The sequence below is a fragment of the Roseobacter sinensis genome (assembly GCF_025755255.1).
GTDB lineage: Bacteria > Pseudomonadota > Alphaproteobacteria > Rhodobacterales > Rhodobacteraceae > Roseobacter > Roseobacter sinensis.
In genome coordinates this window covers 110,694-168,048 of the sequence record NZ_JALIEB010000006.1, presented here as the reverse complement: position 1 = coordinate 168,048, position 57,355 = coordinate 110,694, and the positions used below count along the sequence as shown (strand labels likewise).

At 65.1% G+C, this 57,355-nt stretch carries 48 protein-coding genes, 1 tRNA gene and 1 pseudogene (2 of these 50 only partly in view); 12 read left to right on the top strand and 38 right to left on the bottom strand.

The annotated features are described in order from the left end of the window. The 6 genes from cheB to MUB52_RS11525 form a co-directional block, all read right to left on the bottom strand. Positions 1-752, bottom strand: the 5' portion of a protein-coding gene (gene cheB / locus MUB52_RS11550) for a chemotaxis-specific protein-glutamate methyltransferase CheB (RefSeq protein WP_263844377.1). It extends 382 nt beyond the left edge of the window; only the first 752 of its 1,134 coding nucleotides appear in the window; it begins with the start codon at positions 750-752; its stop codon lies beyond the left edge, outside the window. Between the two features lie 125 nt (positions 753-877). Further along, on the bottom strand, positions 878-2,026 hold the full coding sequence (locus MUB52_RS11545) for an acyl-CoA dehydrogenase family protein (protein WP_263844376.1): 1,149 nt from the start codon (positions 2,024-2,026) through the stop codon (positions 878-880). Positions 2,027-2,118: 92 nt separating this feature from the next. Beyond that, entirely contained in the window at positions 2,119-4,359 is a 2,241-nt protein-coding gene (locus MUB52_RS11540) for a xanthine dehydrogenase family protein molybdopterin-binding subunit (RefSeq protein ID WP_263844375.1), read from the bottom strand. Positions 4,360-4,450: 91 nt separating this feature from the next. Next, complete coding sequence (locus tag MUB52_RS11535) at positions 4,451-5,500, bottom strand: lipocalin-like domain-containing protein (RefSeq protein ID WP_263844374.1); 1,050 nt, start codon at positions 5,498-5,500, stop codon at positions 4,451-4,453. After that, a complete protein-coding gene (locus tag MUB52_RS11530) occupies positions 5,490-7,868 on the bottom strand; it encodes an FtsX-like permease family protein (protein WP_263844373.1) in 2,379 nt (792 codons plus the stop codon). The genes MUB52_RS11535 and MUB52_RS11530 overlap by 11 nt, the downstream gene beginning before the upstream one ends. After that, the gene (locus MUB52_RS11525) at positions 7,865-8,542 is read right to left on the bottom strand and encodes an ABC transporter ATP-binding protein (protein ID WP_263844372.1); all 678 of its coding nucleotides are present in this window, start codon (positions 8,540-8,542) and stop codon (positions 7,865-7,867) included. The genes MUB52_RS11530 and MUB52_RS11525 overlap by 4 nt, the downstream gene beginning before the upstream one ends. 554 nt (positions 8,543-9,096) lie before the next feature. On the opposite strand from MUB52_RS11525, the gene MUB52_RS11520 reads away from it, so the two are divergent. After that, positions 9,097-9,861, top strand: a complete 765-nt coding sequence (locus tag MUB52_RS11520; RefSeq protein ID WP_263844371.1) for a sulfite exporter TauE/SafE family protein — start codon at positions 9,097-9,099, stop codon at positions 9,859-9,861. On the opposite strand, the gene MUB52_RS11515 is transcribed toward MUB52_RS11520, so the two are convergent. From MUB52_RS11515 to MUB52_RS11500, 4 genes are all read right to left on the bottom strand, one after another. Then, positions 9,858-10,844, bottom strand: coding sequence for an NAD(P)/FAD-dependent oxidoreductase (locus tag MUB52_RS11515; protein ID WP_263844370.1), 987 nt, complete (start codon positions 10,842-10,844; stop codon positions 9,858-9,860). The genes MUB52_RS11520 and MUB52_RS11515 overlap by 4 nt on opposite strands. Positions 10,845-10,940: 96 nt before the next feature. Continuing rightward, positions 10,941-11,534: a GNAT family N-acetyltransferase gene (locus MUB52_RS11510; protein ID WP_263844369.1), complete on the bottom strand. Its 594-nt coding sequence runs from the start codon at positions 11,532-11,534 to the stop codon at positions 10,941-10,943. A gap of 74 nt (positions 11,535-11,608) precedes the next feature. Further along, positions 11,609-12,178 carry a hypothetical protein gene (locus MUB52_RS11505; protein ID WP_263844368.1) on the bottom strand — a complete coding sequence of 190 codons (570 nt, stop codon included), beginning with the start codon at positions 12,176-12,178 and terminating at the stop codon, positions 11,609-11,611. A gap of 161 nt (positions 12,179-12,339) precedes the next feature. Beyond that, positions 12,340-13,266 (bottom strand): homocysteine S-methyltransferase family protein, encoded by a 927-nt coding sequence (locus MUB52_RS11500; RefSeq protein ID WP_263844367.1) that lies wholly within the window; start codon positions 13,264-13,266, stop codon positions 12,340-12,342. Positions 13,267-13,436: 170 nt separating this feature from the next. Between MUB52_RS11500 and MUB52_RS11495 the strand changes: the two genes are divergently transcribed. Beyond that, positions 13,437-15,056 (top strand): alpha/beta fold hydrolase, encoded by a 1,620-nt coding sequence (locus tag MUB52_RS11495; RefSeq protein ID WP_263844366.1) that lies wholly within the window; start codon positions 13,437-13,439, stop codon positions 15,054-15,056. Between the two features lie 4 nt (positions 15,057-15,060). Here MUB52_RS11495 and MUB52_RS11490 read toward each other — a convergent pair whose 3' ends face one another. Further along, a complete protein-coding gene (locus MUB52_RS11490) occupies positions 15,061-15,714 on the bottom strand; it encodes a pyridoxamine 5'-phosphate oxidase family protein (protein ID WP_263844365.1) in 654 nt (217 codons plus the stop codon). 59 nt (positions 15,715-15,773) lie between these two features. Between MUB52_RS11490 and pdxR the strand changes: the two genes are divergently transcribed. Continuing rightward, positions 15,774-17,231 carry a MocR-like pyridoxine biosynthesis transcription factor PdxR gene (gene pdxR, locus MUB52_RS11485; protein WP_263844364.1) on the top strand — a complete coding sequence of 486 codons (1,458 nt, stop codon included), beginning with the start codon at positions 15,774-15,776 and terminating at the stop codon, positions 17,229-17,231. 109 nt (positions 17,232-17,340) lie between these two features. Here pdxR and MUB52_RS11480 read toward each other — a convergent pair whose 3' ends face one another. Continuing rightward, complete coding sequence (locus MUB52_RS11480) at positions 17,341-18,312, bottom strand: alpha/beta hydrolase (RefSeq protein ID WP_263844363.1); 972 nt, start codon at positions 18,310-18,312, stop codon at positions 17,341-17,343. Positions 18,313-18,512: 200 nt separating this feature from the next. On the opposite strand from MUB52_RS11480, the gene MUB52_RS11475 reads away from it, so the two are divergent. From MUB52_RS11475 to MUB52_RS11465, 3 genes are read left to right on the top strand one after another with little or no spacing between them, the layout of a single operon-like run. Beyond that, positions 18,513-18,893 (top strand): hypothetical protein, encoded by a 381-nt coding sequence (locus MUB52_RS11475; protein ID WP_263844362.1) that lies wholly within the window; start codon positions 18,513-18,515, stop codon positions 18,891-18,893. Next, entirely contained in the window at positions 18,886-19,410 is a 525-nt protein-coding gene (locus tag MUB52_RS11470; RefSeq protein ID WP_263844361.1) for a hypothetical protein, read from the top strand. Before MUB52_RS11475 ends, MUB52_RS11470 begins: the two co-directional genes overlap by 8 nt. Next, entirely contained in the window at positions 19,394-20,887 is a 1,494-nt protein-coding gene (locus tag MUB52_RS11465; RefSeq protein WP_263844360.1) for a hypothetical protein, read from the top strand. Before MUB52_RS11470 ends, MUB52_RS11465 begins: the two co-directional genes overlap by 17 nt. Before the next feature lie 45 nt (positions 20,888-20,932). On the opposite strand, the gene MUB52_RS11460 is transcribed toward MUB52_RS11465, so the two are convergent. Continuing rightward, positions 20,933-21,418: a hypothetical protein gene (locus MUB52_RS11460; RefSeq protein WP_263844359.1), complete on the bottom strand. Its 486-nt coding sequence runs from the start codon at positions 21,416-21,418 to the stop codon at positions 20,933-20,935. A gap of 309 nt (positions 21,419-21,727) precedes the next feature. Between MUB52_RS11460 and MUB52_RS11455 the strand changes: the two genes are divergently transcribed. From MUB52_RS11455 to MUB52_RS11445, 3 genes are all read left to right on the top strand, one after another. Beyond that, positions 21,728-22,543 (top strand): hypothetical protein, encoded by an 816-nt coding sequence (locus MUB52_RS11455; RefSeq protein ID WP_263844358.1) that lies wholly within the window; start codon positions 21,728-21,730, stop codon positions 22,541-22,543. Between the two features lie 194 nt (positions 22,544-22,737). Next, a complete protein-coding gene (locus MUB52_RS11450; protein ID WP_263844357.1) occupies positions 22,738-23,040 on the top strand; it encodes a hypothetical protein in 303 nt (100 codons plus the stop codon). A gap of 68 nt (positions 23,041-23,108) precedes the next feature. Next, positions 23,109-23,948 (top strand): hypothetical protein, encoded by an 840-nt coding sequence (locus tag MUB52_RS11445; RefSeq protein WP_263844356.1) that lies wholly within the window; start codon positions 23,109-23,111, stop codon positions 23,946-23,948. Between the two features lie 123 nt (positions 23,949-24,071). Here the strand turns inward: MUB52_RS11445 and MUB52_RS11440 are convergent, their stop codons facing one another. The 10 genes from MUB52_RS11440 to MUB52_RS11395 form a co-directional block, all read right to left on the bottom strand. Continuing rightward, entirely contained in the window at positions 24,072-25,400 is a 1,329-nt protein-coding gene (locus MUB52_RS11440; protein WP_263844355.1) for an HlyD family type I secretion periplasmic adaptor subunit, read from the bottom strand. Then, complete coding sequence (locus tag MUB52_RS11435; RefSeq protein ID WP_263844354.1) at positions 25,397-27,079, bottom strand: peptidase domain-containing ABC transporter; 1,683 nt, start codon at positions 27,077-27,079, stop codon at positions 25,397-25,399. Before MUB52_RS11435 ends, MUB52_RS11440 begins: the two co-directional genes overlap by 4 nt. A 320-nt stretch (positions 27,080-27,399) precedes the next feature. Beyond that, positions 27,400-28,701, bottom strand: coding sequence for a type III glutamate--ammonia ligase (glnT, locus tag MUB52_RS11430; RefSeq protein WP_263844353.1), 1,302 nt, complete (start codon positions 28,699-28,701; stop codon positions 27,400-27,402). Then, complete coding sequence (locus MUB52_RS11425; RefSeq protein WP_263844352.1) at positions 28,698-30,032, bottom strand: FMN-binding glutamate synthase family protein; 1,335 nt, start codon at positions 30,030-30,032, stop codon at positions 28,698-28,700. The genes glnT and MUB52_RS11425 overlap by 4 nt, the downstream gene beginning before the upstream one ends. Continuing rightward, positions 30,032-30,715 (bottom strand): GXGXG domain-containing protein, encoded by a 684-nt coding sequence (locus MUB52_RS11420; protein ID WP_263844351.1) that lies wholly within the window; start codon positions 30,713-30,715, stop codon positions 30,032-30,034. Before MUB52_RS11420 ends, MUB52_RS11425 begins: the two co-directional genes overlap by 1 nt. After that, positions 30,715-31,593: a class II glutamine amidotransferase gene (locus tag MUB52_RS11415; RefSeq protein ID WP_263844444.1), complete on the bottom strand. Its 879-nt coding sequence runs from the start codon at positions 31,591-31,593 to the stop codon at positions 30,715-30,717. The genes MUB52_RS11420 and MUB52_RS11415 overlap by 1 nt, the downstream gene beginning before the upstream one ends. Positions 31,594-31,701: 108 nt before the next feature. Then, positions 31,702-32,325, bottom strand: coding sequence for a helix-turn-helix domain-containing protein (locus MUB52_RS11410; protein ID WP_263844350.1), 624 nt, complete (start codon positions 32,323-32,325; stop codon positions 31,702-31,704). Positions 32,326-32,455: 130 nt separating this feature from the next. Further along, the gene (locus MUB52_RS11405; protein WP_263844349.1) at positions 32,456-34,549 is read right to left on the bottom strand and encodes a PQQ-dependent dehydrogenase, methanol/ethanol family; all 2,094 of its coding nucleotides are present in this window, start codon (positions 34,547-34,549) and stop codon (positions 32,456-32,458) included. A 32-nt stretch (positions 34,550-34,581) separates the two neighbouring features. After that, positions 34,582-36,321, bottom strand: a complete 1,740-nt coding sequence (locus tag MUB52_RS11400) for an AMP-binding protein (RefSeq protein WP_263844348.1) — start codon at positions 36,319-36,321, stop codon at positions 34,582-34,584. Positions 36,322-36,376: 55 nt separating this feature from the next. Further along, entirely contained in the window at positions 36,377-37,330 is a 954-nt protein-coding gene (locus MUB52_RS11395) for a helix-turn-helix domain-containing protein (protein WP_263844347.1), read from the bottom strand. Positions 37,331-37,538: 208 nt separating this feature from the next. Here MUB52_RS11395 and MUB52_RS11390 point away from each other — a divergent pair, with 208 nt between their 5' ends. After that, positions 37,539-38,012, top strand: a complete 474-nt coding sequence (locus MUB52_RS11390) for a DUF1203 domain-containing protein (protein ID WP_263844346.1) — start codon at positions 37,539-37,541, stop codon at positions 38,010-38,012. Between the two features lie 103 nt (positions 38,013-38,115). Here MUB52_RS11390 and MUB52_RS11385 read toward each other — a convergent pair whose 3' ends face one another. Further along, complete coding sequence (locus MUB52_RS11385) at positions 38,116-39,324, bottom strand: MFS transporter (RefSeq protein WP_263844345.1); 1,209 nt, start codon at positions 39,322-39,324, stop codon at positions 38,116-38,118. A 355-nt stretch (positions 39,325-39,679) separates the two neighbouring features. On the opposite strand from MUB52_RS11385, the pseudogene MUB52_RS24065 reads away from it, so the two are divergent. Then, a pseudogene (locus MUB52_RS24065) lies at positions 39,680-40,006 on the top strand (helix-turn-helix domain-containing protein); the annotation flags it as partial. 326 nt (positions 40,007-40,332) lie between these two features. On the opposite strand, the gene MUB52_RS11380 reads toward MUB52_RS24065, so the two are convergent. The 7 genes from MUB52_RS11380 to MUB52_RS11350 form a co-directional block, all read right to left on the bottom strand. After that, positions 40,333-41,313, bottom strand: a complete 981-nt coding sequence (locus MUB52_RS11380) for a universal stress protein (RefSeq protein ID WP_263844344.1) — start codon at positions 41,311-41,313, stop codon at positions 40,333-40,335. Continuing rightward, on the bottom strand, positions 41,310-43,034 hold the full coding sequence (locus MUB52_RS11375) for a cation:proton antiporter (RefSeq protein WP_263844343.1): 1,725 nt from the start codon (positions 43,032-43,034) through the stop codon (positions 41,310-41,312). The genes MUB52_RS11380 and MUB52_RS11375 overlap by 4 nt, the downstream gene beginning before the upstream one ends. Before the next feature lie 49 nt (positions 43,035-43,083). Then, positions 43,084-44,100, bottom strand: coding sequence for an alcohol dehydrogenase AdhP (adhP, locus tag MUB52_RS11370; RefSeq protein ID WP_263844342.1), 1,017 nt, complete (start codon positions 44,098-44,100; stop codon positions 43,084-43,086). A gap of 5 nt (positions 44,101-44,105) precedes the next feature. Beyond that, a complete protein-coding gene (locus tag MUB52_RS11365; RefSeq protein ID WP_263844341.1) occupies positions 44,106-46,880 on the bottom strand; it encodes an HAD-IC family P-type ATPase in 2,775 nt (924 codons plus the stop codon). A gap of 189 nt (positions 46,881-47,069) precedes the next feature. Further along, the gene (locus MUB52_RS11360) at positions 47,070-48,269 is read right to left on the bottom strand and encodes a DUF6522 family protein (protein WP_404818218.1); all 1,200 of its coding nucleotides are present in this window, start codon (positions 48,267-48,269) and stop codon (positions 47,070-47,072) included. 55 nt (positions 48,270-48,324) lie between these two features. Beyond that, positions 48,325-49,506, bottom strand: coding sequence for a P-loop NTPase (locus MUB52_RS11355; RefSeq protein ID WP_263844339.1), 1,182 nt, complete (start codon positions 49,504-49,506; stop codon positions 48,325-48,327). Then, positions 49,493-50,086, bottom strand: coding sequence for a MarR family winged helix-turn-helix transcriptional regulator (locus MUB52_RS11350; RefSeq protein WP_263844338.1), 594 nt, complete (start codon positions 50,084-50,086; stop codon positions 49,493-49,495). The genes MUB52_RS11355 and MUB52_RS11350 overlap by 14 nt, the downstream gene beginning before the upstream one ends. Before the next feature lie 151 nt (positions 50,087-50,237). Here MUB52_RS11350 and MUB52_RS11345 point away from each other — a divergent pair, with 151 nt between their 5' ends. After that, a complete protein-coding gene (locus MUB52_RS11345) occupies positions 50,238-50,507 on the top strand; it encodes a hypothetical protein (protein WP_263844337.1) in 270 nt (89 codons plus the stop codon). Between the two features lie 574 nt (positions 50,508-51,081). Here the strand turns inward: MUB52_RS11345 and MUB52_RS11340 are convergent. The 7 genes from MUB52_RS11340 to MUB52_RS11310 form a co-directional block, all read right to left on the bottom strand. Then, complete coding sequence (locus MUB52_RS11340; protein ID WP_263844336.1) at positions 51,082-51,336, bottom strand: hypothetical protein; 255 nt, start codon at positions 51,334-51,336, stop codon at positions 51,082-51,084. A gap of 244 nt (positions 51,337-51,580) precedes the next feature. Then, positions 51,581-51,670: transfer RNA gene (locus MUB52_RS11335), tRNA-Ser, on the bottom strand. A gap of 103 nt (positions 51,671-51,773) precedes the next feature. Further along, complete coding sequence (locus MUB52_RS11330; RefSeq protein ID WP_263844335.1) at positions 51,774-54,113, bottom strand: DUF3772 domain-containing protein; 2,340 nt, start codon at positions 54,111-54,113, stop codon at positions 51,774-51,776. Beyond that, positions 54,110-55,147: a cysteine synthase A gene (locus MUB52_RS11325; protein WP_263844334.1), complete on the bottom strand. Its 1,038-nt coding sequence runs from the start codon at positions 55,145-55,147 to the stop codon at positions 54,110-54,112. Before MUB52_RS11325 ends, MUB52_RS11330 begins: the two co-directional genes overlap by 4 nt. A 54-nt stretch (positions 55,148-55,201) precedes the next feature. Then, positions 55,202-56,308 carry an NUDIX domain-containing protein gene (locus tag MUB52_RS11320; protein ID WP_263844333.1) on the bottom strand — a complete coding sequence of 369 codons (1,107 nt, stop codon included), beginning with the start codon at positions 56,306-56,308 and terminating at the stop codon, positions 55,202-55,204. A gap of 13 nt (positions 56,309-56,321) precedes the next feature. Beyond that, on the bottom strand, positions 56,322-56,762 hold the full coding sequence (locus MUB52_RS11315; protein ID WP_263844332.1) for a TrgA family protein: 441 nt from the start codon (positions 56,760-56,762) through the stop codon (positions 56,322-56,324). A gap of 26 nt (positions 56,763-56,788) precedes the next feature. Next, positions 56,789-57,355: the 3' portion of an SAM-dependent methyltransferase gene (locus tag MUB52_RS11310; RefSeq protein WP_263844331.1), read on the bottom strand. 645 nt of this gene lie beyond the right edge of the window; the window shows 567 of its 1,212 coding nt (coding positions 646-1,212); the start codon falls outside the window, past its right edge; it ends in the stop codon at positions 56,789-56,791.

The following is a 57,355-nucleotide window of genomic DNA, read 5'->3' as shown; positions in this document are numbered from 1 at the left end:
CCGGGCGCAATCACGATGTCGCCGTTCTCGAGCGCGCGGCTCTCATCGGCCAGATAGACATTCTGCGGCAATTGACGATTGAGACGCTCGGAGAAGCTGACGAGGAAGTTGCCCGGCATATGCTGGACCACCACGACAGGCGGCCCATGCGGATCGAGTGCTGGCAGCACCGTCTCGAGGGCGGCCACACCGCCGGTCGACGCTCCGATCAGAATGAGGGCGCCGCGCCGATAGGCATGACGCTGTTGCGAGGCTGGCGCGGCAGCGGCGGGCGCGGGGCGCGCACCTTTGGTCTGCAACCACATCTGCAACTGCGACGGGCGCGTGCAGGCGGCGTGGTAAACACGCTCGCAAATGTCATTCGTGAGCTCTTCGCCGTAGGCCGAGGTCGGTTTGACCATGCAATCGATAGCGCCGCGCGACAAAGCCTGGATCGCCGCTTCGCTGCCCGCAGCGGTCAGGCTCGACATCATCACCACCGGCATGGGCCGCGCCCGCATCAGACGCGTCAGAAAGTCCAGCCCGCTCATCCCCGGCATTTCAATGTCGAGCGTCAGAACATCGACGGGGTTGGCCTTGATATAGTCCCGAGCCTCGACCGCATCCGCAGCCTCGCCCACCACGTGCAACCGCGGGTCCGCTGTCAAGACCGTCCGGAGCCAGGCCCGCATCGCGCGGGAATCGTCCACGACCAAAACGCGTTTTGCGGCGCCCGTATGGGCGCCAGCCTCCGTGCTGTAGGGGTGTGTCACATCGAAGTCCTGTGCCATTCATGCCGCGATCAGCAGACGCTGTCGCCGCGATCCTTTTCGATGTTATGGCAAGAAGATATGAAGCGAGACTTAATGGCCCAGCGTTTTTGGTGCCGTGCGTGCGGTTACGCCGCGCGGTCGGACAGCATCTGCCGCGACACGATCAACCGCATGATTTCATTGGTACCTTCCAGGATCTGATGCACCCGCAGGTCGCGCACGATCTTTTCGATACCGTAATCCGCCAGGTAGCCGTAGCCGCCGTGGATCTGCAGCGCCTCATTCGCAACCGCGAAGGCCGCGTCCGTGACGAACACCTTCGCCATGGCGCAATGCTTCGTTGCATCCGCTGCCCCGGTGTCCAGCTTCCAGGCGGCCTGGCGCAGGAACACGCGCGCGGCCTGCAGCTTGACCTCCATATCCGCCAGCTTGAACTGAAGCGACTGGAACTGATCAATGGATCGGCCGAAGGCCTTGCGCTCACCGGCATAGCTCAACGCGGCATCAAGGGCTGCCTGCGCGCCACCAAGCGCAGAGGCCGCGATGTTCAGCCGTCCGCCATCGAGGCCCGCCATCGCATAAGTGAAACCGCGGCCTTCCTCGCCAATGAGATTTTCGGCTGGAACCGCACAATCGTCGAATTGAACCTGTGCGGTGGGCTGGGCGCGCCAGCCCATTTTTTGCTCCAGCCCGCCAAAAGAGAGCCCGTCGCTGCCGGCCTCGACAACGATGGCCGAGATGCCCTTGGGCCCGTCCTCCCCGGTTCGGACCATGGTGAGATAGGCATCGGAATAGCTGCCGCCCGAGATGAAGGCCTTGGTCCCGCTCAGCACATAGCCCGTGTTGCTGCGCACCGCCCGCGTGCGCAAAGCCGCGGCGTCCGAGCCGGAGCCCGGCTCGGTCAGGCAGTAGGAGAACACCGTCTCCATGGTGCAGATGCGGGGCAGCCATTTGGCCTTGCTCTCGTCCGAGCCGAACTTGTCGATCATGCCGCCGCACATGTTGTGGATCGACAGAAACGACGCCACGGAGGGGCAGGCCATCGACAGGGCCTCGAAAACCAGCGTGGCGTCGAGACGGCTCAGGCCCGAGCCGCCGTGCTCTTCCGAGACGTAGATGCCCGCGAGGCCCAGCTCCGCCACCTTCGGCCAGAGCGCCTTGGGGATGGTGCCCTGCGTCTCCCACTCCTGTGCGAAGGGGGCGATATGCTCCTGCCCAAAGGCATAGGCCATGTCGAAAATAGCCGATTGTTCTTCGGTTGCGGCGAAATCCACGTCATCCCCTCCTGTCCTGCGGTGCGCGGGACCCCGCGCCCTGACGCTGAGATAGCACTATTCCGAAACGCAGTGCCAGCAGGGCATGCGTCTCACACAAATGCGATGTGACGGTTGAAGGGCATCTCGCGCAGGCGTTGGCCCGTGGCCGCAAAAACCGCATTGGCCAAGGCCGGGGCGGCCGGCGGTACGGGCGGCTCGCCGATCCCGCGGATCTTGGCTTGGGTTTCGAGACCCCGGACGAGGATCTCAGGCGTCTGGGAGAGCCGCATGCCTTCGCCGTCGTAGTAGTTCATCTGCTCGGCCTGCCCGTCGGCATATGTGATTTCGGAGTTGATCGCATGTCCAAGCGCCCAGATCACGCCCCCCTGCACCTGCGCTTCGAAGTTGACGGGGTCGATGATGCGCCCGACGTCTGCCGCAACATAGACCCGGTCGATCCGCAGGCCCTCGGGCGTCTGGGTGACATCGATCACCTCGGCAACCGGCACGCCGAAGGAAGTAACGAAGGCCAGGCCACGTCCCTGGCCCGGCGCCACCGTGCGGCCCCAGTCCGACATCTCGGCGACCGCTTCCAGCACGCCGCGGGCAACCGGATCGGTGACGAGCCGCAGCCGTTCCGCCATCGGGTCGGCGCCGGCCGCATGGATCAGCTCGTCGAGGGCCGCTTCAGCGAAGAACCCTGCCGTCGACGCCCCGACCGAGCGCCAGGAGCTGGTGGGCGCGAGCCCCGGCACCGCATAGGCCGACACCCGGAAATCCGGGATCGCGTAAGGCAGGTTCCACGCCCCCGCCGCAATCTGCGGATCGGGGCCTGGCACGGGCAGGCCCACCCGACCCATCTGGCTGCGCACGGCCGAAGGCGTCGCGATCTGCAGATCGAGCGCCCGAACCCTGCCGTTCTCGACCCGCCCGCGCACCCGGGCCATGCCGATCTGCCTGGGATAATCCTGCGCGAAATCCTCCTCGCGGCTGAAGATGAGCTTGACCGGCGTGCCCGGCATCTGCAGCGCGATCTCGGTGGCGCGGTCGATCAGGTCGAACTCCAGCCGATGGCCGAAGCTGCCACCTGCGAACTGGTTGTGCACAAAGACCTGCTCTGCACCCAGCCCGCAGCGCTCGGCCACCCGCTGCTGGACGAAGCGCACCATCTGATGCGCGACCCAGACATCGGCGCGATCCTCGGTCACTCTGACGATGGCGTTGAGCGGCTCGAGCGGCTGATGCGCCAGATAGGGCGCGCGGTACTCCACTGTCAGATCGGACCGTTCGCTGACCGCCGCCTCGGCATCGCCGTCATCACGCCAGACCCGATCCAGCGCGTCGGGCGTGAAGGCGGCCTCGAGCGCAGCCCAATGTTCGTCCTGACTGGCAGGATAGGGCGCGGGCCCCCAGTCATAGGTGATCGCATCGAGCGCCTGGAACGCATACCAGGTGTTCTCCGCGATAACGGCGACACCACCGGTCACCGGCACCACCCGCTGCACGCCCCGCATCGCCTCGGCCGCAGAGGCGTCATAGCCGAGCAGCGCGCCACCCTTGCGCGGATTGCAGCGCACCGCTGCGCGCACCATGCCGTCGATCTCCATATCGATCCCATAGCGCTGCTGACCGGTGGACTTCGCCACGATGTCCCATCGCTGCATGGGCTGACCGATGAACCGCCAGGCGTCGGACATCCGCAATGTCACATCGGTGACCGGGTCGAGCGTTGCCGCGGTCGCGGCAAGCTCCGTATAGGCGCGCCGGCTGCCGTCGGGCAGGATCACGGCGGCCTCCTCGGTGCGCAGCGTGGCCACGCCATACCCCGTCTCGGCCGAGGCTGCGGCCTTCAGCGTCTCGCGCGCCACGGCGCCTGCAAGCCGAAGCTTCTCGAAACTATCCGGCACCGCGGTGGAGCCCCCGGTCACCTGCACCCCGGCCAGCTTGATGCCCGCACCGATGGCGGCGCGCGCTGCCTCCGCGGGAAAACCGGTGTCGGTGGACATGAAGGGCACCGCCTCATCTGCCATTGCGGTGTTGTAATAGGCCGGATCGGGCGCGGCCTGCTCGAGCTCGAACTGGCCGAACTCCACGTCCAACTCTTCGGCGATCAGCGCGGCCTGCAGCGAAGCCGCGCCCTGCCCGAGATCCACATGCGGTACGATCAGCGTGATCCGATCCTGCGTGATCCGGATGTAGGGGTTGAAGCTGGCCGCGCCGGGCCCCAGATCGCGGGCCAGCGGGTTGGCATGCGGCGTGAGCACGGTGTAGGTACCGAAGGCGACACCTCCGGCCACCGCCGCCGCTCCGATCATCAGACCCCGCCGCGTGAGAGTGCCAAGCCGGCTCATGGATGCTTCCTTCTGATCCTGCGCGAGATGAGTTTACGATGATTGGACCGCACCGCAAAGGCGTCTCGGCCCCGCGTGACCGCACGTCAGATCAGTATCCGGTCATCTCCAGATATCCGCGGCCCCGGTGGCTGCCGGACAGCCGCACCGGGCCTTCCCAGTAGGGAATGGACGTGGCCATCCAGGCCTGCGGGTTGATCGCCTCGACCGTCACGTCGACGCCCTTCTCGGGCAGCACCGCGCGCCAGCGAGTGGGGATCTCGCGCCCGGCCACCCGGCTCTCGGTCAAGGCCTCTGCCGAGAATGCACCATCGGGGAAGGCCGTCGTGGTCCCATCCGGTTCGATCCAGGTGGCGGCGGTGTAATCCGGGCCCGCGCTGTCGCGCAGGGTGAAGCCCATCAGCCGGTTGCCGTCGTCGAAGGCCATCGAGAACCAGTCCCAGCTGATCTGCGACGCGCCGAGCGGCTGAGACGCCCACTCGCGGTCGAGCCAGGCCTGTCCGGTCACCTCGACCGGCCCATCCGGCAGGGTCAAGGTGCCGGCGATCTCGAAAAAGGGTTGCGAGTAATAGTAGCTCGCACGTCCCGACGCGGACTTCTGCGAATAGCCATTCTCTCCATGGAAGATCAGCGGCCCCTGCGCCTCGAGCCGCATGTCGTAGGCGAACTCCGCGCCCCGCGCAGTCAGCCGCATCCGCTGCATGTCCGCGCCCGCCATTTGCCAGTCGTCGATCCAGGCCTCGAAGGGGTGGGCGATCACGCCCGCCTGCCCGATGCCGCCACGCGCCCGGCGCTCTGCCACGTAATGCGCCTCCGGGGTCGTCACGGCCGCATGCCCCAGCCAGAGCTGCGGGCTGCGCCAGCCGGGGCGCTCTTCCGGCGCCAATGCACTGCGAAAGAGCGTCCATTGCAACCCGTACTCGACCCCATCCGCGCCGGTCAGGTTGGCGGTCAGATACCACCATTCGATGCGATAGGCGGGATGGGCGCCGTGATCGGCGGGAAAGTCGAAGACATACCCGCGCTCGGGCAGCGCGAAGCCCTCTGCATCGCTTCCGAGCCCGGCAAAGCTCTGCGACAGCGCCACGCCCGCCGAGAGGACGAGCGCCAGAGCCGCGGCGAGGAATGCGCTAGCGTTCATTGCTGAACACCCGCAACAGCCGATCAGGGGGCGTGCGCGACAACCGCAGTGCGGGCCAGGCCGCCGCAAGCACGGCGGCGACGAGCGTCAGTGCGCCGAGCCGCGCGTACTCCGCAGGAAACAGGAACATCGGCAGCCGCCAGCCGAAGGCTTCGACGTTGACGATAGCCAGCAGTACCCAGGCCAGCGCCAGCCCAAGCGGCACAGCCAGCAGCCCCGTCACGGCCGCGAGTGCCACCGCGCGCAAAAGCTCCATCCCCGCCAGATGCCGCGGCGTCAGCCCCAGCGCCCAGACCGGCGCGAGCTGCGGCAGGCGCAGGCTCGCCAGCGTGAGCAGCCCGATCAGCAAGGCCAGCGCTGCAACCGCCAGCGTAAGTATGTTAAGCGCGGTCGTCACCGCGAAGGTCCTCTCGAAGACGGACAACGAGAACGCCTTGAGATCGGCCTGGTTGATCAGCGCATCCTCGCGCAGGTCAAAGCGCTCGCGCAGCGCGGCCGCGAGCGTGTCGGGATCGGCGGTCCGCACGCCGAAGCGCAGCGTCTCGATCTGCGGATAGCGGGCCTTGAAGGCCGTCTCCGAGATCACGACCTGTCCCGCCGCATTGCCGTAATCGCTGTAGACCCCCAGCACGCGATCCCCGGTCTCGAGCGTGTCGCCCGGGTTCAGCGCCAGGCGGCGCGACAACTGCTCGTTGATGAGGGCCCCCTCACCCGCCGCCAACCTGTCCCAGACCTGCGGCACCGCCTGAAGCAGCGGCCAGTTCTCGCGATAGGTGGTGTGGTCGCGGATGCCGTAGATCTCGGCTGGCAGCCCACCGATGCGCAGATCCTGCCAGACGATGGGCAGCACGGTTGCCCCTGTGTCGTCCAGATAGCGCGTCACCGCCTCCGCTTGGCCCGGCGAGCTGGTGGTCAGGTAAAGCTCGGATGAGAGGCGCTGATCGAGATAGCCGGTGAAGGTCAACCGGAAGCTCGACACCATCGTCGATACGCCGATATTCGCGGCCATCGCCAGCAACAACGCCATGAGCGCCATGGAAAGCCCCGGCAACTGCTGCCGGCTGTCAGCCCAGAACCACTCGGCCAAGGGCCCGTGGTGCCATCGTCCCGCAAGGCGCAGCGCGGCGGAGAGGGTCAGAGGCAGGCAGAAGGCCGCGCCGATCAGCAGGCAGGCCAGCAGGCCAAAACCCGCGAAGAGCCCCTGCCCCGCAATCGCAATCACGGCGCCCATCCCGAAGAGACCGCCGGCCGCAAGAGCAAGCCACCGCGCCGCCGCATCGGCGTGCATGCTCATCGCCCTTGGGTGGTTGAATGACAAAAGCGGCAGGCGCGCCAATTTGAAAAGCGCTGCTGCCCCCGCCAGCGCGGTCCCCGCCAGCGCCATCCCGAGCCCAGACAGCCACCAGGCCGGCCGCACCCGCAGTTGGCCGGAGATGTCCGCGCCATAGAGCCCGCGCAGGGTCGCAGCCACATCCGGCAGCAGGGCTGCGGCGATCAGATAGCCGAGGGCGACGCCGAGAGCACCGGCGACAAGAGCAAAGACGCCGAGCTCCAGCGCCAGCAACGCCATGAGCCGCCTGAGCGGCAGGCCAAGCGCGCGCAACGTCCGGAACACCGCGCGCCGCTGCTCGAAGGCCAGACCCACCGCGCCATAGACGATGAAGATGCCCACCGCGAACGAGAGAAGGCCAAAAGCCGTCAGATTGAGGTGGAAGCTCTCGGTTAGTCGCGCGACATCCGTCTGATCGCCGGTCTGGGTCAACCGGTAGGTCGGCGGCAGCGGGTCGAGCCCGAGCGGCTGCTCCGGTGCGACCAATAGGCGCGAAATCTCGTCCGGGCGTCCCAGCACATCCTCCGCCACAGCAATGTCCGCCAGCGCCCGGCCCGGCACCCGGGCTGTGTCCGGCCGCACCGTAACGTCAAGCCCCTCGAAAACGGCTGCATCGTCCGGATGCGCCGAGATCACGTCTGCTCCCTCGGTGTCCTCAAGCTCGAGCGGGCTTTGTTCGTCGTCCTGCGTGCCCTCACCGCCTGGCAGCGTCATCGGCTCGATCCCGATGAGCAGGACCGATCGGCCACCGCGCTGCACCTCGCCTTCGAGGATCGGGCTCACCTGCCAGCCCGTGCGGCGAAGCGAAACATACTCTTCCGTACGGATCTTGGCTCCGTCGACACGGGTGATCTGGGCCAGACCGCGGCCCGAGACGACGTCTGCGGCCCGATCATAGCTCACTCGCGCCTCCGCGTTGATCGCCTGCACGCCGGACCACAAGGCGGTCGCCAGCGCCAGCCCGGCGATCAAGGTCGCGAGTTGCCAGGGGTTGTGGCGCCAATGCGACAGCAGCGCCCCCAGCCCCAGGCGGGTCATATCGCCACCTCGGACGGACCTCGCGTGCTCACCACCCCATGGCTGAGCGTGAGTCGCCGCTGCATCCGGGCCGCCTGCCGGGGCGAATGGGTGACCATCAGCAGCGCAGTCTCGGTTTCCGCCGCACTCTCCAGCATCAGGTGCAGCACCGCGTCTGCCGTGGTCTCATCGAGGTTGCCCGTCGGTTCGTCCGCCAGAAGCAACCGGGGCTTGGCGGCCAGCGCGCGCGCAATAGCCACGCGCTGCTGCTGCCCGCCCGAGAGGGTCTCGGGGTAGCTCGACAGATGCGCCTCGAGACCGATGGTCTGGGCCAGATGCGCCGCCCAATCGGCATCGTGCCGCCCGGCAAGCCGCGCCTGAAAGGCGATGTTGCTCTGCACTGTCAGGCTGGGGATCAGGTTGAACTGCTGGAACACCAGCCCCACCACGACCCGCCGCATCTGCGCCAGCGCGGCATCCGAGAGGGTGGTGATATCGGTCCCATCTACCTCGATCTGCCCGGCGGTGACGCGGTCGAGCCCTGCGACCAGATGCAGGAGCGTGCTCTTGCCGCTGCCAGACTCACCTTCCAGCGCCAGGGTCTCACCCGCGGCCATCTCGAATGAGACATCGCGCAGCACCGCATCGCCCGCGGGGTCATATCGCTTGACCAGATGGGTGATTTTCAGAACCATGGCGCACCTTCTTGGGTCGTCAGTGAACGACATGGGGCAGAGTGTACGATCCGCAAGGCTGAACGCGCACTGCGGCGATTTGGCCCGCGCTCGCGTCCCGCGGAGAGGCATGGCGCTTCCGCGCGAATCCGCTAAGGTCACGGGCACTCAGAGGCCTCGCGGAGACAGAATGCTCCTCTACATGATCGACGCGCCCGACAGACCCACCCTGCCAAGGGTCGGGAGCGATCCGAGGTGTCCCCTTCGTCAGGTCCGTTGCGTCGAACACAACCGGAGCGCCCATGTTGCCGTGATCCGGCCTTCCGAGGCAATCATCACTCTTACCACAAACGGACTCCGGCATCGGCGGGTCAGTTCTGATCAGATCGTTCGAAAGACGCCAGAGCGGATCGCTTACCGGTCGGCGTGTCTTGACGCCGCTGGGGGCGATGGCACTGACGAGATGATCAGAGAAATGCTCTTAGCATAATGCGGATTTTTTACTATAATAAAACGGTTTACCTGTTATTTCTAATGCAATACTTTAATATGCCTCACGTGTGCAGCGGGACTGCATGACCACGGGCGAGATGCACATTGCGGGTCTCGATTTGCCCGTGGCGTTGACTCTCCTCGGTCTCAGCTTTCTCAGCTCGCTCATCACCGCCGCTTTCGGTATCGGTGGCGGCACCATGATGCTCGCAGTCATGGCAACTCTGCTGCCTGCGTCTGCGCTCATACCGGTGCATGGGCTGGTGCAGCTGGGTTCGAACGCCGGGCGGGCATGTGTCTTTCGGCACCAGATCAACCGCGCGCATCTGCTGCCGTTCACAGTCGGCGCGGTCCTCGGAGTGGCAATCGGCAGCAGTGTCGTCGTGCAGCTTGATGCCGGCGCCCTCCAGATGATCGTGGGGCTCTTCGTCCTCTGGACGCTCTACCTGCCGATCCCGCGCCTGATGAAGCGCTCGGCCGGCCTGACCGGCGCGCTGTCCAGTGGCCTGACGATGTTCGTTGGCGGCACCGGGCCATTCATCGCGGCCTTCGTCAAGACACTGGGCTTCGATCGTACGACCCATGTCGCCACCCATGCGGCCATGATGACCGTGCAGCACCTTCTGAAAACCGTCGCCTTCGGCTTGCTCGGCTTTGCCTTTTCGCAATGGATCGGCTTTGTGGTCCTGCTGATCCTCTTTGGCTTTCTGGGCACGCTGGCGGGCCGGTCGGTGCTGGTGCGCCTGAACGAGGCGCTGTTCCAGCGGGTGCTGACCGCGTTTCTGACCCTTCTCGCGCTGCGGCTGGTCTATGCGGGGGGCGCAGAGCTTTTGTGGCCGCCCGGCTAACCCAGGTGCTCCTGCACGGCTGCGGCCAGCGCGCTGCCGCTCTCGAAAGCGGCTTCGACCTTGCCCGCACCGCACCAATCCCCTGCGGCGGCCAGACCGTTCGGCGCATCGAGCAGGAACGGCGCACCTGACGGCACTGACACATTGGCATAGCGCCAGCGGTGCAGGCTGACACAATCCGCGGCCTCCGGGTTGCATCCGGTGACCGCGCTGAAGGCATCTTGCAACGCGGCTTGAACCTCCGCCTGATCCCGCTCGAGATTGACGTCGGCCCAATCGTTGGAGGCCTGGGCGACAATCGATTGCGGCCCCGCCCGGCCCGGCTTGGAGGTATCGACTGCGATCCAGGCCAGTGGTCCCTCGCGCACCCAGGCGGCATCCCAGTCCAGACTGCAGGGCGTGGCAAAGCCGAGCATCAGGCTGTAGCACCCCTGCATGCGCGCAGCAGCAAGTGCCGCCTGTCCGGCGAAGACCTCCGGCATCAGCGCGGCGGTCTGAAAAGCGGGCGCGGTGCTGATCACCCAGTCGAACGGGCCATGGGCTATGCCATCCCGGCAGGTAAGCTGCCAGCCGGCCTCCGATCGCGCAATACGCTCGACATGCGCGGCGCGCGCGATGGTCAACCCCTCCGAAAGCGCCTTGGCGAGCGCAGTCATCGCGGGTACCGCAACATATCGCGGGGCCGACCACTCCGGTGGCGCCCCGGCGCCCATCGGCAAAACGACACGCCGCGGTGCCCAGGGCTGTACGACGCCGCTTGCGAGGTAAGGCGCCAGAAACTCGGAAAAGTCCTGCCCTTTGGCCGAGAAATACTGCGCCCCATGATCGAATGCGAAGGGCGCGGCACGGCGGGTCGACATGCGTCCGCCAAGTCCGCGTGACTTCTCGAAAACGGTGACCTCGGCAATGTCCTCCAGCGCCTTGGCCAGTGTCAGGCCCGTCAGCCCCGCGCCGATGATCGCAATCCGTGCTTTGCCGCCCATGGTGCCCCCTGCGTCGTTCTGGTGCCAGAGCTAGCCCGGCGCGCTCTGATGGCCAGCCGCTTCGGCGCTCGCCGACGGACGCCGACCCGCGACCGTTCAGAGCGGCTTGACCATCAGCACCCAATGACCCTCGGAGCCTTTGTCCTCCGTTCGCCCGAACGGCATACGGCTGAGTTCTTCGAAGCCCAAATGTGTGTAAAGCCCCATGGCAGGGTTCACCGCATCCACGATGATGCTGATCCGGCTCTGGCCCGCCGCCTTGGCGCGCGCCGCCACATGCTGCATCAGTGCCGTCGCCGCACCCTGCCCGCGCGCCTCCTCGTAGGTCGCCAGAATGTTGATGTACCAGCTCGCACCGGCCCGGTCTTCGAGCAGCACAAGCGGGCGGAAGACCTCCGGGATATCGGACACATCGGTCGGCCCCTCGGGCGCGATGGGGTAAGAGACGATCCCCGCGACCACCGCGCCGTCCATCTCGGCCATGTCAGCCTTGTGATACGAGAAACCACCCGTGCCATCGCGCGCGCGGCGCAGCCCGGCCTCCAGCGCCGTCTCACCCGGGCGCTTGGCCGCCTCCCAAGTGATCAGTGACAGGCCCTTGCTCGCCGATAGAGTGAACTGCACGAGGTGCTCGGCATCGGCTCGGGTGGCCGGGCGGATCGCGAACCGCTGCTGTGATGTCAGTGTCATGCTTTTGTCTTTCTGGAATCGAGGGGAGCGCCCGGCAGTCAGCCGCCGGGCGCTGGGGATCGGGATGCAGGCGGTCAGTCCTCGAAGAACATCCGCTGGGCGTCATAGGCATCCTCGGGGATCACGAAGCGCGCCTGCACGCCCATGTGGCTGTGAAACCCGAGCAGCGTCTGCTCCATCGCCAGCTGCAACCCGGCATAGTCGCCCGTGGCCGCGGTAATCGGGCGGGTGTTGGCAATACCGATATCGGCCAGTTCGGTGCCTTGGGTGATGATCACATCGCCGGAGGTGAACTGCATGATCTGCCGGCTCACCAGCCAGACGCCGGTGGTGGCATCGCCACCTTCGCCGACGAACCATCCGTCACAGGTCCAGGTGCCCAGCACCAGGTCCGGGAAGGCGGGGCTGCCGTCTGCCAGCACCCCATCGGTGCCCTCCTTCAGCGTCCCCACGGGGTAGATGTAACCCTGGGTGACGAAGGGGTTGCCATGCGCCGGCATCCCGCTCTCATGCACGGGGGCAGGCGCAAAAACAAAGCGCGTGTGGTCTTCGGCGACGTCGAACCGGGTGACCGGCTCGGCCGCTGTGGCGCTCATCACCGGGGTCAGCGCAAGAATCGCGCCAAAGAGAATCTGTCTGATCATTGTCGTATCCAATCGTTAAGCAGAGAAGCGAGGGCACATCGGCGTCTCGCGATGCCGATGCGGGGTGAACCTGGCGCGGCTCCCTCAGCGCAACGTCAGGGGGTCAGTGACCGGGGCGCGGCTGTCCCGCACCCCGGACCGGATCTGTGCAAGACCGCGGATCAGCTGGCGTGGACCGCCTCGCAGATGCTGCTCACATGGCGCAGGTCGGTCCCGCAGCAGCCGCCGAAGACGGCGAGCCGCGGCAGATGCGCCTTGAGATCGGCGTAGAGCGCGCCCAGCTCCTGCGGATCGCCATCATCCAGCGTCTCGCAGGCATCCAGCTCGGCATGGGACATGCGCGAGGCATTGGCCCGCAGCCCATAGATGCGGTCGCGCCAGCGGCCCTCCGTCAGACGGTTGCGGAAGTGATCAGGATGCGCGCAATTGATCATGTAGTATGCCGGAGCACACGCGCTCTCGTCGTCGGTCTCGGCGATCGCATCGGCAAGTGGCTGCCCGGTGGGCAGACAGCCATCCGTCTCCACCGTGAAGCTCACCACGCAGGGCACAGCCGCCTGGGCGGCGGCATCGGCGATCCCGATCGCTTCGGCGGTGTTGGTCATGGTGATGGCCGAGACCAGATCGACCCCGCCGCGCGCCAGCGCATCCACCTGGAACTGGTGGTAGGCGCGCGCCTCGATCACCGACATCAGCTCCGCAGGATCATAGCCGTCGCCCCGCGGCCCGACCACGCCATTGACCAGCACCGCATCGCCGATACCGGACTGCACGCGCAGCTCCATCGCGTAGCGGACGGCGTCGGCATTAATCTCGGCGAGGGCCGTCACATCGTGACCCAGCCGCGCGGCCCAATCGGGGTTCGCGCGCCAGGTACAGGTGTCGAGCACAAATCCTGTGTTCCGGCTTGCGGCCAGGTCGAGAAACCCCGAGAAATACTCGGTCATCGCTGCCCGCCCAGCCGTATCGCGCAGCAACGCGAAGGAGGCGAAGAAAGGCAGATCGAACCCGCGCTGGAACAGCAGCCAAGTCTCCAGCCCCGCATCCGTCAGAAACGGGCGGTCGCTCATATGCGGCAGTTGCGTCATCGTAAAATACTCCAATTCGTAAACAATGGTCCCTTCTGGCGCCCGACCGTTTGAATGAGCGTTGTCATGAGTGTTGAATTTTGCCGCGACAGCACATTTTTGACCGGGCACCGGGATGCGGGTAGAATTCCGCTGGCTCCGCCCTCCCAATTGGGGCAGAACCCCGGCTTATGGATCATTCGCTGCGCATCTCATTGCTGGGCGAGCTGACGGTCACCCGAAATGGCGCGCCTGTCGCCCTTCCCGCGTCGCGCAAGGCGCGGGCCGTTCTGGGCTATCTGGCGGCCACCGCCCGCCCCGTACGCCGGGAGCGGCTGTGCGAGCTGTTCTGGGAACTTCCGGATGACCCGCGCAGTGCCTTGCGGTGGGCGCTGAGCAAGCTGCGCCCGGCGGTGGACAGCGAGGACAGCCCGCACATTGTCGCCGATCGCGAGCGCGTGGCTTTCTCGGGCGCCATGGAGGAGGTCGATCTTCTCGCCATCCGGGCACGGCTGCTTGACGAGCCGCCCTTTCTGCCACCTGCCGAGCTGAGGCAAATGGCGGCAGAACTCGAACACCCTCTGCTTGACGGCTTGGCACAGGCTGGCGGCGAGTACTTTCAGCTCTGGCTGGCAGCGGAGCGGGAGGATGTCTTGCTGCTGCGCCGGAACGTTCTGCGGCGTCTGGCCTTGCACCCGGAGATCGGTCGCCCTGAAGCGGTGAAATGGGCGCGGCGCTGGAAAGAGCAGACACCGCTCGAAGAAGATGCCGCACGGAGCCTCGTGCATGCGCTGGCCCGAACCGGCCGCGAAGACGAGGCGCGCCAGCACGAGGCCGACTTCTTTGCGGCCGCCAAGGCAGCCGGGCTTGAGGTTTCGGGGCCCCTGATGCCCGAGACACCCGCCCCTGCCGAGCCGGCCACCGATCAGAGCCGGCCTGACGAAACCCTGCACCGCCGTATGTTGCGCAAGCAGCAGATCGGGTTCTGCCGGTCCAGTGACGGGGTGCGGATCGCCCATGCCAGCATTGGCGACGGGCCACCTCTGGTGAAAGCCGCGAACTGGCTGAATCATCTGGAGCTTGACTGCAACAGCCCAATCTGGGGGCCGACCTTCGACGCCTGGGCCGCAGACCGCCGCTTCATCCGCTATGACGAGCGCGGCAATGGCCTCTCTGACTGGGATGTGAAGCAGATCGGCTTCGATGCATTCGTGCGCGATCTCGAAACCGTGGTCGATGCGCTGGGGCTGGATCGTTTCCCGCTGCTTGGTATCTCGCAGGGCTGTGCGGTCAGCATTGCCTACGCGGCACGGCACCCCGAGCGGGTCTCCGGGCTGATCCTGATCGGCGGCTATGCAACCGGCTGGAGGATCGGCGCCAGTGCCGAGGAGCAGGCCCGGCGCGAGGCCGTGCTCACTCTGACCCGCCACGGCTGGGGCACCTCCAACCCGGCCTATCGCCACATCTTCTCGCAGACCTTCATGCCTGACGCCAAGCCGGACGACCTTGCGTGGTTCGATGAGTTCCAGCGTCGGACGGTTTCACCGGAGAACGCGGTGCGTTTTCAGGAGGCTTTCGGAACGATCGACGTGCGCGACGATCTGGCCAAGGTACAGGTGCCCACCATCGTCTTCCATGCCCGTGACGACGAGCGGATTTCGCTGGATCAGGGCCGCGCGCTGGCAGCCGGCATTCCCGGCGCGGACTTCGTCGAGCTCGACAGCAAGAACCACATCCTGCTGGGCCACGAGCCGGCCTGGCACACGTGGATGACCGCGGCCAAGGCCTTTCTTGCGCAGCACGGCATCTGAGCCTTCAGGGCAGGCGGAAGTCCCGCACGTGCTGAGGCATCTCCACGCCATCGAGATTGCGCGGATCGGGGATCGGCGCACCGACTTCCGTGCGGACGGGGATCACCCCGGCCCAGATCGGCAGCGCATAATCCTCCTCGTCATCGACCGGCCCGCCGGTGCGGATCTTGGCGCTCCCCTCTTTGATCTCCATGCCCAGGACCATCGTCGCCTTCAGGTCCTGCGCATGGTCCGGGCGCAGCATGTCATACCGGCCGGGAAAGAGCCCGTTCACGAAGCGGCGCAGCTTGGCCAGCTTGACCTCTGGGTCCTCGACCTTTCTGGCCGTCCCATAGAGCATCACGGAGCGCGAGTTCACCGAATGGTGCTTGCCCGACCGCCCCAGCACGAAGCCGTCGAGGATCGACACCGTCAGGCAGACCTCCGCATCCCGGGACCTCCGCAGCCCGCGGCTCGCCGAGGAGCCATGCCAATAGACGTGGTTGCCCTCGCGCCACTGCAACGTGGGCGTGACGTAGGGCGCCCCGTCAAAGACATAGCCGACACTGCAAAGCGGCTGTGCGTCGAGCACCGCGTTGATGGTCTCGCGGTCGAAATGGCCGCGCTCATGCAGGCGGCGCAGGCGCGATCGGTCGGTGATAGGCAGGGTCTCGGTCATGGCAAAGCCTCCGGCTGTGGTTGTCGGGTGGCAGCTAGCAGGCTATTGGACAGGGCGACATGTCCAGTATCGCAAAAAAATCCCAGTCCACTCTGAATACGGCGCTCTTCGCGCTCGGGTTGGACAAGGGCGGCCGTCAGCCGTTGCATGCGCAACTGGCCGACGCGCTGCGTGCGCTGATCCTGTCGCACCCCGGAGCCGCCGGGACCCGCCTGCCCGCGAGCCGGACGTTGGCTGCGGAGCTCTCGGTCTCGCGGATGACGATCACCACGGCCTACGACCAGCTGCTGAGCGAAGGCTATCTGAGCGCACGCGCGGGCAGCGGCACCTTTGTCGCCGACCACGTGCCGCACCTGGCGCCCCCGGCCCCGGCGGTCCCGCATCACCCGCCAGACCCGCGGCCGATCCGGCCGTTTCAACCGGGTATTCCGGACCCCGCACTCTTTCCAGACCGTCTCTGGGCGCGGCATCTCGAACGGGCCTGGCGCCGGCCAGACCCTGCCTTGCAGGCCGCGCCCGACCCCTTTGGCTGGTACCCGCTGCGCGCGGCAATCGCTGCGCATCTTGCGGCCTGGCGCGGGCTCGAGTGCGATCCGGCACAGATCGTCGTGACAGCAGGGGCGTCCGATGCCTTCGATCTGCTGTTTCGCGCCGCCTTGACGCCCGGAGACGTGGCGGTGATGGAAGATCCCGGCTGGTCACCACTGCGTGCGGCGCTCGACCGCGCGGGCCTGCAAACCCGTCCCGTCCGGATCGATAACGAGGGTCTCGACCCGCGGGCGCTGGGTGCTGCGCGGGCCGCTATCGTGACGCCCTCGCGCCACTTCCCCACCGGCTGTGCCATGCCGCTGGCCAGGCGGCTGGCGCTGCTGGACTGGGCGCGGTCCACCGACGCATGGGTCATCGAGGACGATTACGACAGTGAGTTCCGCTACCAGGGCCAGCCGCTGCCGTCCCTGTCGGGGCTCGACGGTCTGCGGCGCACGATCTATCTCGGCAGCTTTTCCAAGCTGCTCAGCGCCACCCTGCGGCTGGGGTATCTCGTCATCCCGCATGCCCTTGCCGAGACGGCACGCGCAGTGCTCGCGCAGAGCGGCGTGCGGGTCTCGCTGGTCCCGCAGCCCGCGCTTGCCGCCTTCATGGACAGTGGCGAATTCGCCAGCCATCTGCGCCGTTGCCGCCGCACCTATGCCAAGCGACAGGCGCTTCTGCTGTCGGAGCTCGCGCCGTTGGCGTCCCTGCTGGAGTTGCAGCCCGATCCGTCGGGCATGCACCTGTGCTGCCTGCTCCGGCCGGCGCTGCGGGCGGTGCGCAGCGACGCGGAGATATCTGCGGCCTGCGCAGCGGCAGGGCTCAACGTGCGCGCGCTGTCATCTCATTGCGTTCTGCCGGACCCGCCGCAAGGCCTCTTGCTGGGGTATGCAGGCTTTGACGAGGAGACGCTGAAGGCCGCGGCCCGCACACTTGTCGACGTGCTCAGCAGAGCCGCCCGGAAGGCGTTTTCGACGCAGGTCTGACCGGCCGGTGGTCGACCCGCGAGACGGCAACGTCGCTCGACGGCGGCCATCGCGATGGGCGCTGCTGAAACGGGCACCGATGGTGAGGTCGACCTCAGTGGCGATCACCTCAGCGCAGGATGACGGACCGCTGGTGCGGGTCATCGGGGAAGACCCGGCCGCTCTCGATGCATTGAAAGATATGCTTGAAGACTAGCCCCGCCTGCCCGCGCCGGGTGCCGGAGCGGAAGTAGTTGTGCCCCGTCGGCGGATCGTACCGGGTGTTGACGTCGTCGCAATCGACCTGGAAGACGTTGCGCGGGGTCAGGTCGGTGTTCTCGGGTCCGGTGTGGCCGAGGCGACGCGAGGCCACCCGGTTTTTCAGGTTTGCCGCCTTGCTGGCCCTGAGCGCCAGATCATCGGAGGCGAAATAGACCACGACGTTGCGCGATGCATGGCTGATCAGCGCGCCGGTCTGACCCTCATGCAGGGTCTCGTTCACCACATCCGCCGCCACCATGAAGGTATTGCGAAAGAGCAGCGGCACGCCGGAGGCGAGATCGTAGCGATCCCAAAGCGACAGGCTCTGCCGCAAAACCCGGTTGCCCATGGAATGGGCCAGCACGTTGATGCGCTTCAGGCAGGGCGTCCCGTCCGGCGCACCTTCCTCGCTGTTGCGCCAGTCGAGAAAGCGCTCGAGGACCCGCGCAAAGGAAAAGCCGCTCTGATCCGCGGACTTCTGATCGTCCCAATAGTCCTGGACAATGCCCTTGTCGTTGTCGCTCGGCCAGATCAGCGGCAGAACCAGCGCCTCTTTCGGCTTCGCCTTGTCGCACAGCTTCTGCAGCTCCGCTGTCATCCCGAAGACCTTGTCGGGCAGCGTGTTGAACCCGTGGATAAAGAGCAGGATCTGCCGATAATTGCTGTCGCGCACGCGGCCCAGCAGCTCGGCGCTGGTGATCTCGGTGTGATTGCCGTCCGCACCGGTCTCGCAGTAGAAAACGGAATTGGACGGGGCATTGTTATCAAGGTCGAAGGTAAAGCGGCGCCCCTTGCGCGTGCGGATGCTTTGCGTGGGAAAGCGGTTGGTGATGAAAAGCATGGATAAGAGACCGACTTTGAAAAGGTAAAATTTTATGCATCGGAGCCTAAACAGCGGGATCGCCCCTGTCATCAGAATTCAGGCCCGCGCACAGGGGCCGCACCCAGGGCAAGCTTGGACCAACGGCGGTCCGAAAATCTAGGCAAGGCGTTTTTGGTGTCCTATACCTGAACCGGGAACCGCAGGAACGGAGGGTGGCCGTGGACGCGCGGAAGGTGATGACACGCAGCCTCGTCGCTGTCTTGACCGGTCTGGGCACGGCGGCTGCGAGCGAGACCGTCTATGTGCTGCGCACCGCTGATCTGGAATGCCTCTCGGCCAACACCAGCGCCTATCTCGCCGAGGACAAGGTGGCCTACGTCATCTCGCTGCCGAGCTGCCCTGAAACAGCGGTCGACTTCCGAGACTACGTCACCAACAGCGCGCCGGATTTCGAGCTGGAGGAGCGCGCGCATGATGCGCTGATCGTCCTGACCCGTCCGCAGCTGGAGTGTCTGGCGGATGCGAAGATCGACCGCGCCGCGCCCTTTCACCGCCTCTGGCCCGCCCGCTGCCTGATCGAGGCCAGCACCGGTGAATGACGCAACCAAACGCATCTTCGACGTTTGCCTGGGCGTCATCGGGGTACTCATCGCCTGTTTCGGCCTGTGGCGATACTTCGACGAGCGGGCGCAAGACAACGCAGCAGCCGCGCAGGAGCGCGCGCTGGCCCTGATCGAGGAGCACGGCGGCCCGGCGATGATCGAGGGGCAGACGCATATGCATGCCTACTGGTCGTCGCATCCGGCCTTTGTTGCGCACATCCGCACCCACGCGCTGACGACAGGCGAATACGCCGCCTTCGTTGGGGCCACATTCCCGGTCTCTGAGTACCAGGCCGAGGTGCGCGCTTTTTTGATGCAGACCGCGAGCATTTTTGAACGCGCGCAGTTCTGCGACACCGCCGGGCTGTGCGACCGGGCTCTGCTGCACGCTTACTTCTGCCCGATTGCAGCCACGACACAGCGGGTCTACGGCCCTTTCTTCGACCATCTCAACCAGGAAATCGGCGCCACCAACATCGGCGCCGGCGTCGCGCAATATGTCGAGAGCTGCTAGCATCTTCGCCGCAGCCTGGCTCGGCGCTGTCAGCCTTGCGGGCCCGTCGCCTGCTGCCGAGATCGAGCTGGTTGACAGCCCCACTTGTGTCATGCGGCTCAGCGGGCCGATCCGGGATGGCGATCTGGCGCGCCTCAAGGCGGTGCGGGAGAAACTGCCGCCCTCTTTCTACCCCGGCGGCGTGTCCTTTCCGCTCTGCCTCGACAGTCCGGACGGCGGCGATCTGGCCGAAGCCATCCGGATCGGCGCCCACATCTACGAGACCGGCATCGGCACCGTGATCGAGGAGAATGCAAGCTGCCTCTCTGCCTGCGCTGTTGTCTTCATGATGGGCACCGTCCGGTCGAACGAGGATGATTTCCTCGACCGTCATCTGCACGTCGGCGGCACGCTGGGCTTTCACCGGCCCGAGTTGGACCTGCCGCTGCCCGTCGACGGGCTCTACTCACTGGGCGAGGTCGAGGCCAGCTTTGCCGCCGCGCTGGAGACAACGGCCGATCTGCTGCTTCTGGCGAACCGCAATGCGCCGGTGAGCAATCGGCCCATGATCCGGTCGGATCTTTTGCGTGCGATGTTTCTGCGCCGCGGAGAGGACTATCTTTTCATCGACACCGTCGACAAGGCGCGGCGCTGGGGCATCAGACTCTTCGGCTATGCCGAACTCCCCTCTCTGGATGCCGCTGCCGCGCAACACGCCTGTGACAACCTGACCCGGTGGCAGGCCCTGCGCGACCCGCCTGAGGCCTCGCAGACGTGGGACCCGCCGCGCCCAGACGGCGATGGCTACCTGGTCACAGGGTCCAATGCAGGGTATCTCCTGCACGAATGCCGTGTGCGCCCTGCGCAGGATCTCATTGAAGTCTGCGGGATTGATCAGAGCCTCGGCGTTCGGATCGGAGTGTCGAGTTTCGATTTGGATGGTCGGTTCACCTGCGACGTATACTGGCGATACGACAGGATCGCGGGGCTGTCACCGCATCAACCGCTTGCCAGCCTGCCTCGCAAGCCCGGCGATGTACCGCTCGGTCCTTACATCCATCTTGCGATCTGGGAGGATGATCTGACGCAAGCGTTTCGCGGCGCCTGTCGCAAGCCCGCAGGCCAGCGCGCGGCCATCGCCGAGGTGAACAGCTTTGCAACGCTGCGTGCTGCCCCGGGCTTTGACGCTGCGGTGACGGCTGAAGTCCCGCGCTTCGCGCTGGTCGAACTGACAGGCGCCGCGCCCGTCTTTCTCGGATCGCCGCAGCGCCGCAGCCGCTGCGCACAGCTTTGCGCCGAGCTCGATCGCGCAGAAGCTCCGCGAAACCTTTTCGATGACGGCAGCCCCGAGTGGCGGGGGCTGCGAGATCGCTACACCACCACCTGCATCGCGCCAAACGCCGTCTGGTACAATGCAACGGACGCGACAGGCCGGCAAGGCTTCGTCAGCGGGCGCGTCCTGCGCGCGCCGGGCGCGTTCGAAACCTTCGAGCGTTGAGAGGCTGCGTGAGACATAGCGCCACCGTCGCAACGCGCCTGCCTGTCAGCGCCCCGCATGCGCGAACCGCCCCGGATCGAAGACGAAGACCCGCGCGTCCCCGTCCCATCCCGCAAACCTGAAGCCCATCAGCGAGAACCAGGTGCCGACGCGCGCATGCTCCGAACGGCTGTAGGCGCGCAGACCGGTCCCCAGACGCCGCGCGAGGTCCTGCCCGTAGCTTCGCGAGATCCGCAGAAAATCGCGTTCGAAATAGCGTTCCATCGGCAGCGCAGTGGTATAGTGATAGTCGCGCTCGGGCGTATGGGTGATGATACCCACCGGCGCATCCCCCAGAAGAAACGTGTCCGCTCGGCCCGCCTCAATCGACGCAAGGACGTGATCGCGGATGATGGCGAGGCGCGCCTCCGGCGGGTCATCGCGCAGGAAGCGGTCGATCTCGGCCAGCGCCCGTTCGGCCAACTGCGGCAGAACGACATCCACATCCTGCGCCTGCGTCGGTCGAATCCATAGTCTTGCGGTGTCCCCCATGCTCTCTCCCACGGTGCGGCTGATCACCTCCGGCAGCTGCAACTGGCGGCCACCAGCATGGGCCCGAGAAGACTCAAGGGCCGGCGGCCCTGTCCATCATCTTCCTTGCCGCGTTGTCTTTTCGGCGATGCCTTGCAGGGCCGACCCGGTCGCAAGGCGGAACTCCGCCCGATGAGAAAAGCGCCGCCGAAGCGGTCCCTGTCATGCGGCGCTATTCCGCGGATCATTTTCGCGACCCGCGTTCCTCGTTGACTAAAATGTGATCCGCCGTAGCGTTCCGCTCAATCGCTTACTTTGGGGTATTTTCACGTGTGGCCATTGGAGCTCAAGGTATTGCTTGGTGAGGCGGAGAGACCGTCGGCGGCCGCCGCACCGCGCACCCAACCAAAGGCTGGCTTTGACGACTGGCTCGCGGTCAACGGGCTGACACGGGATCTGGTGCGGGCACAATTGGCTGCGATCACCGCGCCGGACGGATCGGTCGGGCCGCCAGTTCCGGCCCGTCTGGGGCTCTCCGCAGCGCAGGCCTGGGGTCTCTGCGCCGGCGCGCTGCGCGCCGCGGTCCCCGAGCTTGGCACTCAAATTGGCGAGGTCGAAATGCGCGCCCCCAAGTGTCTGGCGCCACGGGCCGGCAAGCATCCCCGACCCTTCACCTACGATCTGGGGGGCGGCGCCCTGCCCCTCGTGAGCCTGCATTACCAAGACCGACCGGTCGATCTGCTGGCCATGGCGCATGAGGTCGGCCACGCCCTGCAAATCGTCGCCAGCCAGGGCCGTAGCGATGGGCAAATGCCGCCCGTCGCGCGCGAATGCTGTGCCTTTCTTGCCGAGCTTGCGATCCTGCAGCACCTGCCGACGCGTTTTGCCGCGCTTGCCCCAGCCCATCAGGCCGATGACGCAATCTACTTCGGAGACAACGCCCGCGCGCTTGCCGAAGCCATGACCGACCCCCGGCAGCCGTACCGATACGCTTGGAACTATCCGCTTGCCCGCCATATCGCCGCGCGTCTCTTCCGCTCGGAGAGCGCGTGCAATCTCGGCGCGCTCTACAGAGCCGGACCGGAGGGCGGGTCCTACATTCAGCACTGCGCTGCAGCCTGGCACCCGAGGGGTGCGGCAGCATGATAGACCCTCGGTGCGCGCCCGTCGGTGCTGTGGTGGCAGGCGCTATGGAGCAGAGAGAATTCGGCCACCGGCCGAATGGTTGGCGGAAGGGGGTGCCTCCCCTCCCGCCGATTGAGCCGCCGGGCGTGAAGCCCGGCAAACAGCAATGGGGGGTTCTATACATCAAAGACCACCCGAATGACAGGACATGACCGATGTTTGATTTTGACGCTTTTGACTCTCCAGTGAGCTTTTGCGGCGGTGGCAGCAGTGGCGGCAGCAGCAGTGATGGCCCCGATGCGATCACCTCGAAAATGGACCGCGACAACTCCGCGACGCAGCAGGCGCTCGACAATGCGCTCGGAAATGAGAACGCGTGGTCCGAGATGGACACCCGCCAACATGCCGCACAGCAGGTCAACCAGGCGGCCAATGGCTGGCCCGACAGCCCGACCGGATCCATCGGCGGCTGCACCGGTTGCCACCAGGGCGCCTACGATACGCACTATCCGAACTGATCCAGCGAAGGGGCGTCCCGCGCCCCTTCCACACCCGACGACGAGGCGCGCCGATGCGGGCATCCCACATGAAGATTTCCATCCTGCTGATCGCGCTCTGTGCGGGCCTCGCGGCGCTCGCCAGCACCCTGCTTGCCCGCGGCGATCTCGCGGCAAAAACACAGAGCATCTTCGACGCCGCCTTCGCCTCGAAGATCAGCGACGAGATCAGCAATCCCATTCTCCGGGTCAGAAACGGCTCCGAGACCTTCTGCATCCAGGAGCATTCAGGTGCCGCGTTCCCCCCCAGCCGGATCGTCTCCGATATGGCGGAGGCGTTCGAGCTGGGGTGGACGCAGGTTCTGGTGGATGATCTGGCAGACTGCCCGACCGATAGCACCACCTTTTATGTGGTGCAGGGCGAACGGCCCGATCAATCGGAGTTGCTCGACGTGATGGAGCGCATCGTCGGCAGCGGGCCCCCCAATCCCGATGAGTTGTTTCCCGAATGGGCGCTCGGTCTTTCGGTGGACCTTCCCGGGTCGCGCCACCGATCTTTCACGTTTTCGACCTTCGCCGACGACATGCCGCAAGAGGTGGCCCGTTCGATCATGACCGAAGAATTGATCCAGTCGATCCTGCGCGCCTCTGACGTGGAGACCACCGAGATCGTGTCGCTGCTTGGGGAAGATCTGCGCAACAAGGATTATTCCCAGTGGTTCCACAACAACCCGATCGGGCTGTGCAGCGTGGACATCGTTCTGCTGGAGCTGCTGCTCGGCCCCTCTACCTCCGGTCTGCACAAGATGGAGCAGATGCGCGCGCATCTGAGAACAGAGTTCGACGCGCTTCTCGCCGCCGCAGCGACCCGCGCGCAGCATCTGTCCGAATACCGCGACGACCGGTGCTGGGTCTGGGAGACGACTTAAAGCAAGTCGCCTTGCAGCTGCGTCACCTCTCGCCGCCTGATTTCAATGAAATCAATGCAAGGGGTGACGCGTCCCGTCTCGGCTCAAAGGCAAAACGCGCCAGGCCCGGCGCGCGCCGCGCACTTAGCGCTCACCGAGGCTGTCCTGCACCACCTTCACGATGGGCGCGAAGAAATAGCTGATCAGCCGCCGTTCGCCGGTGATCACGTCGACAACCGCTGTCATGCCGGGCTGGACCGCGTAGCTCGCCGTAGCCGTCTCCAGCCGCGGCGTGTCAGGTGCGATGCGGACAACGAAACCGAAGCTGTTGGTCTCAACCTCGATGGCGTCCGCCGACACGTTGGAAACCACACCCTCCAACGCCCCGAAGCGTTCGGCCGGATAGGCGTCGAGCTTAACATTGGCCTTCTGGCCAACCTCCAGAAAGCCCACATCTATATTGGGAAAGATCGCTTCCACCTCAAAGGCCTGATCCGCGGGCACGACCCGCAGAAGCTCCTGACCGGCCTCGACGATCCCGCCGATGGTGAAAACGGAAAGCTGGTCGATCACCCCCGTTTCGGGTGCGACCAGCCGCGTGTTGGCCAGTTGCCGGCGGGCGATGACCAACTCCTCCGATAGAGCCGCGCCGCGGGCCTCGAGCTCGGCCCGCCGTGTTTGCAGCCGGCTGCGCAGGGCGGACAGGATGCCGGCCCGCTCCGCCATATAGGAGGCATCCTGCGCCGTTTTTTCATCAAGTTCGCGCAGGAAGACCTCGCGCTCGCTCTCCAACGTGTTGAAGCCGTCCAGAACGTCGAGATAGTTGGCGCGGCTGGCCGTGCCCTTGTCGAGCAGGCTCTGCACGGTCTCCAGCCGCTCCTGCTGTGTCTCCAGCGCGGCGTCGATCCGCCCGATCCCCGCCCGCGTCACCTCCTTTGATTTCTCATTGGCCAGCAGGCGCGCGTCGATCTGGACAAGCGCATCGCGCAGCTCGGTCAGCTCGGCCGTAAGCAAGGCGCGCTGCTCCTTGAAAAAGCGCGATGGCACCTGCGGCGCATCACCGAGGAACGCGGCTTCATGCACGGAGATATCATCTGTCTCGCCCGTCTCGAAGGCCGGAAGTGCGGCGAGTACCGTCTCGATCCGCCGCCGCTCGATCTGCAAGCGCTCCTCTTCGGCGCGCAGCGTGTTGAGCGCGGATTGCGCATTGGTCGGATCGAGCTCGATCACCACCGCGCCCCTCGCAACGCGCATGCCGTCGCGCACGTGAATGGCGGCCAGTTGCCCCGCGAACTCTGGCTGCACGACCTGCACCCGCCCGAGCGGGACGATCTTGCCCGTCCCCTTGGCCACGATCTCGACCTTCAGCGCATAGGACATCACGAGGATTGCGACGAAGACCGACAAGGTGAAAAGCACCGTGGCGTGCAGCGTGGGCGAGCCGACACCCAGCGAGGCAGGGCCGCGTCTCATCTCAGGGCCTCGAAGTCGATGACCTGATCCGGGGTCGCGAAGACGTCCGGCCGATGGGTGATCACGATCACGGTCATGGTCGCTTTCAGCCGTTCGATCTCGGCCACCATCTGCGCCTGCGCGGCCCCGTCCAGCGCGCTGGTCGGCTCGTCCAGGATCAGAACCCGGGGCGCGTTGAGCAGCGAACGGGCCATCGCGATGCGCTGACGCTGCCCGCCGGACAGAGCTGCACCGCGCTCGCCCACCTGGGTGTCGAGCCCCAGCGGCAGGCGCGCGACCATCGCATCGGCCGCGGCGGTTCGCAGGGCATCGGCGATGACCGCCTCGCTGACGTCCGCACCCACGTTCAGCGACAGGTTCTCGCGCACGGTTCCGGAGAAAAGGTAAGGTTCCTGAGGGACATAGGCGATCCTGGTGCGGACGTCGTGCGGCTCGTGCTCAGAGATGTCATGCCCATCGAGCGTGATCCGCCCGCCCGTCGGCGCCTCGATGCCCGAGGCCAGGCGACCGAAGGTGCTCTTGCCGATGCCGGAGGGCCCGATGACCAGCGACAGGCTGCGCGCCTTGGCGGTAAAGGAGAACTCCGTCAGGATCGGCGTGCCCGGCTGATAGGCGAAATCCACCTGCTCGAAGCGCAGCTCCGGCTCCACATCGGCTGGCAGGCGCGGCAGCGCCTCGAAGGCCTCGGGCTCGGAGAGCAGGATATCCCCCAGCCGCTGCCGCGAGATCTTGATGTTCTGCCATTTCTCCCAGAGCCCCGAGAAATTGCTGATCGGCGAGGCGACCTTTTCGGCAATCAGGTGAAATGCGATCAGCTGTCCCAGCGTGAGCGCACCGGCGAAGACCTCGCGCGCGCCGATGAAGATGATGAGAATGGTCAGCGTCTGGCTGACCGCATAAATCAGGTTGCTGCTCGCGATCCGCAGCTTGCCCACCCGCAGGCCCGCATCGAGCGTATCGCCGAGGGTCTCGCGCAGCCCGCCGAGCATCTTGTCCTCGGCACTCAGCGCCTTGACCGATGCGATGCCCCCGATGCTTTCGACCATGCGCGACTGGTGCCGCGCCCCGGCGTCGAACTGCACGCGGAGCCGCCGCCGCAGGAAGGGACCGAAGATGAAATAGACGAAGGCCTGCAAGGGCAGCGAGGCCACGACAATGGCCGTCAGCAGCGGCGAGAGCGTATAGAGGACGCCGAGGTAGATCACGACGAACAGCAGGTCCAGAACCACGCCCGTCGTGGTCCCGACCAGAAAGGCGCGGATCGTATCGGTCTCGCTGACCCGGGCGATCGTCTCGCCGACCGGCCATTTGCGGAAGTGGCTGTAGGGCAGCCGGAAGAGATGTTCGAAAATCCGGCTGCCAAGCTCGCGCGTGACCCGATTGGCGGTGAGCATGCCCAGAAGGCTCGACAGGATGTTGAACCCGATGTGAAACACGCTGACGGCGGCGAAGACCGCCATGACGACAATCAGCGTGGCCTCGCGCTGGAAGGGCAAGATCCGGTCGATGATGACCTGGAAGATGAACGGCTCGACCAGCCCCAGGAGCCGGATGCAGATCGCAAGGAACACCAGCTCGACGTAGAGTGGCGTAAACTTCCACAGCGTCTGGCCGAACCAGGAAAGCGGCACCATCCGCGGTTGTGCCGTCTCGGCGGCATCGCGGCTCTGCTCGGTCATCGCGCGCGCCCACCGTCGCGGCGCGCCCGAGGCGCCATCACGCCATCGGCCATCCGGTGCTGCAAGACCGTCTCACCCAAAACCGCGCTGACCACAAAGACTCCGCAAGACCCTCAAGGGCCGCAGCCGCAGCCCCCATACCCGGCAGTACTTTAGGCACGCAGCGCGCAGCGTCTGCGAAAAATGCAGCTGAGGGGGTGCAGAGGCGTTCTCTTGCGCGGATTTCGGCGTAGCTTCGGCCAAATTCCGCAGCACAGCGGCTGCAAATGGTCTTGACGCCCGGCGCCGTTCGGGTCAGCGCCGCCCTCGTGCGGCCGGCGTCAGCAGTCCAGCGTCGCGTCGCGCTCCCACTCGGTGAGATGCTGGCAATACTGGTTCCACTCCCGCGTCCTGAGCTTGACGTAGGCGCGCGAGAACGTATCCCCCATGAGCGCGGTCAAGGTCTTGTCCTTCTCGAAGGCGCGCAGCGCGTCCAGCATGTTCAGCGGCAGCTTCTTGGCGCCGCGCGCCTTGTGGCCTTCGCTATACATGTCGATGTCGAGCCGCTTGCCCGGGTCCAGCTTGCGCTCCAACCCGTCGAGCCCCGCGGCCAGCAGCACCGCCTGCAAAAGATAGGGGTTCGCCGCGCCGTCGCCCAGACGCAGCTCGAGCCGCCCGCCGTCCGGGATCCGCACCATATGGGTGCGATTGTTGCCGCCATAGGTCACCGACTGCGGTGACCAGGTGGCACCCGAGACCGTTTCGGGCGCATTGATCCGCTTGTAGCTATTCACGGTCGGGTTGGTGATGGCGCAGATCGCCTGCCCATGCGCCATCAGACCGCCCAGGAAATGATAGGCGGTTTCCGACAGGCCCATCTCGTCCTCGCCGTCAAAGACGCAGGTCTGTCCCTCGGCCGACCAGAGGGAATGGTGCACATGGCAGCCGTTGCCGGTCAGATCGGAGAACGGCTTGGGCATGAAGGTGGCCCGCAACCCGTGTTTCTCGGCGACCTCCTTAACCATGAACTTGAAGAAGGCGTGCCGGTCGGCGGTCTGCAGACAGGGGCCGAAGTCCCAGTTGATCTCGAACTGCCCGTTCGCGTCCTCGTGATCGTTCTGATAGGGCTTCCATCCAAGCGCGATCATGGTCGAGCAGATCTCGGCGATCAAGTCATAGCGCCGCATCAGCGCCGATTGATCGTAGCAGGGCTTTTCCTGGATATCGCGGTCGTCCGAGATCGCGGAGCCATCGGCATTGATCAGGTGGAACTCGGGCTCCACGCCGGACTGCATCATCAGGCCCATCCCGTCCGCCTTCCGGATCAGCTCTTTCAGCACCAGCCGCGGAGCCTGGGTGACGGGCGCGCCGTCCATCCAGGGATCGCCCGCGACCCAGGCCAGCTCCGGCTTCCAAGGCAGTTGCATGACGCTGCCCGCATCCGGCATCACCAGCATGTCCGGATGGGCGGGCGTCATGTCGAGCCAGGCGGCAAAGCCCGCAAAACCGGCCCCACCGCTCTGCGCTCCGGCAATCGCCTCGGCCGGAACCAGCTTGGCCCGCTGGACACCGAAGAGGTCGGTGAAATTACATAGAAAGAACCGAACGCCCTTCTCAGCCGCCCATTGTGCGAGATCCGTCATATGTCGTCTCCGTGTGTTGTGCCGGGTATCCAGCTTGTGCCGGCGAGCGGCACGCCCGCCATGGCCGCCGCTTCCACCGTCAGCGCGCAGAGGTCTTCCGGCTCGAGATTCAGAACGTGGCTCTTGCCGTTTGCGCGCGCAATCGTCTGCGCCTCGAGCGTCATCACCTTGAGGTAGTTGGTCAGGCGCCGACCCGCCTGGATCGGGTCGAGCCGGGCGGCCAGAACCGGGTCCTGGGTCGTGATGCCCGCGGGGTCATTGCCTTCGTGCCAGTCGTCATAGGCACCGGCGGTCGTGCCAAGCTTGCGGTACTCTTCCTCAAGTGCCGGGTCGTTGTCGCCAAGCGCGATCAGGGCCGCAGACCCGATGGAGACCGCATCCGCCCCCAGCGCGAGCGCCTTGGCGACATCGGCGCCCGTCCGCACCCCACCGGAGACCACCAGTTGAACTTCGCGATGGACGTCAAGGTCCTGAAGCGCCTGGACCGCGGGGCGAATACAGGCCAGCGTCGGCAGCCCCACATGTTCGATGAACACATCCTGCGTCGCCGCCGTGCCCCCCTGCATCCCATCGAGCACCACGACATCGGCACCGGCCTTCACCGCCAGAGTGGTGTCGAAGAAAGGCCGCGCGCCGCCCACCTTGACGAAGATCGGCACACGCCAGCTGGTGATTTCGCGCAGTTCGAGGATCTTGATCTCCAAATCGTCGGGACCGGTCCAATCCGGGTGACGGCAGGCGGACCGCTGGTCGATGCCCTTGGGCAGGGTCCGCATCTCGGCCACGCGATCACTGATCTTCTGCCCCAACAGCATGCCGCCCCCGCCGGGCTTCGCCCCCTGCCCGACCACGATCTCGATGGCATCGGCCTTGCGCAGATCATCCGGGTTCATCCCGTAGCGCGATGGCAGATACTGGTAGACCAGCTTGGTCGAATGCGCGCGCTCCTCCGCCGTCATGCCGCCATCGCCGGTCGTCGTCGAGGTGCCCGCGGCAGAGGCGCCGCGCCCCAGCGCCTCCTTGGCCGGTCCCGAGAGCGCGCCGAAGCTCATCCCGGCGATGGTGATCGGAATATCGAGCTCGATCGGATGTTTCGCATGGCGCGTGCCCAGCGTCACCGCAGTGCCGCAGGTCTCGCGGTAGCCTTCAAGCGGATAGCGCGACATCGAAGCACCCAGAAACAGCAGATCGTCGAAATGCGGCAGCCGGCGCTTCGATCCGCCCCCGCGGATGTCATAGATCCCGGTCGCCGCCGCGCGCCGGATATAGGAGCTGGTGTAGTCGTCGAAGGTCCAGGATTTGACGGGATGGGTTCTCGGCGTCCGCTCCATCAATAGGCTCCCGCATTGTCGATGTCGAAATTGTAGAGCGTGCGCGCCGAGCCATAGCGCCGGAACGACGCCGGGTCTGTGGTGCTGCCCGCCGCTTCGAGAAGCGCTGCCAGCCGCTCCAGATGCTCGGCACGCATCTCTTTCTCGATGCAATCCGCACCCAATGAGGCAACCGAGCCCCGGACGAAAAGCTGTGCCTCGTAGATGCTGTCGCCGAGGGCCTCACCGGCATCGCCACAGACCACCAGCGTTCCGGCTTGCGCCATGAAGGCGCTCATGTGCCCGATGTTTCCATGCACGACGATGTCGATCCCCTTCATCGAGATGCCGCAGCGGCTGGCGGCATTGCCCTTGATCACCAGCAGCCCGCCGCGGCCGGTTGCCCCGGCGTATTGGCTGGCGTCGCCGTCGACGACCGTCACGCCCGACATCATGTTTTCACACAGTCCCGGCCCGGCCGACCCCTCGACACGGATCGTCGCGCGCTTGTTCATGCCGCCGCAATAGTACCCCGCGGAGCCTCGGATGGTCACATCGAGATCGGCGTCCAGCCCGCAGGCGATGGCGTGGGCACCTTTCGGGTTCACGATCTCCCACATCGGCTGGTTCGTGTGGTCGGACTGCGCCTGAAGCGTTGCATTCACCTCGCGCAGGCTCTGCCGGTCCAGATCGAGCTGTTGCATCAGTGCTCCCAGAAATAAACTCTTGCGGGCTCGGGCTCCCACACCTTGGCCGCGGCAATGCCCGGAAGATCCGCCAGCGCGCGGTATTCGGATCCGAAGGCCACGAATTGCTCCGTTTCGGCAAGGACCGCCGGTTTGCACGCGATGGGGTCGCGCAGCACACCGAAGCCCTGCTGCGTGCCGACGACAAAGGTGTAGAACCCGTCGAGCGCATCCAGGCTGGCCTGCAAAGCCGCGCCCAGATCATCGCCCTGCGCCATCCGGTCGGTGAGATACGCCGCGGCCACCTCGCTGTCGTTCTCGGTCTCGACCCGCACACCGCGCCGGGCGAGCTTGCGGCGCAGCCGGTTGTGGTTCGACAGCGATCCGTTGTGCACAAGGCACTGGTCCGGTCCGGTCGAGAACGGATGCGCGCCGAGCGTGGTCACCGCACTCTCGGTGGCCATCCGTGTATGCCCGATCCCGTGACTGCCCGCGAGCGCCGGGATGTCGAAGCGGTCGGCGACCGTCCGGGGCAGCCCCGTCTCCTTGTAGATCTCGATGGCGGCACCCCGCGACATGATACGGACCCCGGGGTGCCGCTCGCGAAGGGTGTTCATGACCTCCGTCACCCGGCTCTCGGCAACCAAGAGGATCGCATGGGTATCAGAGATCGTGATGTCTGCATCGAGGGCGTCGCCCAGGCCGGCAAACTCCTCTTCTGGGCGAGCCGACTGTACGGTGATCTTCGCCTGCCCGTCACTTAGATTGCGGTAAATCGCGATGCCGGCGCTGTCCGGGCCCCGATCCGACATGGTGACAAGCATGCCGGTCAGCAACTCACCCAGCCTTGGCTCGAGCGCCCTGTCCTTCAGAAACAGCCCAACGATCCCGCACATATCGCCCCCTTGCACCTCGAATTGCAGGGTAGCAGCCACCCGCAAACGGTCCAGAGAGGTTTTCTCAAAGAGAAGATTTTATTCTTTTGCAGAAATTTTTGGCGCTGATCATTCCTTTGAGTAGCAGATGATCGACAGGAAGCGTGCCGGCAGGGACATCAAGCTTTCCGGCCCATGCGGGGCATCCGCGTCGAAAAACAGGCTGTCACCGGGTTTCAGGGGGTAGAGATCGGTGCCGTGGCGATACACGACCTCGCCTTCGAGCATGTAGAGAAACTCCATGCCGTCATGCTGGAAGGTCTCGAACGTGTCCGACGCCGTGGTCAAGGTGATCAGGTAGGGCTCCACGATAACCGAAGCCGATTGCGCGCTCAGCAACCCCAACAGCGTGTAGTGATGCCCGGCGCGGGTGCCGGCCCGCTCCGCCTCGATCCCTTCGCCCGCCTTCACGTGCATTACCGGCCGCTGTTCTTCGTATCCGCGAAAGAAGGCCGTGAGAGGCACCGAAAACGCCTGTGACAGACGCTGGAGCATGGAGAGCGAGGGCGAGACCTGCCCGTTCTCGATCTTCGAGACCATGCCTTCGCTGATCCCCATCTCGGCCGCGAGTTGCGCAATCGTCTGGCCCTTCTGCCGGCGCAGGCCGCGCACCTGCCGCCCGATGGCGACCTCGAGTTGCTTTTCCTGAAACTGCGCCGTCCGATGCGGATCCTGGCTGAGAGCTTTGGCCATGAGGCCAGCGTATCAGACCGCGGCTGACCTGTCAGGCGGGGTCGACTGAGATGATGGTGCGCCTGTCACAGCCCGTAGTGATGCCAAGGGGGCCCTCCGGTCATCGGACGGCCCCTGGCTTGGATCTTGGTTACTGCGCAGCCCCGCGCACGGCATCCGCCGTGCCCTGAATGAAGGCCAGAATGGCCTGCACGTCGGCCTCGCTCAGATGCGCGTCGAACCGCGGCATGCCGTTGTGAATGCCCGCACCTTCCAGCACCCAGACATCGGCGTTGACCAGCGTTTCGGATGCGGAATAGCCCAGATTGGGGATCGCGCCACCATTGTTCACGCCGGGCACCCCGTGGCAGAAGAGGCAATTGGCAACATAGGTTGCCAGACCGGCCTCGACCTGGGCGCGATCATAGGGCACACCCGAGACAAGCTCGGTCCGGTCCGACATCTCGAAGCGCGGCATTTCTGCCGTCCCACCGACGCGGAATGTAAAGACACGCCCCGGGCCGACCCGTTCAGTTGCGCGTTGCATCAGCCCGTAGACACCGCCCCAGCCCACGGCAATGGTCACATACTGCGTTCCGTCCTTCTCCCATGTCATTGGTGCGGCCACCACACCCGAGGTCACGGGCGTCTGCCAGAGCGTCTCGCCGGTGGTTGCGTCATAGGCGATGAACCGGCCATCGGCAGTGCCTTGGAACACCAGATTGCCAGCTGTCGTCAGCGTGCCGCCGTTCCAAGGCGAGACATATTCTGCACGCCAGGCCTCGCGTTGATTGACCGGGTCCCAGGCCAGAAGATGGCCAAAGGGCGTCGCCTCGGGGGCCACCACATTGAACAGGTAGCCGAGGTTCCACCCCATTCCCGACATTGTCGACATCGGCTGGTGCGAGTTGAGTGACCAGCCCGGATCGGTGGATTGCACAAGCGGCACGCCCTGCGCGGGGATGTAGACCAGCCCGGTGTCGGGGTTGAAGCTCATCGGGTGCCAATTGTGCGCCCCGTAGGCTGACGGGACCGTCTCGAAGGGCTCGTCCTTCGAGCGCGCCGCCGGGTTTTCGATGGGCCGCCCGCTGTCGTCATAGGCCTTGGCCCAAGTCGTCTCGACGAAGGGCTCCGCCGAGATGAAGCTGCCGTCCGTGCGGTCGATCACATAGAAGAACCCGTTCTTTGGCGCCTGCATCAGCACCTGACGCATCTCGCCGCCGATCTCCAGATCCGCAAGGATGATGTGCTGGGTCGAGGTATAGTCCCAGGTGTCGCCGGGCGTGTTCTGGTAGTGCCAGACATACTCTCCCGTATCGGGATTCAGCGCGACGATGGAGGCAAGAAAAAGGTTATCTCCGCCCGCCGGGCTGCGCAGATGCTGGTTCCACGGCGAGCCGTTCCCGGTGCCGATGTAGAGCAGGTTGAGCTCGGGATCGTAGGCCATCGCATCCCAGACGGTCCCGCCACCGCCCGCCTCCCAGTAGTTCGCGGAGGCGTCCCAGGTCTCTGCGGCCATTTCCATTGCGTCATTCTCGAAGGGCTTCGAGGGATCGCCCGGCACCGTGTACCAGCGCCACGCTTCTTCGCCAGTGGTCGTATCATAGGCGGTGATGTAGCCCCGCACGCCGTACTCGGCGCCCCCATTGCCGATGATCACCTTGCCGTTGATGATCCGCGGCGCGCCGGTGACGGTGTAGGACATCTCGCGGTTTTCGATGGTGTCGACTTTCCAGACCTGCTCGCCCGTCGCCGCATCAATGGCATGCAGATAGCCGTCGAAGGCGCCCACATAGACCTTGCCGTCATAGACCGCCACGCCGCGGTTCACCACGTCGCAGCAGCCGCGCGAGGCGAATTCGCCCGGCACTTCGGGGTCATAGACCCACAGCGGCGCGCCCGTGAGCGCATCGAGCGCGTGCACCACGGACCACGAAGCGGTGACATACATGACCCCGTCGACAACGATGGGTGTCGCCTGCACTCCGCGTCGCGATTTCAGATCGTAGGACCACTCCAGGCCCAATTCACCCACGTTCTCGGTCGTGATGGCGTCGAGCTGTGAATAGCGCGTCTCGGCATAGTTCAGACCGTAGTTCAGCCAGTTTCGGTCATGGCTGTCGTTTTCGATGATGGCGGCGGTATCGATGGGCCCGACGGCGGCCCTGATCTGCTCCTCGGTGATGGTTTGCGCCTGTGTCATGCTGGCCGTCGCGGCAATCGCTAGCGCACAGTAAAGTCGCATTGTGCTGGTCCTCCCTTTGGTTGTCGATGTTGTCAGGCGGTCGTTTGCGTGCTCAGCCCAAGCTCCTCGATCATGGCGTCACGCATCACGAATTTCTGCGGCTTCCCGGTCACCGTCATGGGCAGCGCATCCTTGAAGCGCACCACCGCGGGCACCTTGTAGTGTGCGATTTTGTCACGACAGAAGGCGCGCACCTCCTCTTCGGTCGGGCTTGTCCCCGGTTTTGGCACGATCCAGGCTGCGACGATCTCACCGAACCGGTCGTCGGGAATGCCGAACACCTGCACCTGGCTGACGCCGGGATGGGTATAGAGAAACTCCTCGATCTCGCGGGGCGAGATGTTCTCGCCGCCGCGGATGATCATGTCCTTCACGCGGCCGGTGATGTTGCAGTAGCCGTCGGCGTCCAGCCGGGCCAGATCGCCCGTGTGCATCCAGCCGTCGGCGTCGATCGCTTCGGCCGTCTTTTCCGGATCGTCCCAATAGCCCTGCATCACTGAATAGCCGCGGGTCTGCAGCTCGCCCTCGGCGCCCACCGGCACGACATGTCCCGCCTCATCGACAATGCGAACCTCGAGATGCGGTTGCACGCGCCCGACAGACGACACGCGTTTGTCGAGCGGCGTGTCGATGCTCGATTGGAAGGACACCGGGCTGGTCTCGGTCATCCCGTAGGCAATGGTGACCTCAGACATGTTCATATCCTTCTGCACCTTCTTCATCACCTCGATCGGGCACGGTGAGCCTGCCATGATGCCCGTCCGCAGGTGACTGAGATCGAAGATGGAGAAGCCCTCATACTCCAGCATAGCGACGAACATCGTCGGCACGCCGTAAAGTGCCGTGCAGCCTTCGTCGGATACCGTGCGCAGGGTGCTCTCGGGGTCGAACCCCTCGCCGGGTACGACCATGACCGCCCCCTTGGTGACGCATCCCAGCGTGCCCATGACCATGCCGAAGCAATGGTAAAAGGGCACCGGGATGCAAAGCCGGTCCGCCTCGGTCAACGCCATGGCGGCCGTGACGAAATTGGCGTTGTTGACGATGTTGCGATGGGTCAGGGTCGCCCCCTTGGGCAGGCCCGTGGTGCCGGAGGTGAATTGGATGTTGATCGGATCGTCCGGGTCGAGTGCCGCGGTTATGGCGTCAAGCCGCGACTGTGGAACGGCCGCCCCCCGCGCCTCGATCTCGGCAAAGCTGAAGCAGCCCGGATGCGGGGCATCCCCGCAGACAATGACGGATTTGAGGTCGGGCAGATCGCCGGCGGTCAAGGCGCCGGGTGCGGCGCTGGCGAGCTCGGGCGCCGCATCGCGGATCATGCCCACGTAGTCCGAACTCTTGAAGCGTTCCGCGAGGATCAGCGCCTTGCAGCCGGTCTTGCGCAGCGCGAATTCCAGCTCGAAGACGCGGTAGGCCGGGTTGATGTTCACAAGGATCGCGCCGATCCGCGCTGTTGCAAATTGCGTCAGCACCCATTCGGGCCGATTGGGCGCCCAGATGCCCACGCGGTCCCCCGTCTCGATGCCGATCTCAAGCAGCCCGCCGGCCAGGGCATCGACGCGCTGCGCAAATTCGCTCCAACTCAGGCGGAGGTTCTCGGCTGGGAAGACCGCCGCTTCGGCATCCGGGCGCGCCGCCACACACTCCGCCAGCAACGCCGGGATCGTCTGATCCAGAAGCGGTTCCTCGCGCGGACCGGCCACTTGTGACAAGCCACCCAGAGGTGTTTGGCCAAGCTCCCCCGTGGCCATCGCAGCATAGGTCTTCGCCATGCCGTCCTCCCATGGTCTAGGCCGCGTCTTCGCGGCTCTCAGTTGATTGATAGGGCTAATCCCTATCGGTCTTCGAAATCTTGGACTTTTGCGCCATCCGCGCATGGGCGCGCGCGTGATAGTCGCGTGGCGTCATGCCGATCCGCCGGCGAAACCCGCGGTTGAAGTTCGACAGATCCCGAAAGCCGGCCTCGTAGGCAAGCGCGGCGATGTTCCCATGCGCGCTTGGCAACCGCTCGAGATGCTCTAGGACAAAACGGTAGCGCTTGGCCCGCAAGACCTCGCGAAAACTGGTGCCGCGGTCGTGAAACACCCGCTGGAGCTGGCGCGGTGAAAGGCCGATCTGCCCGGCGAGCCACGGCAGCGACAGGGCCTCATACCCGAGGTTGAGGTCCATGACCTCCAGCGCCAGCGCATAGCGTCCGGCACTGCTTTCCAAAGCCATGTCTTTCAGGCCAACGCCCGGTCGCGCAAAGGCATGGTGGACCAAGTCGAAGAGCAGATCAGCGCGGCCGGTCGTCCCCCTGCCCTGCAGGACCTGCCCCAACCGCCGCCGCAGCAGGCGCGAGGCCAGCGTGCCGCGCGTCAACGCCCCGCCAATCTCCGGCACCGCGCCGCGTTCATTCAAAAAGGACTGCCGCGGCAGGTGAAAGGACAGAATGCGGCGCTGGTCGTGCAGGTTCTGCAGCGTGCCTTCCTTTGTGGAGTCGAGCAGGATGCAGTCGCCCGCCTCCAACACCGTATGCTGCCCGTTGTGGTCGACGCCCAGGCGGCCATCGACCTGCATCACCAAAAAGATGTGTTCTGCGTCATCCTGTCGGATACCGCGGCGGTCGCGGACGATCCTGTCAATGTCGTCGGAGATATCTGCCACATCCAGCGTGCCGTAGGCGCGCACCGCGACGCGCCCCGCAACACGGTCCTGCCCCCTGTTCGGGACGCCGAAATAGCTGCCGCATATGGCCGCCAGGTCGTCGTTCCAAACCTCAAATGGCGTCGCAGCGCTCACTTTGGTTGTCCTCCCACCCTATAAGGATAGAAATTCAGCGCCATAGGTAAAGAGTGGCGTTGCTGCAACCAGAGCCCCGCGCGTCGAAATATCTTCAGCCACCTTCAGCAAGACCATCATCGCGGGGCATCATTGCTCAAACTCCGGGTCGCCCTGCCCGACTGATCCGCCATAGTCGCAGCGCAATCATCATCGACGGAGTTATCTCATGGACTTTCAAATCAAACCGCTGCCCCTTCGCGCCTTCGCCCATCTGTTCGACCTCTCGGATGAGGCGTTGGCAGAACAGAACGCGGTGCGTCAGGTCGTCTCGTCGAAGCCCGGCACACCCTGTCGCGTCAGCATGCAAGACGCGGAGGTGGGCGAGACCGTCATCCTGCTGAACTATGAACACCAGCCGGGCAGCAGCCCTTACAAGGCGTCCCACGGCATCTTCGTGCGCGAGAACGCCGCGCAAGCCCATATCGCGACGAATGAAGTGCCTGAGGTCATCCGATCACGCCTTGTATCGCTGCGGTGTTTCGATCGGGATCACATGATGATCGATGCGGATGTCATGCCGGGCGACGCGCTGGCCGATGCGATTTCCAGAGCCTTCGACGATCAGACCGTGGCATATGCTCACATCCACAACGCAAAGCCGGGCTGCTTTGCCGCCGCGGTCGAGCGTGTGGTCACGTAATTCGAAACCGTAAAGCGGTCCGCTCAGGTGTTTTGGGCTCAGTGCCCGGACCACCTGCCACACCTGCAGCGCGGACGCCCCGCTTCAATACCGAAGAGATCTGTCACGACTGGTCCGGAGCGATCGCTCGATAGCTCGCAACCCGCCGCAGGTCGCTGAGCACAGGCACGAGAAAGGACAGGGTGAAGGCCGCGACCACAAGGTGCAGCCCGGAGGTCACACCGAACTGGCTGGCCCAAACCCCTCCGACGAGTGCGCCGACGGGTCTCACACCATAGATTGCTGTCTGGATGACGGCGTTGACCCGGCCCAGCATCTGTGGCGGTGTCACCAGTTGGCGCACCGAATTCTGGGCCACCAGCCACATCGACGGGCCAAACCCCAGAAGGAAGAACATAGCATACAGCCAACGCGCGGCGGTGTCCGGCCCGATCACCAGCAGACCCGCTGCGGCAACCGCCGAGCTGCCGGGACCGAAGAGCAGGATCACCGAAGGGCGTAGACGGTTCGCGACCCGGCCGCTGAGCCACGACCCGCCGATCGCCGCGAGGCCAAAGGCGGACAAGGCAATGCCAAAGCTGCCGGGATCCAGCACGAAGAGATCCGCAATCGCAGGCACCAGAACCACCAAGAGGGCTGCAAACGCGAAGTTCCAGCAGACCGCGCAGAGCGAAATCGGCAAGAGCAGCGCATGACGCATGACAAATGAGCCGCCCTCCAGAATGGTTTGCAGAACCGCCTGGCCCGGTGTCGCGCGGCGTTGAAACCTGGGCAGCGAGCAGGACATCAGAAAGGCAACGAGAGAGCCGAGGCTGGCCGCCAAAAACAGCGTCCAGCTGGGGACGTCAGTGATGATCAGTCCAAGCAACAACGGGACGACAAAAGAGCACATTGCTCTGGGCACCTCGATGGCGGCGTTCGCGCGGCCCAGCCCATCGGCCCGCGCGACTTGCGGAATGATCGACAGCGCCGTCAAACCAAACAGCACAACGCCAAAGCCCGCCAGGGTGATCGCCATGCCGAACAGAACAATGATCTGCAACAGCACGCTGACCGTGGCCAGGGCGAAGCCCGATGCCGAGATGAGCGCCGAGGCCATCGCAAGGTGCCGCAACTGCCGCTTGTCCACGAGGAGCCCAAATGGAACGGACCCCAGCAGATGGGCGGACGACTGGCAGGCCACGAGGGTTCCGATCACTGCAGGGGACGCATCAAAAGCCAAAGCCGCGATCAGCGGGACAGAGACAAGTGCGACCTGATCGGCGAAATGCGTGCCATAGGCGGCACCGGACAAACGGCGTATGACAGACATGCGGCGACCTCGTAACTTTGCGCTCGAGGGTGCAGCGGCGAGGCCTTCCTTTCGACCCGATCCTTGCGCAATGACCGCCAGCGCCTGTCTGACGCGTGGCTCAGCGGTCAGGTGGCGGCGGGTACCTGAGGCGTCCGCTCACCTCTTGCACCTGGGCTAGGGTTCCTTTGAGATGATGTCGTTCCCGCGCTGCCGGACGATTGGATAAGCCCAGTTCAGCTTGCCTGCTTTCCGCGCTGACTGATCGGACAGGTCCTTGCACAAAACCTCGACCACAGGTCAGGCCGACATTCTGCAAGACGGTCTCGTCACAGGTCGCGCAAGCCGGGATGAGTGAGAAGAGTTTTCCCGGCGGCTTTCGGACGAGATGGGCATCAGCCCGGCGCAGTGTCTGGAACGGTTGCGGGGCAGTCCCGCCGCATCGCTGCTCCACCGCGGCGATGCTCCCCTGACGGTGGTCCAGAATGACGCGGGCTTTTTTGCTGCCGAACACATCCCGCGAGCGTTTCGGCGATGTCTCGGCGTGTCTCCCTCGGCCTGCGCGGAAAAATTCGCGACAAGTGAGTCCTGCGCGGCAAGTAGCAAGGGCTCATGTGCAGAGACGTGGCCGCTGTGGCTCCGGCTGACAAAACGCCACGGATGCGCCCAGGTCGGCTGCTGGATGCCAATTCTCTCTACGTAGAAAAGCCGTAGGGCGCGCTGGGGATCAACTTGGCGAGTCTCGGGTTTGAGCACCCGACGAAATCCTGTCGCATCGCTCGCCAGACCGCGGTTTCGCACGGGCCTTTGACACAAGTCTTCTGCCTTGAGACTACCGGATGACATCGGCGACGGGCACTCAGCGAGCCAAGCCGGACATCCACCCCCTCCTCCTCTGCGGCAGCACCCCCCCGAGGCAGCCGCGGCTCGAACGCGCGGTATCGTCATGCGACGAATGGCTCCGACGCGGCAAAGCCGACCTTCCTCACATGCGCAGACGGAAGGTCCGATAGGCCGCAAAGAAGCCGCTCAATTCAGCAGGACTGGACTAACATAGCCGTCCGGTTTCACGGCCAGGACCGGGCATCCCAGGCTGTTGATGATGTTTTCGGCGGTGTTTCCGATGAAGACACCGCTGACGCCCGTCCGCGCCACGGTGCCCATCACGACAAGATCGGCATGCAGGGTGCGGCTTTGCGCTTCGATGACCTGCTCCGGTGCGCCGCGTATGAGCTTCGGCAAAAGAGGCGGGCCAGGTCTGTTGGGGTCCTCGACCGACGCGATGAAGCGGTTCATGGCCTGCCGGCGACTCTTGAGAACCTCCTTCACGTACCGATCCGAGGAGAGCCGCGCGTCCATCCCGCTGGTAAAGGCCCAGACAACGCCCTCGCCGACGGCATCCCAGGCGTGAAGCACGATGACCTGCGCCTCGGGCCCACGGGCGATTCCACGCGCCACATCAACGACTTGCCGGTTCAAGGCCGTCAAGGTTTCAGGTTCGGCCACATCCTCGGAATCGAGGTCGACTGCCGCGAGAACACGCCGCGGCGTGACCGGCGCGGCTGGCATCTGAAGCCAGACAGCACAGGGGCACTTCCGCAAGAGATGTTGGTCCGTGCTGGCATAGAGGAACCGACTGGCCCCCGACAGCGGGTCGGCGGCCTTCACAACCAAATCGCTGTCGGTCTCGGAGACCTTCCGGATGATCTCGAGAAAGGGTTTGCCGAGGGCGATATGCGGCTCGATCTGCCGATCCGGAAACATGTCCTTCAATCGCGCCCGGATCGTCGCGCGCTTCTGGTCGAGAAGATGTTTGGTCAGCGTCTGCCGGTCCGAGCGGGTCAGGCGCGCGATGATCCCCATGTCGTTTGGCGGCTCGACGCAGGCGAGAACCTCCAGCGCGGCACCATGAGCCTCTGCGAGCGCCACAGCACTGCGCAAAGCCACTTGGGCATAGCTGTCGTCCGTAACCGCAAGAATACGGCGGAGGCGGAGACCTTTTGATGTCATGCTGGCAGTTCCTTTTGACCTTCGGGATCTTCGATAACCGGCCGCGCGGCAAGCGCCTCGCCCGCGATCATCCGGGCTGCTGCATAGGCCGCATCGCGGTAGGGCATCAGGACAAGGTCGGCCCGGTCAGAGGCAAGGCGCGCGGCCGTCTCTTGCAGGTGCGCTGCGACGGCGATCTTGCCGTCATAACCAAGATCGCGGACCGCCTTCAGCAGCGCGTGGCGGGGATCGTCATGTGAAAGGCCGGTCGCGTGTTCGGGAACCGCCATGACCAGCCACTCCGCGCGCGCCAGCGGCAGATGCGCCAGAAATTCGGGGTCGGTTGCATCACCGAAAACGGCCTCCTGGCCCATCTGCCGTGCATGGCGAACCGCATCGGGGCTGAAATCCACGCCGAGGACCTGTTTGCCGCCGTCCTGCAGCGCCGAGGCGATCCCGAGGCCGTAGCGGCCGAGCCCGAAGACGATCGCATCATATGGCCGCGCCATCTCCGCGCTCTCCTCCTGTTCCGCCCCGGCCGATCGCCGCTCGAACGGACCAAGCAGCGGCTCGAAGGCGCTGTAGAGCTGGTGCGAGAAGGTGATCATGTAGGTGGAGGCGGCAATGGTCACGAGCCCGACCAGCGTCACCAATCCCAGGGCATCTTCCGAGACATGACCGATCGCCACGCCCATCGCCATGAAAATCAAGGAGAATTCGCTGATCTGAGCGACGGTCAGCCCTGCCAGGAAGCCCGTCCGCTTGCGATAACCCATGGCGCCCATGATCGTCAGCACGATCAACGGATTGCCGATCAGAACGAAAAGCGACAGCACGATGGCCGGTCCGACATTGGTGCCCAGAACGGACAGATCGAGCGAGGCCCCCAGTGCGATGAAGAAGAACAGCAGAAGGAAATCGCGCAAGCTCGCAAGCCGTGCGGAGATGGCCTCGCGGAAGTGGGTCGAGGCCAGCGAAACGCCGGCGAGCAATCCGCCGAGTTCCTTGCCAAAGCCCAGGTAGTGTCCGATTGCAGCGAGAAGGGCCGCCCAACCGATGGCGAAGGACACCAGAAGCTCGGGCGCGCGCGCAAGGCGCTCGACGACCGGCGTTGCGACGTATCGGATGACCACAACCACGAAGACCAGCATCGCCACCCCGTAGCCCAGGACGATCAGCACATCGCCGACGGCGCCATCACCCGTGGCCGCGCCACCAACACCGATGGCGGCCAGCGAGATCATGGCCACCACAACGACCACATCCTGCACAATCAGAAAGCCCAGTGCGATGCGCCCGTGCAAGGCATCGATCTCGCGCTTGTCCGACAGCAGCTTCACAATGATGATCGTCGAGGAGAACGTCAGGGCGATGGCGACGTAGAGCGCCGTCAGCGGAGGTATCCCGAGCGCGAGCGCAATCAGGAAACCGAAAACCGTCGTGAAGATCACCTGGCCGAGGCCGGTCACCAGCGCGACGGGCCCCAATGTCCTGACAAGATTGAAGTCGAGCTTCAGGCCGACGAGGAAGAGGAGAAGCGCGATCCCCAACTCGGCCAGAAGATCGATCTGCTGATGCGATTGCGCGATGTCCAGCACGGACGGCCCCGCAAGGATGCCGACGGCGATGAAACTCACGATCAGCGGCTGACGCAGCATCAGGCCAATAAATCCGACCCCCGCCGCTAAAACGAGCAGCGCCGCGATCTCGTAAAACAGATACCCCTCGATTGCCTCTGTCATGATCCACCTTCTCGACTCGCACGTCGTCCGACACCCAACCGTCGAAAGCTCAGATCTCCATCACGACACGCCCCTCGATCTGGCCCTGTTCCATCCGGTCGAAGATCCCGTTGATGTTGTCGAGCCGATCCGTGCTGTAGTGCGAGGCGACCTTGCCTTCGGCCGCAAACTCCAGCGCCTCGACCAGATCGTTTCGCGTGCCCACGATCGACCCGCGGATGGTCTTCCGCATCAGCACGACCTCGAAAATCGGAAGGTCGAAGGCGCCGGGTGGCAGACCGACGAGGCTCATCGTGCCGCCCCGGCCCAGCATCCCGACGGATTGGGCAAAGCTGTCGCGCGAGACCGCAGTGACCAGAACGCCTTCGACACCGCCGCCTTTCTGAAGCTCGGCTGCCGCATCGGTTGTGGCGGAATTCACCGTCAGATCCGCCCCGAGCGACGCGGCCAAGGCAAGCTTCTCATCCGAGATATCCACGGCGATGACGTGAAACCCCATCGCCTTGGCGTATTGCACTGCCAGGTGCCCGAGACCGCCCACGCCGACGATTGCGACCGTCTGACCGGGGCGCGCATCGGTTTCCTTCAACCCTTTGTAGACCGTGACCCCGGCACACAGGATCGGTGCGGCGGGCGAAAACTCGAGGGCACGCGGGAGGTGCCCGACATAGCCCGGATCGGCCAGCACATATTCCGCGAACCCGCCATTCACGCTGTAGCCGGTGTTGGACTGATCGGGGCAGAGTGTCTCCCACCCGCCCACGCAGTGCCGGCAATGGCCGCAGGCCGTGTGCAGCCAGGGCACGCCGACCCGGTCGCCTTCCTTCACGGACGTCACGCCGCGGCCCACCTCCGCGACGGTACCGACGCCCTCGTGCCCGGGTATGAATGGCGGTGTCGGCTTCACGGGCCAGTCACCGCGCGCGGCGTGCAGATCGGTGTGACAAACGCCACAGGCCTCGATCTTCACGACGACCTTGCCGTCTGACACGGTCGGTCGCTCGACCTCTCGGATGTCGAGCGGCTGCGTAAAGTCGGTGACGACGGCGGCTTTCATGCTGCCCATTTCGGTTAGCTCCTTTTCTGGGTTTCAGGGGGATTTGGGTCGATGCCTTGGCTGCGCGATCGCAGTGCTCGGACAACCTGCTTTTCGACCTCCAGCAGCAGCAGGAGGACCGGGCCGACCGCGAGGATCATGAGCCCTTGCGCCACGCCGATGGGGCGCGTGTCGAAGAAGAGCTCCATGAAGGGTGCATAGGTGAAGGCCAGTTGCAGAGCGGTCACCGCCGTGATCGCGATCAGGACGGGCGGTGTGCCGAGCATCGCCTTCAACGACAGCGACGAGGAGTTCAGGAATCTGACGGAGAAGAGATAGAAGATTTCCATCACGACCAAGGTATTGACGGCGACGGTCCGGGCCTCTTCGAGGCTGGCACCGCGATCCATCGCATGGGTGAACATGCCGAAGATGCCGAGACAGAACAGCAGCGAGACGAAGCCGACGCGCCAAAGGACGAAACGCGACAAGATCGGCTCGTCGGCAGGTCGCGGCGGACGGCGCATGATATTCGGCTCGGCCGCTTCGAAGGCCAAGGCCATGGCCAGCACGACCGAGCTGACCATATTGACCCAGAGGATTTGCACCGGCGTGATCGGCAGCGTCAGCCCGAGCAGCAGCGCGATGATCAGCGCCAGCGCCTCCCCGCCGTTGACCGGGAGCAGGAAGACGATGGCTTTCTTGAGATTGTCATAGACCGTGCGCCCGGACCGGACCGCCGCCGCAATCGTCGCAAAGTTGTCGTCGGCCAGAACGATCTCCGCCGCCTCCTTGGCCGCTTCGGTCCCGGTACGGCCCATGGCCACGCCGATGTCCGCCCGCTTGAGCGCAGGTGCGTCGTTCACCCCGTCACCGGTCATCGCCACCGTCTGGCCCATCGCCTGCAAGGCCTCGACCAGCCGCAGCTTGTTTTCGGGGCTGGTGCGCGCAAAGACATCGACCTGCAGCGCGCGCGTCCTCAGCGCAGCGTCATCGAGGCAGTCGATTTCGGCCCCGGTCAGAACCTCGGTGCTGCGCTCAAGGCCCAACTCGCGCGCGATCGCCATCGCCGTGCCTGCATGATCGCCGGTGATCATCTTCACCCGGATGCCGGCCGATTGACACTCGGCGACGGCCGCGACCGCCTCGTCCCGCGGGGGATCGATCAGCCCAACGAGCCCGAGGAGCGTAAGGCCGCCCTCCACCGCAGAGAAGGTCAGCCTGCGCCTGTCCGACACATCGGACCGCAAAGCAATCGCGATGACGCGCTGGCCGCGTTCCGCAATCTCCTGCGCACGCCTCGTCCAGTAGTCGGGGTCGATGGGTTGGGCGCCATCCTCCTCGCCATGCGCGCTCGTGCACATCGGGATGATCCGTTCCGGCGCGCCCTTCACATGGATCGCTGTTCCGCCTGCGTGGTCATGGTGCAGCGTGGCCATGAACCGATGCTGGGCGTCGAAGGGAATGGCATCGGTCCGCGGGTTGGCCTTGCGCAGGGCGTCGAGATCAAGCCCCGCCTTGCAGGCAAAGGTCAGAAGCGCACCCTCCATCGGGTCACCGTCGATGCGCCAGTCGCCATCGGTCATCGCGAGATCGGCGTCATTGCAAAGCGCGGCCCCGAGCGCGACATCCGCCAGAAGCGGATAATCGGAGGCCGACACCTCCCGCTCGCCGAGGCTTATGCCTCCTACGGGGGCATAGCCCGCACCGGACACCGCGAAGAGCCGTTTTGCCGTCGCGACTGACGCAACCGTCATCTCGTTGCGGGTGAGCGTGCCGGTCTTGTCGGAGCAGATCACCGAAACCGACCCCAGCGCCTCGATGGCCGGCAACCGCCGCACGATGGCCCGCCGCTTCGCCATCAGCTGTACCCCAATGGCGAGTGTCACGGTTAGGATCGCAGGTAGCCCTTCGGGAATGGCCGCGACTGTCAACCCCACGACGGCCATGAAAATCTCGCTGAAGGGCAGCCCCGCACCGAAGAACCCGAACGCGAGGATCAGGGCGGCAAGGGCCAAAATGACAACGGTCAGACCGCGGGCAAAGACCTCCATCTGTTTCAGCAGCGGCGTGGTCCCCGTCTCGACCGACTTGAGAAGGCCGCTGATCCGCCCGATCTCCGTCGCGGCACCCGTTGCAACCACAAGGCCCTGCCCCCTGCCCGCCGCAACCAGCGTGCCGCTGAAGGCCATCGATCTGCGATCGCCCAAGGCCGCATCGGCCGGGACGGGGTCGGCCCCTTTCTCGACGGCGACGGACTCGCCGGTCAGCACAGCCTCCTGGACGCGCAGGCTGTTCGTTGCGGTCAATCGAAGATCGGCGGGCACCCTGTCGCCAGGCTCCAGCAGAACGATGTCGCCAGGAACCAGGGCTTCGGCCGGAACGGTATGGCGCCGACCGTGTCGCAAGACGCGGGCATCCGGTGCCAACATGTCGCGAATGGCAGACAACGCCCCTTCGGCGCGCCCCTCCTGCACGAACCCGATGACCGCATTGACCAGAACGACCGCCGCGATCACGAGCGTGTCGACAAGATGGCCCAGGGCTGCAGTGACGGTTGCGGCCGCAATCAGCACATAGATCAGAAGGTTATGGAACTGTCGCAAAAACCGCGCCAGGGGGCCGGGGGGCTTTGGGGCGGGCAACCGGTTGGGTCCGTGGCGCTTGCGCTGCTCCGCGGCCTCGGCCTCGGTCAAACCCTCCGAGCCGACGCCGAAGGCCTTCAGTGCGTCGGCCACGGGTCGGCTGTGCCACGGCGTACCGGAGCTGTCCTGCCGGATGTAATCGCCGCGGGTCTGATTGTCTTTCATAGGCCCTCAATCCTGTTGCGCCTGTTGTGCCGGCGTTGATCTTCGACCGCGGTGATCCCGCGCCGTGGCTCCGATAGAAGGAGGCATCGCACAGCCGGAGCCGCGCGAGTTGCGCTACATCAATCGACACGGTCTTTGAAAACGGCCCGGCGCGGTGTCAGCGCGACCGGACCGTGTTGGTCTTGGTCTTCAGACTGTCCCGACCCCGCCGGCGTCTGCCGGCCGGCGTGTGGTCCGATGGAGTTCCCGGGCATGAAAGGCCTGGTCACTCTCGTTTGCGTCGGGTCCGCGGGACAGGGCACGGGCAAGATCGAAAAAGCCCCTGCCAGGCAGTCCACCGGTCCCTCGGCTGATCGCACGGGCGGCGATGAACGGCCGCCCATGTTGCGCGTCTTCCTGCATGGTCATCTCGAGCGCGCGGGTGATCTTGCGCACCGATCCCGGCGCCCAAAGCCCGAGCGCGCGCGCCAAGGCCCCGTAGGTGATCGGCTTGGCCTCCTCCGGAAGCGCCTCCAGATGCGCCCGTACCCGCGCCGCCAGGGCACGCTCCTGTTGAGAGGCAGCTGTTGCCTCTCGGGGCGGCGGCACCTCTCGTGCGGTGCCATCGGGACCCAACTCTGCCGCCCAGGCGCGGGTGGCACTGCGCAGCACAATGCGGGCGCTGCCCTCTTTCTCCCCGATCCCGGTTTCCGTCACTCCGACGACCTCGCCGCTCTGCAGGCCCGCGCGCAGCGCCTGCGGCGTGAGCCCGAGCCGCGGGGCAAGATAGTCGGGATCGACGACGACCTGACCGTCCGACCATTCGACGACCCCGGGCGGGATTGTCCGATCCAGCATGGCTGACGCGCCCGGGTCGCGCGCATAGAAGGGCGTCTGCCCCGCCTCGTGGTCGGTGACGTCCACAATCTCGGCGATCTCGGGCAAGGCGGCACGCAGCATCCGCTCCACCCCCTGACGCAAGGTGGCCGAGGAGGCGGCGCAGCCCTGGCAGCCACCGGACATGCGCAGATGAACCCTACCGTTTTCGACCTGTTCGACCGAGATGTGACCGCCGTGAGCCGCAACCGAAGGGTTCACCTGCCGGTCCAACAGCTCTTTGACGGCGCGCAACAGAGCAGTATCCTCCGAAGGCGCCGCGTCTGATCCGACCGCGCCGAGGGGGCTGTCCGTTTCCTCCAGCACCTGCCGGATCGCCAGGGCGACCGCAGGCTTGAGCATCGCCCAATCGGCAGCTTCGGTCTTGCTGACCCATACCGTCGCGCTGGCGAGCTCGACCCTGTCGACACCCGCCACGCTCAACAGCTCACGACCCAGTGGCGTCTGCGCATCGAGCGGTATCAGATCCATCGCGGGCCCCTCAGACAGCGGCGCGTCGAGGACGAACCCCATCAAGTTCTCCTCCCCGGGCGACGACTGCGCGCGGATACGTCTCCGGGACAGGTTGTCAGACATCTTCGAGCGTCGCTCCCCGCAGTCCGCGCAACTGTTCGAACGTGTAGATCCCGGTGTCATGGCCATCGCTGAAGGCCATGCCAAGTGCGTAGTTCCCGACGCTCCAGATGCGCGTGATCGCGATGCCGCGCGACACGCTGTCCGGCGCAAGCACGCGGTTGCCGGTGATCTCGTCCCGGCACTTGGCGCACTGACAGGCGATCCGCAGATCACGCGGGACAAAGCGCTGCTCCTGTCCATCGGCCCAGTGCAGGATGAGCCCCGCCTGATCGTGATCGAGCCGCACAAGCCGATCCGGCGCACCGCCTGAAATCGGCGTGGCTGGGGCCGGCTTGCCTGAGCCGTCGGAGAGCGTCCAGGCGAAGGGCGTCACGATGCCGCCCTCCAAGCTCGGAGCCGCCCCAAGCGCGTCAGCAATGCTGCGGTACGCACTGGCCGCCGGGCTCTCCGGTTGTGACACGACAAGCGGGCGACCGTCGTCGCCGGCGTCGACAATGGCCGGGTCCAGTGGCACGCGGCCGAGGAAATCGACATCGAGCTGCTCTGCGGCCGCCTCGCCCCCGCCCTGGTGAAAGATGTTCGTGACCGTGCCGCAGGACGGACAGGTGAAGCCGCTCATGTTCTCGACGACACCGAGGATGGGCACGTTGACCTGTTCCATCATGCGCACCCCGCGACGCGCGATCTTCAGGCTCACGTCCTGCGGGGTGGTGACGACCACAGCGCCGGCCAGCGGAAAGGCCTGCGCCAGTGTCAACTGAATATCACCCGTTCCGGGCGGCAGGTCGAGCAGCAGCAGGTCCAGTTCGCCCCAATCCACCTGACGCACAAACATCTGCAGGTACTTCGTGACCATTGGTCCGCGCAGTATTGCCGGCGCATCATCATCCGACAGCATCGCCATCGAGATGACCTTCACGTCAAAGGCCTCCGACGGGATCACCTTGCGGTCAGGCGACATCGCAGGCGGCGTGTCCGCGGCGATGCCCAGCATGCCCGGCACCGAAGGCCCGTAGATGTCGGCATCGACGATCCCTATACGTTGGCCTGTGCGCGCGAGGGCAACGGCCAGGTTCACGGTGACGGTCGATTTTCCGACCCCGCCCTTGCCGCTGCTGACGGCAATCATGCGCGGCAGCCGGGCCGACCCGGCGCTTGGCTCACGCTCTGACATCGGCATCCTTTCCCGCAGGGGCAAATGGGCTGTAGCTGGCGCAGAGCTGGTCGATCCGGTCGACGTCGAGCTCTTTTGACATGCAGCTGCAATAGCCACTTTGCCCGGTCGAGGTGAAATGCGCACAGTCGCCGCAAGTGCCGAAGGCACGCGCCCCGCGGCTCTCGGCAAGCGCCGAGGTCAGCCGGTTCAGGGTCGACAGGAATGCAGCCCTGTCAGTGTGATCGAGGCTGTCGATCACCGCGATCAGGTGCCCCAGCGGATCGCTCTCAAGCGCGGCACACCCCGCCTTTGTCAGGTCGAAAAACACGCTGCGGCCATCATCGGGGGATTTCCGACGGACAATCATGTCCTGCGCTTCCAGAGATTTGATGATCTGCGAGGCGGTGCCGCGCGTTGTTGCATGAAAACTCGCGAAACCCGATGGGGTGCGGGTGGTGCGATTGGCCCGCGCGAAGAACCGAAGGCAGGTCCATTGCGCTGCCGTGAGTGTGGAGCGCTCATCCTCGCTTCGGGACGAGCGCCCGATGTGGATGAGCAATTCCGCGATACGGTCTGACGGGGTGACAGGCAGCGACATGCCAAAAGTAGTATCGAAGCGAAATCACTTTGACAAGAGATCTAGAGCAAACTTAGTTTCGACTCGAAACCAATATGCGCCGCAGGCAGGTATCGCAGACGCCGGGCGCGCGCAGCACAGCTGAAGGTGAATGCCAAACTGGAGACCGACCATGGCCGACGTGTCACTGCAGATGTCGCGTGCCTCAGCGACAGAACCTCCCGTGCATCCTCGGCAGGATGGAAGATGCGGTTCGCGGAGCGATTACCGCGACATCCTGTCAGACCACATCTTCGACAAACTCGGGCCCTGCCCGCGCAACGCGCTGATCGCAATGGTCGATTATGGTCTGAACGATGAAGAGATCGGCGGATACTACCGGATGTCGCCCAAAACCATCGCGCAACTCAGGGGTATCTTCGGGATCGACGCCGGCAATTGAGAGGATCGTTTCGCTGTCCGCGGTTGCGAGGTCGACCCCGCGATGGGATCGCTGAAGGGCCCTTGGGCCGGGGTGTCTCTTGCACTGTGGCGAAGCATGCGTGGGTGCATGTCTCAACGGTCTGGGACATCAGCGGATGCGAGACGCCAGCCAGTTTGGGGAAGAACACGTTCGGCATCGATGCAGATTGAAGGCAGCGACGCCGGGCACCAGAGCCCGGCGTCAAAGCATTGCAAAGGTCGTTCAACAGTGAGTGGCGTTATTGGCCAGCGGCTTGCCAATGGCCACTTTTGACGCAAAGCGAGGACGGCTTGTGCGACGGGTCGTCTTTTAGCCGCTCGGTTGCGCGGGCATTCATGTAGGCGAACACTGCAACGAAACCCACAGTGCCGAAGGCGAGGACGGTCATCAAAGTTCCCATTGAGTTCTCCATGATTGCTGATACCCGGCTTACGTGTCCTTGTGACAGTTGGATTAAAATTATTTATAAAATTCAATAGCATACATTCGTATACGCGCCAAAAGCCTTGGATTGTCAGAGAGTTGCGCCACGCCTGCGGCAGGCTGACGCAACCTAGCGAAACAGGATGATAACGAGGAGAAAGAAGGCGCCGAAAGCAATCCAGCCGAGGCTCGCCGCGACGATGGAAAGCGCAAAGAGAAGCGCCAGAAAGCTGCCAACCTCCAGGTAGCTGCGGATCTTCGGCTGTCGCTCGAGTCGGCGCAGCTCAACCCGCATCTCCCTGCGCAGAAGGCGCGAGAGACCGTGAGCCACCACTTGAAAGCATGCCTTCTCGAGCGAGGTGAGGAGCGGTGCCGTCTTCTTCATGCGGCACAGTCTAACAAGCTCCCAAACCACCTCCAAGGCGATAGCCGCACTCCTGTTGTGGAGTGCACGTTGTCGCCGGATTGGCGGTTCGTGGTGGCGGTCTGCGTTTGGCCGATATGCGGAGAATCGTGGTGTGCTAGCCAAGCCGTAGGCCTGACCCAATGCGGCCAATTGCGGTGTCGCACCCCGGAAGCACCGAGGCTGCGCGAGCCGTCAGGACACGATCAGACGCTCTGTGGTGATCTGGCGGAGCGACAGGGATTCGAACCCTGGAGACGGTCTCCCGCCTACACACTTTCCAGGCGTGCGCCTTCGACCACTCGGCCACCGCTCCGTCCGGGCGGTGTAGCCCGGCTGAGCCGCGCTTTGCAAGAGCCAAAACGCTGTTGCTGGCAGGCAGGGGGGCCCGTATTGCCCGCGCTGCAGGCCTGCCGCACTCAGCCTTCGCTGTCCTTCGGCGAGGGCTCGGATGGGCCGGGATGGAGCACTTCAGGGTTGCGCAGCCAGATGTCGCGCTGTGCGAAGGGCACTTCGATGCCCTCCTCTGCGAACCGCTCGGCGATGGCGTGGTTGATGTCGTTCTTCACCGCCATGATCCAGTTCACATCGCGCAGGATCGCACGGATTTCGAACTCCAGTGAGTCCGCTCCGAAGTTGTTGAACAGGATGAGCGGCGCCGGGTTGCGCAGCACCATGGGCTGGTCCTCGGCGATCTCGCGCAGGATGCGGTCAACCTTGCGCGTGTCGGTTCCGTAGGCCACGCCAATCTGCACGATCAACCGCCCCACCTTGTTGCCCCGGGTGAAGTTGGTGACCGTGCCCGAGACCAGATCGGCGTTGGGCACGATCACATCGGTGCGGTCGAACGTCTCGATCCGGGTGGAACGCACCGAGATGTCGCGCACATATCCCATCTGCCCGCCCACCTCGATCCAGTCGCCTTCGGAAATCGGCCGTTCGATCAGCAGGATGATACCGGAGACGAAGTTCTGCACGATGTTCTGAAGGCCGAACCCGATCCCCACCGACAGCGCGCCGGCCACGATGGCCAGCGACGACAGGTTGATCCCCGCTCCGGTGATCGCCAGCAGGGCCGCAAGGAAGATCCCCACATAGCCGACGCCTGACACAATCGCGTTCTGCCCGCCGATATCGATGCGCGTCTTCGGCAGCACATTGCTGCGGAGCGCCCCCTGGATCAGCCGGGTCAGCGTGTAGCCCGCAACGAAGATGATCGCGAAGGTCAGAAAGTCTCCGGGGGAGATCCGCGTCTCGCCAATGGCGAAGCCGCGGCTGAAGGTTGCCCAGAGCTCGGTCAGATCGGCGACGCGCGCGCCCCAGGCCAGCGCCAGGAGCGGGCTCGCTGCGATCAGAAGCACAAAACCCATCAGCACCGGGATCAGCGCATCGCGCCCCTGCGGCCCTTGCCCGGTCACCAGACAATAGACATCCGCCGAGAAGCGTTGCAGCACCAGCACCAACCCGAGCAGCAGCGCGCTGACCAGCGTCGGGTAGAGCAGCGCGTCCCCCGCAGCCTCATAACCGATGGCGGCCATCGCCGGAGCGGCGATCGATACAAAGATCATCGCAATGCCGGCAAAGCGCAGCACCCGCACCAACCCGGCGCCACGTGCGTTCTCGTCTTCTCCCTCCGCCGCCTCGGTCCCCAGACCACGCAAGAGCTGCCCGATGGTGGCCAGCACCAGCCCGGTCAGCAGCACGATGGGGAAGGCGACCACGGCTCTGGTCTCCGGCGCGGCGCCGTCGAATTGCAGGATCATCTCCGCGGCCCCACGCATCACGAAGAGCACCGACAGCAGCAGCGTATAGAACCGCGCCTGCGAGCGCTTGGCGTCGGTCAGGTGAATCAGCGCGTCGTCCTGGTCGCGGGCGAAGAGCCGTTCGGCCAGCCAGCGGAACCCCAGAAGCACCCCGCCCCAGATCGGCAGCCCGTCGAGGATCTGGTTGGTGCGCTCGCCCGCCAGCCCGGTGCTGCGCAACGCTTCGACGAAAATCACCAGCCCGATCAGCGGGATGATGATCCGGAAGAGCGAGACCAGAAAGCGCCAGACGCCGCTGCCCGGCCCACCCCAGCGGCGCAGGTGGCTTAGCGCAAACCCCGCCCAGGCCCGTCCGCGGATGATCAGGAGCAACCCGACAGCAAACAGCAGCAGGGTCAGCGGAGCGTTCTCGCGCAGTTGCCGCCGGTTTTCGGGATCTGCCCAGCTTTGCGACTCCTCGCCCAGGCGCGACAGGATCGTGCCGAACTCGCGCAGAGCGATCGGCCAATGCACCGGGTTCAGCGGTGACGGGCCCAGCGACAACAGGCGCTCTGCCTGGCGCTCGCGGATGATGATGTCGATTTCCCGGATCAGCCCGTCGGCGCGGCGGAAGGCCTCATCGGCCACCTGCACGGGCGCTTGCAAGGTCTGGAGCTGTGTTTCGAGCTCTGCCCGCCGGGCGGCCAGCTCCGCCGGTTCACTGCCGTCCTCGGGTGCCGGGCCAAGCGCCTCGATCTGCGCGCGCAGCGTGGCGATCCGCTCCGCATTGACCGAGCGTGCCGATGAAAACCGCGCCCGGAAATCGGCGATGCTGCTGCGCAGCGCCTCGAATTGCTCGCTGCTGCTTTCCTGGTTGTCGATGGCGGTCTCGGACAGCTCTGCCAGCTGCTCCCAGGCGTCGTAGTCTAGGCCCTCGGGGGCGGTGTGCTGCGCTGCGGCCACACCCACCCAAAGGGCGAGAACAACCGTCAGAAGAGCTGTGAGGACGCGCCTCATGCGTCTTCGAAGACGCCGGGAATGCTCATGGGCGCGCGATCGAGCCAGCCAGGCACGGGCAGCCCCTTCTCCTTCAGAAACTCCGGGTTGAAGAGCTTCGACTGGTAGCGTGTGCCATAGTCGCACAGGATCGTCACGACGGTATGGCCCGGGCCGAGGTCGCGCGCCATGCGCATGGCCCCTGCGATGTTCACGCCGGACGAGCCACCGAGGCACAGCCCCTCGTTCTGCAGCAGATCGAACACTACCGGCAGCGCTTCGGAATCGTGGATGTTGTAGGCATAGTCGGGTGTGAAGCCTTGAAGGTTCTTGGTGATGCGGATCTGCCCGATCCCTTCGTTGATCGACGAGCCCTCGGACATCGCAAGCTCGCCCTTGGTGTAGTAATTGTAGAGCGAAGCGCCATCGGGATCGGCCAGGCCGATCTTCACACCTTTGGGTTTGAGCACCTCCGACACCCCCGCCAGCGTCCCGCCCGAGCCCACAGCGCAGATGAAGCCATCGACCTTGCCGCCGGTCTGCTCCCAGATCTCGGGGGCCGTGGTCTCGACATGGGCCTGGCGGTTGGCGACATTGTCGAACTGGTTGGCCCAGATCACACCTTCGTTTGTCGTGCGCGCCATCTCGGCCGCCAACCGCTCGGAATAGCGCACGAAGTTGTTCGGATTGCGATAGGGCGCCGCAGGCACCTGCACCAGCTCAGCGCCTGCGAGCCGCAGCATGTCCTTCTTCTCCTGGCTCTGGGTCTCGGGGATCACGATCACCGTCTTGAAGCCCATCGAGGCGCCCACCAGCGCCAGCCCGATACCGGTGTTTCCTGCGGTGCCCTCGACGATCGTGCCGCCGGGGCGCAGCAGCCCTTTCTCGACCGCATCCTTGATGATGTAGAGCGCCGCACGGTCCTTTACCGACTGGCCGGGGTTCATGAACTCCGCCTTGCCGAGAATTTCGCAGCCCGTCGCCTCGCTGGCCTGTTTCAAGCGAATGAGAGGGGTGTTTCCAATGGCCGCAGCCAGATCGCTCGCAACATGCATGGGTGAGGTCCTTCTCTCAGCGTTCTCAACACCTAGCCGTGCGGTGAGGCGACCTCAAGAGGCGCTGCGCAATCGGTCCCGGTGGCGGGCCAGCCAATAGGCGATCATCACCAGCGGCGTATTGGCCGCCTGGCCGCTGTCGCAGAGCGCCATCAGCGCGTCGAAGGACATCAGATGCGCGCGAATGTCCTCGTGCTCGGCTTCCAGCCCGCCGAGGCCAGCCGTTTCATCGGGCAAATCGGCGATCCCGACGAAAGTATAGTAGAACTCGGTTGAATTGCCGGGCGAGGCATAGGTTTCGCCCACGGGATGCAAGGCGCCAAGGGTCAGGCCCGCCTCTTCCTCGGCCTCACGACGGGCCGCATGCTCGGCCGTCTCGCCGGGGTCGATCAGCCCCGCGATGGGCTCCAGCTGCCAGCAGGCCCGGTCACCGCGCGCCAGCGGGCCGACACGCAACTGCTCCACCAGCAGCACACGGTCCCGCTGCGGGTCATAGGGTAGCACCAGCGCCGCGTCCGAGACGACGAAGACGCCGCGGGTTGTCTGCGGCCCCATGTCGCCGTCAAATCGGCGGTGCCGCAAGTCGATCTCGTCAAGCGCGAAGAACTCCGAATAGACCCGGCGGCGGTCGACGATGTCGATCTGCCCGTCGAGCGTCCCGGCGCCATGGCGACTGTTGGCCGCGTTGATCTGCGACCAGGCACGGGCCCGGATGCGCGGGAAGATCACGCCCACCTCGTCCGGTGTCTTCGCGTCGCGATAGCCCATCACCTCACGCGCCGCCCGCAGGCTGAGCGGCGCCCAATCCCGCACCCAATCCGCCAGCAACCAGGGGCCGTCTGGCGTCGAGACGCCCGCTCGGGGCAAATAGGCGCGCGCGCCGGTGCCATCCGCGAGCGTGACATCGCAAAGCTGGTAGCCGAAGGCCTGTTCATAGTAATCGAGCCGCGCCACATCGTTCGGGCGCAGGCCCTCGGCCCGAAGGCCCGAGGTGACGGCACCTGGCGCCACCGTGATGACCGGAAAGGGGCCTTCGCGCGCGGCGCTGACGCGGTAGCCCGGCAGCTCGGCCGCACTGAGCGTGAGGTGCGTGATGTCCCCCAGCACCGCCTCAAGCAGTGGCGGGTGTCGCAGCGTGCCGAAAAAGAAGAGCGGGCTCACGGCCCCCATGTGCTCATCGCCAGGTCCGCCAGGCGAATTCCGTGAAGAGGCCGGCCAAGAGACCGCCCGCAATCAGCGTGAAGATCACCAGCGGGTTGATCATCACCAGCCCGTATTCCGCCATGAATTTCACGATGGCGAGCAGAGCCTGGAAGGCACCGTTGTACCAATTCGCCATCGCCCGGTCGAACATCTGCACGCAGGAGTGGATGAAAAGCCCCCAGAGCACCAGCATCAGCGCGCCGCCGAACCCGTTGTTCACTGCCGCCGCGAGCCCGCGGCCCGCACGCTTGCCCATCACGGTCCAGCCCACGAACACACCGATCACCGCGTTCACGTAGACAAAATAACCGAAATCGGTGCTTTCGGGCATCAACGGGATAATCTGGAGAGACACGATGTAACCCAGAAGACCGATGCAAATGGCTGCAACGAGGCGGGCGGCGTCGGGCATCTGTCGTCCTTGTCAGTCGTGCGACCCTACCCCGGCCGCTTCACGGTGATCTGTGTGACATCACAATTGGCACTTTGGAAGGTCGCAGCACAAGAGGTGAGATAAAAATTCCACAGCCGACGGAAGCGTTCGTCAAAGCCCAAGCCGCTGACCTGATCCCATTTCTCGTTGAACGTCTCGTGCCAGCGGCGCAGTGTCACGGAATAGCTCTCGCCGAACTCGATGGAGCGTTCCACCGCCAGCCCCGCCTTGCCGATCTGGTCGCGCAATACGCTGGGGCTCGGCAGCATGCCACCCGGAAAGATGTATTTCTGGATGAAATCCACCCCGCGCTTGTAGACCGCCCAGCGCCGGTCCGCGACGGTGATGATCTGCAGCGTGGCCGCCTTGCCCGGCTTCAGCCGCTCGCGCACCACGTTGAAGTAAGCGGGCCAATAGCGCTCGCCGACCGCTTCGAACATCTCGATGCTGGCGATCCCGTCATAGATGCCCGTCTCATCCCGGTAATCTTGCAGTTTGAAGTCGACGCGATCAGAAAGTCCTGCTTTTTCAATACGTTCCTGAGCGTACCTAAACTGCTCTTCAGAGATTGT

What these genes read in the sequence shown, in the direction of transcription:
- MUB52_RS11505 (WP_263844368.1), bottom strand. Translation starts at nt 12,178, where the DNA reads ATGATCAGACAGATTCTCTTTGGCGCGATTCTTGCGCTGACCCCGGTG.
- MUB52_RS11450 (WP_263844357.1), top strand. Translation starts at nt 22,738, where the DNA reads ATGTTTGATTTTGACGCTTTTGACTCTCCAGTGAGCTTTTGCGGCGGT.
- MUB52_RS11340 (WP_263844336.1), bottom strand. Translation starts at nt 51,336, where the DNA reads ATGAAGAAGACGGCACCGCTCCTCACCTCGCTCGAGAAGGCATGCTTT.
- MUB52_RS11540 (WP_263844375.1), bottom strand. Translation starts at nt 4,359, where the DNA reads ATGAGCCGGCTTGGCACTCTCACGCGGCGGGGTCTGATGATCGGAGCG.
- MUB52_RS11350 (WP_263844338.1), bottom strand. Translation starts at nt 50,086, where the DNA reads ATGTCGCTGCCTGTCACCCCGTCAGACCGTATCGCGGAATTGCTCATC.
- MUB52_RS11515 (WP_263844370.1), bottom strand. Translation starts at nt 10,844, where the DNA reads ATGGGCGGCAAAGCACGGATTGCGATCATCGGCGCGGGGCTGACGGGC.
- MUB52_RS11365 (WP_263844341.1), bottom strand. Translation starts at nt 46,880, where the DNA reads ATGAAAGACAATCAGACCCGCGGCGATTACATCCGGCAGGACAGCTCC.
- MUB52_RS11445 (WP_263844356.1), top strand. Translation starts at nt 23,109, where the DNA reads ATGAAGATTTCCATCCTGCTGATCGCGCTCTGTGCGGGCCTCGCGGCG.
- MUB52_RS11400 (WP_263844348.1), bottom strand. Translation starts at nt 36,321, where the DNA reads ATGGCGAAGACCTATGCTGCGATGGCCACGGGGGAGCTTGGCCAAACA.
- MUB52_RS11415 (WP_263844444.1), bottom strand. Translation starts at nt 31,593, where the DNA reads ATGTGCGGGATCGTTGGGCTGTTTCTGAAGGACAGGGCGCTCGAGCCA.
- MUB52_RS11500 (WP_263844367.1), bottom strand. Translation starts at nt 13,266, where the DNA reads ATGACGCAACTGCCGCATATGAGCGACCGCCCGTTTCTGACGGATGCG.
- MUB52_RS11360 (WP_404818218.1), bottom strand. Translation starts at nt 48,269, where the DNA reads ATGGGGTTCGTCCTCGACGCGCCGCTGTCTGAGGGGCCCGCGATGGAT.
- MUB52_RS11390 (WP_263844346.1), top strand. Translation starts at nt 37,539, where the DNA reads ATGGACTTTCAAATCAAACCGCTGCCCCTTCGCGCCTTCGCCCATCTG.
- pdxR (WP_263844364.1), top strand. Translation starts at nt 15,774, where the DNA reads ATGTCCAGTATCGCAAAAAAATCCCAGTCCACTCTGAATACGGCGCTC.
- MUB52_RS11410 (WP_263844350.1), bottom strand. Translation starts at nt 32,325, where the DNA reads ATGGCCAAAGCTCTCAGCCAGGATCCGCATCGGACGGCGCAGTTTCAG.
- adhP (WP_263844342.1), bottom strand. Translation starts at nt 44,100, where the DNA reads ATGGGCAGCATGAAAGCCGCCGTCGTCACCGACTTTACGCAGCCGCTC.
- MUB52_RS11530 (WP_263844373.1), bottom strand. Translation starts at nt 7,868, where the DNA reads ATGACCCGCCTGGGGCTGGGGGCGCTGCTGTCGCATTGGCGCCACAAC.
- MUB52_RS11385 (WP_263844345.1), bottom strand. Translation starts at nt 39,324, where the DNA reads ATGTCTGTCATACGCCGTTTGTCCGGTGCCGCCTATGGCACGCATTTC.
- MUB52_RS11325 (WP_263844334.1), bottom strand. Translation starts at nt 55,147, where the DNA reads ATGCATGTTGCGAGCGATCTGGCTGCGGCCATTGGAAACACCCCTCTC.
- MUB52_RS11480 (WP_263844363.1), bottom strand. Translation starts at nt 18,312, where the DNA reads ATGCTTTTCATCACCAACCGCTTTCCCACGCAAAGCATCCGCACGCGC.
- MUB52_RS11525 (WP_263844372.1), bottom strand. Translation starts at nt 8,542, where the DNA reads ATGGTTCTGAAAATCACCCATCTGGTCAAGCGATATGACCCCGCGGGC.
- MUB52_RS11460 (WP_263844359.1), bottom strand. Translation starts at nt 21,418, where the DNA reads ATGGGGGACACCGCAAGACTATGGATTCGACCGACGCAGGCGCAGGAT.
- MUB52_RS11345 (WP_263844337.1), top strand. Translation starts at nt 50,238, where the DNA reads ATGGCCGACGTGTCACTGCAGATGTCGCGTGCCTCAGCGACAGAACCT.
- MUB52_RS11490 (WP_263844365.1), bottom strand. Translation starts at nt 15,714, where the DNA reads ATGACCGAGACCCTGCCTATCACCGACCGATCGCGCCTGCGCCGCCTG.
- MUB52_RS11440 (WP_263844355.1), bottom strand. Translation starts at nt 25,400, where the DNA reads ATGAGACGCGGCCCTGCCTCGCTGGGTGTCGGCTCGCCCACGCTGCAC.
- MUB52_RS11380 (WP_263844344.1), bottom strand. Translation starts at nt 41,313, where the DNA reads ATGACATCAAAAGGTCTCCGCCTCCGCCGTATTCTTGCGGTTACGGAC.
- glnT (WP_263844353.1), bottom strand. Translation starts at nt 28,701, where the DNA reads ATGACGGATCTCGCACAATGGGCGGCTGAGAAGGGCGTTCGGTTCTTT.
- MUB52_RS11420 (WP_263844351.1), bottom strand. Translation starts at nt 30,715, where the DNA reads ATGCAACAGCTCGATCTGGACCGGCAGAGCCTGCGCGAGGTGAATGCA.
- MUB52_RS11375 (WP_263844343.1), bottom strand. Translation starts at nt 43,034, where the DNA reads ATGACAGAGGCAATCGAGGGGTATCTGTTTTACGAGATCGCGGCGCTG.
- MUB52_RS11425 (WP_263844352.1), bottom strand. Translation starts at nt 30,032, where the DNA reads ATGGAGCGGACGCCGAGAACCCATCCCGTCAAATCCTGGACCTTCGAC.
- MUB52_RS11510 (WP_263844369.1), bottom strand. Translation starts at nt 11,534, where the DNA reads ATGACACTGACATCACAGCAGCGGTTCGCGATCCGCCCGGCCACCCGA.
- MUB52_RS11520 (WP_263844371.1), top strand. Translation starts at nt 9,097, where the DNA reads ATGACCACGGGCGAGATGCACATTGCGGGTCTCGATTTGCCCGTGGCG.
- MUB52_RS11535 (WP_263844374.1), bottom strand. Translation starts at nt 5,500, where the DNA reads ATGAACGCTAGCGCATTCCTCGCCGCGGCTCTGGCGCTCGTCCTCTCG.
- MUB52_RS11465 (WP_263844360.1), top strand. Translation starts at nt 19,394, where the DNA reads ATGTCGAGAGCTGCTAGCATCTTCGCCGCAGCCTGGCTCGGCGCTGTC.
- MUB52_RS11355 (WP_263844339.1), bottom strand. Translation starts at nt 49,506, where the DNA reads ATGTCAGAGCGTGAGCCAAGCGCCGGGTCGGCCCGGCTGCCGCGCATG.
- MUB52_RS11405 (WP_263844349.1), bottom strand. Translation starts at nt 34,549, where the DNA reads ATGCGACTTTACTGTGCGCTAGCGATTGCCGCGACGGCCAGCATGACA.
- MUB52_RS11435 (WP_263844354.1), bottom strand. Translation starts at nt 27,079, where the DNA reads ATGACCGAGCAGAGCCGCGATGCCGCCGAGACGGCACAACCGCGGATG.
- MUB52_RS11330 (WP_263844335.1), bottom strand. Translation starts at nt 54,113, where the DNA reads ATGAGGCGCGTCCTCACAGCTCTTCTGACGGTTGTTCTCGCCCTTTGG.
- MUB52_RS11495 (WP_263844366.1), top strand. Translation starts at nt 13,437, where the DNA reads ATGGATCATTCGCTGCGCATCTCATTGCTGGGCGAGCTGACGGTCACC.
- MUB52_RS11315 (WP_263844332.1), bottom strand. Translation starts at nt 56,762, where the DNA reads ATGCCCGACGCCGCCCGCCTCGTTGCAGCCATTTGCATCGGTCTTCTG.